Source organism: Lysobacter sp. yr284, from assembly GCF_900107375.1.
Taxonomy (GTDB): Bacteria; Pseudomonadota; Gammaproteobacteria; order Xanthomonadales; family Xanthomonadaceae; genus Lysobacter.
In genome coordinates this window covers 119,106-174,441 of record NZ_FNPT01000002.1, presented here as the reverse complement: position 1 = coordinate 174,441, position 55,336 = coordinate 119,106, and the positions used below count along the sequence as shown (strand labels likewise).

The 55,336-nt window shown below is 71.2% G+C and carries 55 protein-coding genes (1 of these 55 running past the window's edge); 13 read left to right on the top strand and 42 right to left on the bottom strand.

Annotated elements, in window-relative coordinates; translation table 11 throughout:
- On the bottom strand, positions 1-484 hold the start of the coding sequence (locus BLV01_RS05850; RefSeq protein ID WP_091795214.1) for an adenylosuccinate synthase. It extends 809 nt beyond the left edge of the window; the window shows 484 of its 1,293 coding nt (coding positions 1-484); it begins with the start codon at positions 482-484; the stop codon falls past the left edge of the window.
- Between the two features lie 519 nt (positions 485-1,003).
- Between BLV01_RS05850 and BLV01_RS26130 the strand changes: the two genes are divergently transcribed.
- Positions 1,004-1,177 carry a hypothetical protein gene (locus tag BLV01_RS26130; RefSeq protein ID WP_175485790.1) on the top strand — a complete coding sequence of 58 codons (174 nt, stop codon included), beginning with the start codon at positions 1,004-1,006 and terminating at the stop codon, positions 1,175-1,177.
- Between the two features lie 160 nt (positions 1,178-1,337).
- Here BLV01_RS26130 and BLV01_RS05845 read toward each other — a convergent pair whose 3' ends face one another.
- The 10 genes from BLV01_RS05845 to rlmE form a co-directional block, all read right to left on the bottom strand.
- The gene (locus tag BLV01_RS05845) at positions 1,338-3,089 is read right to left on the bottom strand and encodes a hypothetical protein (RefSeq protein ID WP_139178523.1); all 1,752 of its coding nucleotides are present in this window, start codon (positions 3,087-3,089) and stop codon (positions 1,338-1,340) included.
- Between the two features lie 707 nt (positions 3,090-3,796).
- Complete coding sequence (locus tag BLV01_RS05840; RefSeq protein ID WP_091795208.1) at positions 3,797-3,988, bottom strand: DUF2065 domain-containing protein; 192 nt, start codon at positions 3,986-3,988, stop codon at positions 3,797-3,799.
- Between the two features lie 9 nt (positions 3,989-3,997).
- Complete coding sequence (locus tag BLV01_RS05835) at positions 3,998-4,861, bottom strand: protease modulator HflC (RefSeq protein WP_091795205.1); 864 nt, start codon at positions 4,859-4,861, stop codon at positions 3,998-4,000.
- Positions 4,858-5,979 (bottom strand): FtsH protease activity modulator HflK, encoded by a 1,122-nt coding sequence (gene hflK, locus BLV01_RS05830; RefSeq protein ID WP_091795202.1) that lies wholly within the window; start codon positions 5,977-5,979, stop codon positions 4,858-4,860. Before hflK ends, BLV01_RS05835 begins: the two co-directional genes overlap by 4 nt.
- 156 nt (positions 5,980-6,135) lie before the next feature.
- Positions 6,136-7,434, bottom strand: a complete 1,299-nt coding sequence (hflX, locus tag BLV01_RS05825; RefSeq protein ID WP_091795199.1) for a ribosome rescue GTPase HflX — start codon at positions 7,432-7,434, stop codon at positions 6,136-6,138.
- 97 nt (positions 7,435-7,531) lie between these two features.
- Positions 7,532-7,804 (bottom strand): RNA chaperone Hfq, encoded by a 273-nt coding sequence (gene hfq / locus BLV01_RS05820; protein ID WP_091795195.1) that lies wholly within the window; start codon positions 7,802-7,804, stop codon positions 7,532-7,534.
- Between the two features lie 200 nt (positions 7,805-8,004).
- The gene (gene miaA / locus BLV01_RS05815) at positions 8,005-8,994 is read right to left on the bottom strand and encodes a tRNA (adenosine(37)-N6)-dimethylallyltransferase MiaA (RefSeq protein ID WP_091795192.1); all 990 of its coding nucleotides are present in this window, start codon (positions 8,992-8,994) and stop codon (positions 8,005-8,007) included.
- A 1,554-nt stretch (positions 8,995-10,548) separates the two neighbouring features.
- Positions 10,549-11,448 carry a dihydropteroate synthase gene (gene folP / locus BLV01_RS05810; RefSeq protein WP_091795189.1) on the bottom strand — a complete coding sequence of 300 codons (900 nt, stop codon included), beginning with the start codon at positions 11,446-11,448 and terminating at the stop codon, positions 10,549-10,551.
- Positions 11,449-11,736: 288 nt separating this feature from the next.
- A complete protein-coding gene (gene ftsH / locus BLV01_RS05805) occupies positions 11,737-13,635 on the bottom strand; it encodes an ATP-dependent zinc metalloprotease FtsH (RefSeq protein WP_091795186.1) in 1,899 nt (632 codons plus the stop codon).
- Between the two features lie 173 nt (positions 13,636-13,808).
- Positions 13,809-14,456, bottom strand: coding sequence for a 23S rRNA (uridine(2552)-2'-O)-methyltransferase RlmE (gene rlmE, locus BLV01_RS05800; protein WP_091795183.1), 648 nt, complete (start codon positions 14,454-14,456; stop codon positions 13,809-13,811).
- Positions 14,457-14,536: 80 nt separating this feature from the next.
- On the opposite strand from rlmE, the gene yhbY reads away from it, so the two are divergent.
- The 4 genes from yhbY to BLV01_RS05780 all read left to right on the top strand — a co-directional run bounded on the left by yhbY (position 14,537) and on the right by BLV01_RS05780 (position 16,587).
- A complete protein-coding gene (gene yhbY, locus BLV01_RS05795) occupies positions 14,537-14,842 on the top strand; it encodes a ribosome assembly RNA-binding protein YhbY (protein WP_091795180.1) in 306 nt (101 codons plus the stop codon).
- 105 nt (positions 14,843-14,947) lie between these two features.
- A complete protein-coding gene (locus BLV01_RS05790; protein ID WP_091795177.1) occupies positions 14,948-15,322 on the top strand; it encodes an Mth938-like domain-containing protein in 375 nt (124 codons plus the stop codon).
- The gene (locus tag BLV01_RS05785) at positions 15,323-15,955 is read left to right on the top strand and encodes a D-Ala-D-Ala carboxypeptidase family metallohydrolase (RefSeq protein ID WP_091795175.1); all 633 of its coding nucleotides are present in this window, start codon (positions 15,323-15,325) and stop codon (positions 15,953-15,955) included.
- A 47-nt stretch (positions 15,956-16,002) separates the two neighbouring features.
- Entirely contained in the window at positions 16,003-16,587 is a 585-nt protein-coding gene (locus BLV01_RS05780) for a hypothetical protein (protein WP_091795172.1), read from the top strand.
- 60 nt (positions 16,588-16,647) lie between these two features.
- Here BLV01_RS05780 and BLV01_RS05775 read toward each other — a convergent pair whose 3' ends face one another.
- The 6 genes from BLV01_RS05775 to surE form a co-directional block, all read right to left on the bottom strand.
- On the bottom strand, positions 16,648-17,259 hold the full coding sequence (locus BLV01_RS05775; protein WP_139178522.1) for a hypothetical protein: 612 nt from the start codon (positions 17,257-17,259) through the stop codon (positions 16,648-16,650).
- Positions 17,260-17,356: 97 nt separating this feature from the next.
- Entirely contained in the window at positions 17,357-17,665 is a 309-nt protein-coding gene (locus BLV01_RS05770; protein WP_091795166.1) for a hypothetical protein, read from the bottom strand.
- 28 nt (positions 17,666-17,693) lie between these two features.
- Entirely contained in the window at positions 17,694-18,443 is a 750-nt protein-coding gene (locus BLV01_RS05765; protein ID WP_254782539.1) for a peptidoglycan DD-metalloendopeptidase family protein, read from the bottom strand.
- Between the two features lie 148 nt (positions 18,444-18,591).
- Positions 18,592-19,203: a YqaA family protein gene (locus BLV01_RS05760; protein WP_091795882.1), complete on the bottom strand. Its 612-nt coding sequence runs from the start codon at positions 19,201-19,203 to the stop codon at positions 18,592-18,594.
- Between the two features lie 79 nt (positions 19,204-19,282).
- Positions 19,283-19,963 carry a protein-L-isoaspartate(D-aspartate) O-methyltransferase gene (locus tag BLV01_RS05755; protein ID WP_057946824.1) on the bottom strand — a complete coding sequence of 227 codons (681 nt, stop codon included), beginning with the start codon at positions 19,961-19,963 and terminating at the stop codon, positions 19,283-19,285.
- Positions 19,960-20,754, bottom strand: coding sequence for a 5'/3'-nucleotidase SurE (gene surE / locus BLV01_RS05750; RefSeq protein WP_091795161.1), 795 nt, complete (start codon positions 20,752-20,754; stop codon positions 19,960-19,962). Before surE ends, BLV01_RS05755 begins: the two co-directional genes overlap by 4 nt.
- Before the next feature lie 236 nt (positions 20,755-20,990).
- On the opposite strand from surE, the gene BLV01_RS27095 reads away from it, so the two are divergent.
- Together BLV01_RS27095 and BLV01_RS05740 are read left to right on the top strand one after the other, a co-directional pair.
- Positions 20,991-21,746: a helix-turn-helix transcriptional regulator gene (locus BLV01_RS27095; RefSeq protein WP_305791392.1), complete on the top strand. Its 756-nt coding sequence runs from the start codon at positions 20,991-20,993 to the stop codon at positions 21,744-21,746.
- A gap of 444 nt (positions 21,747-22,190) precedes the next feature.
- Positions 22,191-22,775, top strand: a complete 585-nt coding sequence (locus BLV01_RS05740; protein ID WP_091795158.1) for a Smr/MutS family protein — start codon at positions 22,191-22,193, stop codon at positions 22,773-22,775.
- A 27-nt stretch (positions 22,776-22,802) separates the two neighbouring features.
- On the opposite strand, the gene BLV01_RS05735 is transcribed toward BLV01_RS05740, so the two are convergent.
- From BLV01_RS05735 to BLV01_RS05660, 17 genes are all read right to left on the bottom strand, one after another.
- On the bottom strand, positions 22,803-23,051 hold the full coding sequence (locus BLV01_RS05735; RefSeq protein WP_091795155.1) for a hypothetical protein: 249 nt from the start codon (positions 23,049-23,051) through the stop codon (positions 22,803-22,805).
- 294 nt (positions 23,052-23,345) lie between these two features.
- Positions 23,346-24,410, bottom strand: coding sequence for a tRNA pseudouridine(13) synthase TruD (gene truD, locus BLV01_RS05730; RefSeq protein WP_091795152.1), 1,065 nt, complete (start codon positions 24,408-24,410; stop codon positions 23,346-23,348).
- On the bottom strand, positions 24,407-24,886 hold the full coding sequence (gene ispF, locus BLV01_RS05725; protein ID WP_091795150.1) for a 2-C-methyl-D-erythritol 2,4-cyclodiphosphate synthase: 480 nt from the start codon (positions 24,884-24,886) through the stop codon (positions 24,407-24,409). The genes truD and ispF overlap by 4 nt, the downstream gene beginning before the upstream one ends.
- Before the next feature lie 132 nt (positions 24,887-25,018).
- On the bottom strand, positions 25,019-25,699 hold the full coding sequence (gene ispD / locus BLV01_RS05720) for a 2-C-methyl-D-erythritol 4-phosphate cytidylyltransferase (RefSeq protein ID WP_091795147.1): 681 nt from the start codon (positions 25,697-25,699) through the stop codon (positions 25,019-25,021).
- Positions 25,696-25,869: a hypothetical protein gene (locus BLV01_RS26120; protein WP_175485789.1), complete on the bottom strand. Its 174-nt coding sequence runs from the start codon at positions 25,867-25,869 to the stop codon at positions 25,696-25,698. The genes ispD and BLV01_RS26120 overlap by 4 nt, the downstream gene beginning before the upstream one ends.
- Complete coding sequence (gene ftsB, locus BLV01_RS27040; protein WP_091795144.1) at positions 25,866-26,348, bottom strand: cell division protein FtsB; 483 nt, start codon at positions 26,346-26,348, stop codon at positions 25,866-25,868. Before ftsB ends, BLV01_RS26120 begins: the two co-directional genes overlap by 4 nt.
- A 21-nt stretch (positions 26,349-26,369) precedes the next feature.
- Positions 26,370-27,656 carry a phosphopyruvate hydratase gene (gene eno / locus BLV01_RS05710; protein WP_091795141.1) on the bottom strand — a complete coding sequence of 429 codons (1,287 nt, stop codon included), beginning with the start codon at positions 27,654-27,656 and terminating at the stop codon, positions 26,370-26,372.
- Between the two features lie 10 nt (positions 27,657-27,666).
- Positions 27,667-27,993 carry a helix-hairpin-helix domain-containing protein gene (locus BLV01_RS05705; protein ID WP_254782525.1) on the bottom strand — a complete coding sequence of 109 codons (327 nt, stop codon included), beginning with the start codon at positions 27,991-27,993 and terminating at the stop codon, positions 27,667-27,669.
- Positions 27,994-28,041: 48 nt separating this feature from the next.
- Positions 28,042-28,875: a 3-deoxy-8-phosphooctulonate synthase gene (gene kdsA, locus BLV01_RS05700; RefSeq protein WP_091795138.1), complete on the bottom strand. Its 834-nt coding sequence runs from the start codon at positions 28,873-28,875 to the stop codon at positions 28,042-28,044.
- A 96-nt stretch (positions 28,876-28,971) separates the two neighbouring features.
- Complete coding sequence (locus BLV01_RS05695; RefSeq protein WP_091795135.1) at positions 28,972-29,172, bottom strand: hypothetical protein; 201 nt, start codon at positions 29,170-29,172, stop codon at positions 28,972-28,974.
- A gap of 104 nt (positions 29,173-29,276) precedes the next feature.
- Positions 29,277-30,935, bottom strand: coding sequence for a CTP synthase (locus BLV01_RS05690; protein WP_091795132.1), 1,659 nt, complete (start codon positions 30,933-30,935; stop codon positions 29,277-29,279).
- Positions 30,936-31,173: 238 nt separating this feature from the next.
- Positions 31,174-31,596, bottom strand: coding sequence for a hypothetical protein (locus tag BLV01_RS05685; protein WP_091795128.1), 423 nt, complete (start codon positions 31,594-31,596; stop codon positions 31,174-31,176).
- Positions 31,597-31,764: 168 nt separating this feature from the next.
- A complete protein-coding gene (locus tag BLV01_RS05680; RefSeq protein WP_091795125.1) occupies positions 31,765-32,151 on the bottom strand; it encodes a DUF488 domain-containing protein in 387 nt (128 codons plus the stop codon).
- Between the two features lie 42 nt (positions 32,152-32,193).
- Entirely contained in the window at positions 32,194-32,913 is a 720-nt protein-coding gene (locus tag BLV01_RS05675) for a phosphodiester glycosidase family protein (protein WP_091795122.1), read from the bottom strand.
- Positions 32,914-32,968: 55 nt separating this feature from the next.
- Positions 32,969-33,379 carry a hypothetical protein gene (locus BLV01_RS05670; protein ID WP_091795120.1) on the bottom strand — a complete coding sequence of 137 codons (411 nt, stop codon included), beginning with the start codon at positions 33,377-33,379 and terminating at the stop codon, positions 32,969-32,971.
- Positions 33,380-33,672: 293 nt separating this feature from the next.
- Positions 33,673-33,900 (bottom strand): hypothetical protein, encoded by a 228-nt coding sequence (locus BLV01_RS05665; RefSeq protein ID WP_091795117.1) that lies wholly within the window; start codon positions 33,898-33,900, stop codon positions 33,673-33,675.
- Positions 33,901-34,129: 229 nt separating this feature from the next.
- A complete protein-coding gene (locus BLV01_RS05660; protein ID WP_091795114.1) occupies positions 34,130-34,540 on the bottom strand; it encodes a globin family protein in 411 nt (136 codons plus the stop codon).
- A gap of 411 nt (positions 34,541-34,951) precedes the next feature.
- Here BLV01_RS05660 and parE point away from each other — a divergent pair, with 411 nt between their 5' ends.
- Together parE and BLV01_RS05650 are read left to right on the top strand one after the other, a co-directional pair.
- Positions 34,952-36,871 carry a DNA topoisomerase IV subunit B gene (gene parE, locus BLV01_RS05655; protein ID WP_091795111.1) on the top strand — a complete coding sequence of 640 codons (1,920 nt, stop codon included), beginning with the start codon at positions 34,952-34,954 and terminating at the stop codon, positions 36,869-36,871.
- Positions 36,872-37,105: 234 nt separating this feature from the next.
- Positions 37,106-37,468 carry a hypothetical protein gene (locus BLV01_RS05650; protein WP_091795108.1) on the top strand — a complete coding sequence of 121 codons (363 nt, stop codon included), beginning with the start codon at positions 37,106-37,108 and terminating at the stop codon, positions 37,466-37,468.
- Here the strand turns inward: BLV01_RS05650 and BLV01_RS05645 are convergent.
- The 6 genes from BLV01_RS05645 to BLV01_RS05620 are packed head-to-tail and all read right to left on the bottom strand — an operon-like array spanning position 37,465 to position 46,612.
- Positions 37,465-38,772 carry a winged helix-turn-helix domain-containing protein gene (locus tag BLV01_RS05645; RefSeq protein WP_091795105.1) on the bottom strand — a complete coding sequence of 436 codons (1,308 nt, stop codon included), beginning with the start codon at positions 38,770-38,772 and terminating at the stop codon, positions 37,465-37,467. The two genes, BLV01_RS05650 and BLV01_RS05645, sit on opposite strands and share 4 nt — an antisense overlap.
- Entirely contained in the window at positions 38,769-39,578 is an 810-nt protein-coding gene (hutG, locus tag BLV01_RS05640) for an N-formylglutamate deformylase (protein WP_091795102.1), read from the bottom strand. Before hutG ends, BLV01_RS05645 begins: the two co-directional genes overlap by 4 nt.
- A complete protein-coding gene (locus tag BLV01_RS05635; protein WP_175485788.1) occupies positions 39,575-41,707 on the bottom strand; it encodes a S9 family peptidase in 2,133 nt (710 codons plus the stop codon). The genes hutG and BLV01_RS05635 overlap by 4 nt, the downstream gene beginning before the upstream one ends.
- 34 nt (positions 41,708-41,741) lie before the next feature.
- Positions 41,742-43,877 (bottom strand): prolyl oligopeptidase family serine peptidase, encoded by a 2,136-nt coding sequence (locus BLV01_RS05630; RefSeq protein WP_091795096.1) that lies wholly within the window; start codon positions 43,875-43,877, stop codon positions 41,742-41,744.
- A gap of 54 nt (positions 43,878-43,931) precedes the next feature.
- Positions 43,932-45,317, bottom strand: a complete 1,386-nt coding sequence (gene gorA / locus BLV01_RS05625) for a glutathione-disulfide reductase (protein ID WP_091795093.1) — start codon at positions 45,315-45,317, stop codon at positions 43,932-43,934.
- Complete coding sequence (locus tag BLV01_RS05620; RefSeq protein ID WP_091795090.1) at positions 45,314-46,612, bottom strand: NAD(P)/FAD-dependent oxidoreductase; 1,299 nt, start codon at positions 46,610-46,612, stop codon at positions 45,314-45,316. Before BLV01_RS05620 ends, gorA begins: the two co-directional genes overlap by 4 nt.
- Before the next feature lie 561 nt (positions 46,613-47,173).
- Here BLV01_RS05620 and BLV01_RS05615 point away from each other — a divergent pair.
- Together BLV01_RS05615 and BLV01_RS05610 are read left to right on the top strand one after the other, a co-directional pair.
- Entirely contained in the window at positions 47,174-49,006 is a 1,833-nt protein-coding gene (locus BLV01_RS05615) for a M4 family metallopeptidase (protein ID WP_217633454.1), read from the top strand.
- A 557-nt stretch (positions 49,007-49,563) separates the two neighbouring features.
- Complete coding sequence (locus tag BLV01_RS05610; protein ID WP_091795873.1) at positions 49,564-51,162, top strand: M4 family metallopeptidase; 1,599 nt, start codon at positions 49,564-49,566, stop codon at positions 51,160-51,162.
- A gap of 137 nt (positions 51,163-51,299) precedes the next feature.
- Here the strand turns inward: BLV01_RS05610 and BLV01_RS05605 are convergent, their stop codons facing one another.
- Positions 51,300-52,544, bottom strand: coding sequence for a DUF418 domain-containing protein (locus BLV01_RS05605; RefSeq protein WP_175485787.1), 1,245 nt, complete (start codon positions 52,542-52,544; stop codon positions 51,300-51,302).
- Between the two features lie 295 nt (positions 52,545-52,839).
- The gene (locus BLV01_RS05600; RefSeq protein WP_091795085.1) at positions 52,840-53,319 is read right to left on the bottom strand and encodes an FKBP-type peptidyl-prolyl cis-trans isomerase; all 480 of its coding nucleotides are present in this window, start codon (positions 53,317-53,319) and stop codon (positions 52,840-52,842) included.
- A 235-nt stretch (positions 53,320-53,554) separates the two neighbouring features.
- On the opposite strand from BLV01_RS05600, the gene BLV01_RS05595 reads away from it, so the two are divergent.
- Together BLV01_RS05595 and BLV01_RS05590 are read left to right on the top strand one after the other, a co-directional pair.
- Positions 53,555-54,040 (top strand): C40 family peptidase, encoded by a 486-nt coding sequence (locus tag BLV01_RS05595; RefSeq protein WP_254782538.1) that lies wholly within the window; start codon positions 53,555-53,557, stop codon positions 54,038-54,040.
- Positions 54,041-54,295: 255 nt separating this feature from the next.
- Entirely contained in the window at positions 54,296-54,940 is a 645-nt protein-coding gene (locus tag BLV01_RS05590) for a C40 family peptidase (RefSeq protein ID WP_254782537.1), read from the top strand.
- Positions 54,941-55,336 lie beyond the last annotated feature (396 nt).

Below are 55,336 nucleotides of genomic sequence, written 5' to 3'. Positions count from 1 at the left end.
GCAGTTCGGCGAGCTGGGCCGGGTAATGCAGGTCGGCGACGCGGATGCCGCGGCGGGCGACCTTGTCCTCGTACGCCGGGCCGATGCCGCGGCCGGTGGTGCCGATGGCCTTGCCGCCGGCGGCCTTCTCGCGGGCCTGATCCAGGGCGATGTGGTACGGCATGATCAGCGGCGTGGCCGGGCTGATCTTCAGGCGCGAACGCACTTCCACGCCGGTGGCTTCGAGTTCGTCGATCTCCTTGCGCAGCGCGGCGGGGCTGAGCACCACGCCGTTGCCGATCAGGCACAGCGCGCCTTCGCGCAGGATGCCCGAGGGGATCAGGTGCAGCACGGTCTTCTTGCCGCCGATGACCAAGGTGTGGCCGGCGTTGTGGCCGCCCTGGAAGCGCACGACGGCGCCGATCTGCTCGGTCAGCAGGTCGACGATCTTGCCCTTGCCTTCATCGCCCCACTGGGCACCGAGAACGACGACTGACTGACCCATGAGTCCAAACTCCTAGCTGTGAAAGCGGCGGTCGCCGCATGGTCCGCCCACGCCCAGTCGCAGTCCTCGCCGCGCCACAGGGCCATGAACGGAAAAAAGCCGGCGGGGATGGCCCCGTCCGGCTTTTGTGCATTATCCGGGTTTCGGGCGGCCAAGGCCACCCCGGGCGAGCCAGCGGACAGATTCGGCTCAGCCTGGCGGCGCGGCGCGCCGGGGCCGGCGCCTCGGGACGATCCGCCGGGCCGATCCTTGGCGGGCGGGAAGGCCGTCGTACCGCCCCAATCCAGGGCCTGCCGGGCCGCGGCCGCACGCGCCGCGCAAGCGCGCCCGGCCCGAGCGCGGCGTCCCCGTCCGTCGCCGTCGGGCGCAGCCCGTCGCTCCGGAACCGCAGCTCGTCGCCCTGCCCGCCCCGCGCCCACATCGCCCCGCGCCGCCGGCCGCGACCGCGCCGCCGCGGCCGGCCGCCTGCTGCGCGTCGCTGCGACCGCCTGGGTCGGCGTCGCCGCGCTCGGGCCGGTCTTGTTCGCCGCCTACATCGCCGGTTTCTACGGCCATGCCGCGCTGCGCGGCCGCTGGGGCGACTGGAACCTGGTGTTCCCGCGCGGCCACGTCGCCGCGCTGATCCATCTCAAAGGACGCGCCGAAACCCTGCCGGTCAGCCGCAGCCACCTGCACCATTTCCGCCAGAGGTGATCGCGCCGGACGGCGCGAGCGGCGATCGCGCCGGCAGCGGGTGCGACGATGCGCGCGCACCGGCGCCGCGACGCGCGCGGCGAAAACGCGGGCCCGGCGTTGCGCCGGGCCCGCAACCGCGGGCGGTGCGATCCGCCCGATGGCCTAAGCGCTCAGCCCGTCACTTCGGCTGGGCCGCCGGCGCGTGCGCGTCGACGAAGTCGTCCACGCCGTTGCGGTTCTGGTCCAGGCGCCGCCCGGTGACCTGGTAGTAGGTGCGCGTGCTCAGCGGCCCGGTTACGTACTTGCGCTGCTTGGCGTCCCAGAAGGTCGCGTTGGGCTCGACCGTGTCGGCGGTGAGGTACAGCGTGGTCGAGGGGAACAGGTCGACGTTGACCCGCGGCGTGCACGGCACCGGCGCCGGATCGCCGATGGCGTCGCCGGCGCGCTGGCGCTGGCAGTCCTCGGCGGTGATCACCTCGCTGACGTGGCGCTGCTGGCCGACCTTGGCCACCGGGATCGCCAGACTCTGGCCCACGTCGAACTTGGCCTCGCGCACCAGGGTGCGGGTGTTCCAGGGCTGGAATTCCTCGCCGTTGGCGTCGGCGATGCGGCCGCCGACGACCATCTCGTTGAGTCCGACCACGCGCGGCAGCTCGCGCAGCTCCACGTTGCGCAGCACGGTGGCGGCGTCGGCGAGATTGAACACGCTCAGGCGGAAGCTGCCGAACGGATCGAAGGTGCCGGCGTCGAGGCCGTGCAGGCGCGGCTTGAGCGAGAGCAGGTTGTTGGTCGCGCCGTACAGGCGGATGTCCTTGACCACCAGCGCGTTGACCACCGTGGTGTTGGGATTGATGTCGGTGAAGGTCGCGCCGATGTGGTAATACGCGCCGCCGATCGCCTGGCCCGGCGCGCCGGTCGCGCCGGTGCACGGGCCGTTGCCCCAATACGGATTCGGCGTATCCCAGCGCACCGTGTACGGGTAGTAGATGCCGTCGTGGAACGCCTGCGCCGGGCCGGTCGGGCCGGTCACCGTCGGGGTTTTCCACGGCGAATGGCATTCGGCCGGCGACTGCCCGTAGTACCAGCCGATCACCGGCGGGGTCGCGCTGGGATACAGCACGGTCATTTCCAGCGCGTGCGCGGTCTGCGCGTTGGGGTTGACCAGGTCCCAGTTCCACATGGTCTTGAACGACAGGCCGACGTTGCTGGCCAGCACCGAGAACGAGGTATCGCTGAAATGGCGGCGGTAGCCGACGCGATTCTCCGGCGTGACCGCGCTGCCGGTCGACATGATGTGGCGCGCGGCGCTGTCCTCGCCCGGACGCACGGTGGTGGAGTTGCTGACGCCGTAGTTGTTGGCCGCCGCCAGCGCGGCCGAGCCGCCCAGCGCGTTGGCCCAGCGGGTCAGCGTGGAGTTGATCCCGTTGAGCGCGCCGCCGCTGCCGCCGAGCCAGCTTTGGAAGGTGCCGCCGTACACGTAGGAATAATCGACCTGGTACAGGTCGCCGGTGTCGAGCCGCTGCGGCTTGGACAGCAGGCCGTCGAGGAAGGCGTTCTGGGTGGTCACCGCGACGATGTTGCGGCGGGACAAGGCGGTCGGCGGGAACGCGTTGGTCGCGTGCACCTTGACGTTGAATTCGCAGAAGTCCATTTCCACCACCGAGGTCACCGCGGTCTGCAGGTCGGCGGCGGTGCCGGCGTAGCTGGGGATGCCGGACAGCGCGAACGGCTGCGCCGGGCTGGTCGGCGAATTCGGCAGCTGGCCGAACTCCAGGTACGGGGTCGCCGCGTTGGCGAACATCAGGTACAAGTTGTTGCCCTTGGGCACGCCGGCGCCCAGGCAGCCCGCCCACGCCGGGCTGGTCAACGACATCAACGCCAAGGCCAGCGCACTGCGGCGAACGAAGCGGCTACGCTCAGAATCCTTCATGACGGTTCTCCTGAAATGGAATGAGGGTCCGCCGCGACGCACCTGCGCCTGCGACGGCCGCGAGGCCGCCGGACCCGGCGCCGGCCACCGCCGGCGTCGTCTCCCGCATGCGGCGCCGCGCCTTCCTGCAGCGCCGGCGCACGCCTCGCCGCCCACTGTCTAGCCGCACCCGCCTCGTCGCGACAGGGCGAAACCAGGGCGTTTTCGGGTTCGTCGGGGGAAGGTTTCGCAGCGCCGGCGGCGATGCGCGAGGAACTGCGATGCGCGTCGAGGCGCGCGCATGACCGCAGTCGCGTGCTGGATTTATGGATTTCTTGTGGAAGCGGCCATGGCGGCGGCTTCGGCGCTGAGGGCTTGGAGCGGGTTTGGCTTGTAGCGGATCGGCTCAGGGCGGATCGGCCGGGGCGGATCGAAGGGTATCGGGCCTGAAGGCGCTCCTACTGCGCCTGCGAAGCCGCGGGCCAGGGACTTCAGGATCCTGCCTCGATAACGCCCTGGGTTCCCGCGGGCGCGGTAACGACGGCAGGTGGGCTGCCCCGTCCCTCTCCAGACCGTCATCCCCGCGAACGCGGGGATCCAGAGACTTCAGCCTGCGGCCTCAAGCAAGCCAAGCCCGCCGCGGGGACGTGCTTCATCCCCAAGGCCTTCAGCACGGCGGGTGAATCGGAGCGGCTCGGACAACATCAGCCCCGGGCAAGGCCGCGGCCTCAGCCCTGGCGCAGGCACCACAGGCCGGTCAGCGCCATCGCCACCATGATCCCGCCGACCGCGCGCAGGTGCGGGTCGGGCAAGGAGCGCAGCTGCTCGGCCGCGCGCTTCCAGCCGCCGGGGGCGACGAACAGCATCAGGCCCTCGAGCACCACGACCAGGCACACGGCCCGCCACACTTCGCCGGCCATCGGCCGGCCTCAGCGGTCGGACTTGAGGTACTGCAGATACGGATCGTCGCGGTCGAGCACGATCACGCTCTGGCCGTCGGCGAACGCCTTGCGGTAGGAATCCAGGCTGCGCTGGAAGGTGAAGAACGACGGGTCCTTCGACGCCGCCTCGCCGTACAGGCGCGCGGCCTCGGCGTCGCCTTCGCCGCGCAGGCGCTGGGCGTCGCGCTCGGCCTCGGCCAGCAGCACGGTCTTGTCGCGGTCGGCCGACGCGCGCACCGCCTGCGACTGCTCGAAGCCTTCCGCGCGCAGCTGGCTGGCCACCTGCAGGCGCTGCGAGCGCATCTGGTTGTAGACCGACTGCAGCACGTTGCTGTCCTGCGGCAGGTCGATGCGCTTGATCCGGATGTCCTGGATCTTCACGCCCAGGGTCGCCGCGCCGCGGTTGATCGCCATCAGCTGCTTGCCGATCACCGCCTCGCGGTCGCCCTTGACCACGTCGAGCAGCTTGAGCGAGTTGATCTCGTTGCGCAGCGCGTCGCGGATGATCGGCTTCAGGCGCTCGGCCGCGACTTCCTCGTTGCCGCCGGTGGCCTGGAAGAAGCGGCGCATGTCCTCGATCCGGCCGAGCGCGAAGAAGTCGATGCTGATGTCGAGCTTGTCGGCGGTCAGGTAGCGCTCCGGCTCGGCCGGCAGCACGTTGAGGCGGCGGTCGAAGGTGCGCGCGGTCTCGATCAGCGGCCACTTGAAGCGCAGGCCGGGGGCGACGTCCTCGCGCACCACGGTGCCGAGGCGGAACACGATCGCGCTGTGGCCTTCCTTGACCACGAACATCGAGCCCAGCAGGGCCAGCAGCAGGGCCACGCCCGCTGCGATCAGGGCAGGAACTCTCATCGCATCACCTCATCGCGGGTCTTCGGGCGCTCGGGACGGCCGCTGTAGGGCGCGGACGACCGCGAAGAATCGGTCGCCGTCACCGAGGGCAGCAGTTCGGGCTGGGCCAGCGGCACGCTGACCGGGCCTGGGGTCAGCGGCACGCCGCCGCGGTCGGTCAGCGGAATCTGCAGGATCTGGCGCGAATCGCCGCCGACGATCTTGCGGTTGTTGGACAGCACTTCCTGCACCGCATCCAGCCACAGCCGCTTGCGGGTCACTTCCGGCGCGCCCTTGTACTGCTCGACCAGCAGCGTGAAGCGCGCCGCGTCGCCTTGCGCGCGCGCCACGATCGAGGTCTTGTAGCCCTCGGCGGTGGTGCGGATGCGCTGCGCGTCGCCGCGCGCTTCCGGCACGATCTTCTTGGCGTAGGCCTGGGCCTCGTTGATCGCGGTGGACTTGTCGGCGTTGGCGCGCTGGGCCTCGTCGAACGCGTCCTTGACCTCGTCCGGCGGGCGCGCGTTGGGCAGGTTGAGCTCGGTGACGGTCAGGCCGGTCTCGTAATCCTTCAGCGAGGCCTGCAGGCGCTGGCGCACCTGGGTGGTCAGCACGCTGCGCGCGCCGAGCACGGTGTCCAGGTCGGAGCGGCCGATCTGCTCGCGCACCGCGCTCTGCGCGGCCTGCTTGAGCACTTCTTCCGGCGCGCGCGAGCCGAACAGGTACTGGCGCGGCGACTCGATCCGGTACTGGACGTTGATCTCGACGTTGACCATGTTGCCGTCGCGGGTCAGGACCGGAACGTTCTCGCTGTAGGCCTTGCTCTGGGTCGCGTTGACCTTCTGCACGCTCTCCACCGGCCACGGCAGCTTGAAGTGCGGGCCGGGCTGGAGCACGCGCGAGAAGGTGCCGAAGCGCAGGACCACGCCGCGTTCCTGCTCGGTCACCAACACGAAGCAGTTGAACGCCAGCCACAGCGCGACCAGCACGCCGACCCAGCGCAGGATGCTGCCGGCGCCGCCGCCGCCGAACAGGCCGCGCGCGGAGTCGATCAGGGCGTCCAGGCCGCGGCCTTGGGGTTTGCGTTGCCGCGACGGTCGGTTGTCGCCGGAATTGTCACTGCCGGGGGTGTTCCAGGCCATGCCTGCTCCTAAGAAAGTGGAGGCCGAACGGAGCGTCCTGCGCGAGCAAGGCGGTTCCAACCGGCACCGGCCGCGGCAGGGCCGGCGCCGGTCCGCGGACGCTGGGGCGCCCGCGGCGGGTCGCACGCGCATTCAGCGCGCGCGAACCTGTCGATTCTAGGTGGGGGTCTCCGCCGTCTCAAGCAAGGGCCGCAACGGCTCGCCGTGCGCCTGGGCGAACAGGCGCTGGGCGTCGGCCACGGCCAGGTCGACCTCGACCCACCAGCCGTGCTCGTCGGCCTGCTCGACCCGCACCGCGCCGAGCTCGTGCAGGCGCGCGCGCAGGCGCGCGTCCTGCGGCGCTATCCGCAGCCCGCCCTGCACCCGGCGCAGCTGCAGCGCCTCGCCGAGGGCTTCGCGCAGCAGCGCCAGGCCTTCGCCGGTGCGCGCCGACAGCCATACCCGGTGGCGCTCCTCGCCGGGACGGTCGATGCGCGGGGCGACGCCGTCGAGACGGTCGATCTTGTTGAACACCAGCAGCTGCGGCAGGTCGCCGGCGCCGATCTCGGCCAGCACCGCGTCGACCTGGGCGATGCGCTCGTCGCGCAGCGGGTCGGCGGCGTCGATCACGTGCAGCAGCAGGTCGGCCTCGCGCGCTTCCGACAGGGTCGAGCGGAACGCGGCGACCAGTTCATGCGGCAGGTCGCGCACGAAGCCCACCGTATCGGCCAGGACCACGCCGCCGCCGGGCAGCTCGATCCGGCGCACGGTCGGGTCCAGGGTGGCGAACAGTTGGTCGGCGGCGTAGGCGTCGGCGCCGGTCAGCGTATTGAACAGGGTCGACTTGCCGGCGTTGGTGTAGCCCACCAGCGCCACCCGCGGCAGTTCGCTGCGCACCCGCGCGCGGCGCATCTGGGTGCGCTGCACCTCGACCTTGTCCAGGCGCTTTTGCAATTGCTCCAGCCGCTTCTGCAGCAGGCGGCGGTCGGTTTCCAGCTGGGTTTCGCCGGGACCGCGCAGGCCGATGGAACCGCCGCGCTGGCGCTCCAGGTGGGTCCAGCCGCGCACCAGCCGGGTGGCCATGTGCTTGAGCTGGGCCAGCTCGACCTGCAGCTTGCCCTCGGCGCTGCGCGCGCGCTGGGAAAAGATGTCCAGGATCAGGCCGGTGCGGTCGACCACGCGCCGCTGCAGCGCGCGCTCGAGGTTGCGCTCCTGGCCCGGGCTCAACGGATGGTTGACCAGGATCAGGTCGGCGCCGCTGGCCTCGGCCGCAGCCTTGACCTCCTCGAGCTTGCCGCTGCCGATCAGGATGGCCGCGTTGGGCCGGTCGATGCGCGCGGTCAACACCGCGGCCACGGACGCGCCGGCCGAGCGCGCCAGGTCGGCGAACTCTTCCAGCAGGTCCTCCTCCGGCGCGCCGCCGGAGTGAGGCTGGATCAGCAGGGCGTGCTCGCCCCTCTTGGAACGCTCGAACATCGATCAGGAAGCTGACTGGCGGGCCGTGCCCGGGGACGAACCCTGGCAGATGGTGGCGCCGCGCCGGTTTCTCAATCGTCCGCCGCGCCGCGAGCGCTTATTCGTTCTCGTCGCTGCCATCGCCGCCGTCGGCGGACTGGACATAGCCGCCGCCCGGGCCGACGCGGACGTTGCGCGCGGGGACCACGGTGGAAATGGCGTGCTTGTAGACCATCTGGCTCACGGTATTGCGCAACAGCACCACGAACTGGTCGAAGGATTCGATCGTGCCCTGCAGCTTGATGCCGTTGACCAGGTAGACCGAGACCGGTACGCGTTCGCGACGCAGCGCATTCAGGAAAGGATCCTGCAGGGATTGCCCCTTAGACATCTTCTAATTCCCCAGCATGTTCTAGTTATTAGGACGGCGCGACCCGCCGTCGGGACCGGGCGGTAGGCCCGGGAGCCCGGAAACGGTCGCTTCCGTATCGCCGGCTGTTGTCCCCACAGGGGCGACCGCCCGATGTTAACGCAAGTGCAAGCAAACATTGCGACCCGGGTCGGGGTTTGCGCGCGCTGGCGCGGGCGCCGCTAAGCGCCCTGGGCGCGCGCGCGCAGGCGGGCGCCGGCGAACAGCCCGACCGCGCGCTCCAGTTCGGCCGCGTCGCGCAAAGGATCGAACCAGCGCGCGTCAAGTTCGCCGCGTAGCCAGGTCAGCTGGCGCTTGGCCAGCTGGCGGGTGGCGAACACGCCGCGGTCGCGCAGCTGCGCCGCGTCGAACGCGCCGTCGAGGTGTTCCCAGGCCTGGCGGTAGCCGACCGCGCGGATCGCCGGCAGCTCCAGCGGGCTGGGATGCGCAGCCAGCCCCGGCAGCGCGCGCAGCGCGCGGACCTCGTCGAGGAAGCCGTCGGCCAGCATCTGCTCGAAGCGGCGTTCGATCCGCGCGTGCAGCACCGCGCGCTCGGCCGGCGCCAGCACCAGCTTGAGCACCCGGAACGGCAGCCGCGGGCGCGCCGCCGAGGCCCGGCGCCAGTCGCTGATGGTGCGGCCGGACAGGCGCCAGACCTCGAGCGCGCGCTGGATGCGCTGGGCGTCGGTGGCGTGGATGCGCGCGGCCGCCTCCGGGTCGAGCGCGGCCAGCTCGGCGTGCAGCGCCGCCCAGCCGCGCTGCGCGGCCTCGGCGGTCAGCGCGGCGCGGGTGGCCGGGTCGGCCTCGGGCATGTCCGACAGGCCGTGCAGCAGGGCGTGGAAGTACAGCCCGGTGCCGCCGGCCAGGATCGGCAGGCGCCCGCGCGCGGCGATCTGCGCCATCGCCGCGCGCGCATCGCTGGCGAACTCGGCCGCCGAATAGGCCTGCCACGGCTCGCGCACGTCGATCAGGTGGTGCGGCACCGCCGCGCGCTCGGCTGCGCTCGGCTTGGCCGCGCCGATGTCCAGGCCGCGGTAGACCAGGGCCGAGTCGACGCTGACGATCTCCGCATCCAGGCGCTGCGCCCAATCCAGCGCGAGCGCGGTCTTGCCCGAGGCGGTCGGGCCCATCAGGGCGATGGCGAGCGGGCGCGGGTCGAGGGAGGCGGTCATGCGCGGGCGGGTACGGCGGTGGGCGACGCGCAGCCTCGCACAGGCGCGCGGCCTGCGGAAGCCGGCCCGCCGCCGCCGCGAACAGGCCCCGGCCGCTGCGCAACCGCGCTGCGGCGGGCGTTCGGCGGCGGCCCGGCGGCCCGCGCCGGGCCCGGCTTTACAGGAATTTGCCCATTTCTTGACCAGCCCGTTGCAGTTGTCCACATCCCCTGTGGACAAGCCTGCGGACAGTTTTTCGATTGCGTCCGCGAAGCCTTGCGGCATAAGCATTGCAAGAGGTTTGGCGAGAAATTCGCCAGTGAATTTCCTTGACTTTGCCGCAGGCATCGGCATCGGCGACCGGGGCTTGCGCGGCGGCGGCGACAGGCGCGCGGACGCTGGCGTGCGGATCGATGTTTGCGCCTGCGCAGACGGGACTTCGGCGCGATCGCCGCGCTCGCCGGCCCCGGCCGCACAGTCGCCGGGCGTCCGGCAGACGATGCGCTCGACGCCCCTGCGGCCTGCGCCGCGTGCTGCAGCGCACCAGGCAGCGGCGGGCCAGCGTCCCCTGCCCGCTTCGCGCCTGCGTGCGTTCGCGCCGCGCACCGGCTCCGGCTCGCGCCACGCCGAGCGGCCGCGCCATCGCTATCCACACAGCCTGTGGACAAGCATTGGGACACACGCAGTGGAATCGGGTTTCACGCCTTACGGGACAAGGCTTCGGCGAGTTTGATCATTTTTTGTCCAACACCGATTCAAGCCCGAAGCGCACGCGCCGACGACGGATTCCGATGCTGCGGCCTTGCTTTTTTCGCGTTTCGCTGCAAGCGCCTCGCCGCGCGGGCTCGCCGCTGTCCACACAGCCTGTGGACAAGCATTGGGACACACGCAGTGGAATCGGGTTTCACGCCTTATGCGACAAGGCCTCGGCGAGTTTGATCATTTTTTGTCCAACGCCGATTCAGGCCCGCCACACGCGCGCCGACGACTAAATCCGACGCTGCGGCCTTGCTTTTTTCGCGTTTCGCTGCAAGCGCCTCGCCGCGCGGGCCCGCCGCTATCCACACAGCCTGTGGACAAGCATTGGGACACACGCCGTGGAATCGGGTTTCACGCCTTACGGGACAAGGCTTCGGCGAGTTTGATCATTTTTTGTCCAACACCGATTCATGCCCGATGCGCGCGCGCCGACGACGCATTCCAACGCTGCGGCCTTGCTTTTTTCGCGTTTCGCTGCAAGCGCCTCGCCGCGCGGGCCCGCCGCTATCCACACAGCCTGTGGACAAGCATTGGGACACATGCCGTGGAATCGGGTTTCACGCCTTATGCGACAAGGCTTCGGTGAGTTTGGCTGTTTTTTGTCCAGCCCATCGCAGCGCCCACCGGCGGCCGCGCGCCGCATCGGCTCGCAGCGCCACGCCGCGCCACGACACGCCTGCGCCCGCTGCGCTATCGACAAGGCGATGGACACGCATGCGCACAAGCATCCGGGAACCGGGTTCCACGCCTGCAGCGCCAAGGTCTCGGCGGGATCGGCGAGAAAACAATCGCGCGCCCGCGCGCGCACCTCGCCCGTCAATCCTCGTCGGGCCACTTCGGCATCGCCGGCGCCGCCGCGCGGCGCGGCTGGACCTGCGCGGCCACCGCTTCCCAGACCTTCAGCGCGTCCACGGTCGCGGCCACGTCGTGCGCGCGCAGCAGGCGCGCGCCGCGCTGGGCCGCGATCAGGTGCGCGGCGACCGAGCCGTGCACGCGCTCGCGCGCGTCCTCGCGGCCGGTCAGCTCGCCGATGCTGCGCTTGCGCGACAGCCCCGCCAGCACCGGCACGCCGAGTTCGCCGAAGCGTTCCAGCTGGGCCAGCAGGGTCAGGTTGTGCTGCAGGGTCTTGCCGAAGCCGAAGCCCGGATCGACCACGATGCGCTTCTTGGCGATGCCGGCCATCTCGGCGGCGAAGATGCGTTCGGCCAGGAACCGGTGCACTTCGGCCACCACGTCCTCGTAGTGCGGCTCGTGCTGCATCGAGCGCGGCTCGCCCTGCATGTGCATCAGCACCACCGGCACGCCGAGCGCGGCGGCGGCGTCGAGCGCGCCTTCGCGGCGCAGGCCGTAGACATCGTTGATCAGGCCGGCGCCGGCGGCGACCGCGGCGCGCATCACCTCGGGCTTGGAGGTATCGATGCTGATCGGCAGCGCGGTCTCGCGGGCGAGGCGCTCGATCACCGGGATCGTGCGCCGCAGCTCCTCCTCCACCGGCACCTCGGCCGCGCCGGGCCGAGTGGACTCGCCGCCGATGTCGAGCAGGTCGGCGCCCTGCGCGGCCAGTTGCAGGCCGTGCGCGACCGCGGCTTCGAGCGTGTCGTGGGCGCCGCCGTCGGAAAACGAATCGGGAGTGACGTTGACGATGCCCATCACCCGCGGGCGATCGAGCTTGAGGACACGGCCGTTGCAGTCCAGGGTCGGGGACAGGTCGAACATGGGGCGGGTCCACAGGCGGCTAAGTCTCGAATGCTACCCGCTCGCCGGCCCGCGCTGTTGGGATCGCCCCCTGTAGGAGCGACGCGAGTCGCGACCGCGAACGTGGGCGGACGGCGCAGGCACGAAGTCGGGATCGTCGGGATGGAGAGACGCGAGGCAGGCGTTGTGGCGCGGTCGCGGCTTGCGCCGCTCCTACAGGGAGGCTACGAGACTGTGGCCAGTTGGGAGCAAAAACAAAAACGCCGGGAGATCCCGGCGTTTTGTTGGGGCGCGTTGAACGCAACTTCGTTAGGTCTGCGCCGCCGTCCCGCCGATCGCGCCGCCGGGACGGTTGTCGTCCTTCGACACCTTGCCCGACTTGGCCCAGTCCGCCGGCGGACCCGGCTCGCGCCCGGCCATGATCGCGTCGATCTGGGTCGCGTCGATGGTCTCGTACTGCAGCAGCGCCTCGGCCATCACGTGCAGCTTGTCGAGGTTGTCCTTGAGGATCTCCGAGGTCCGGCCATAGGCCTTGTCGAGGATGCCGCGCACGACTTCGTCGATCTTGCGCGCGGTCTCGTTGGACACGTTCTTGTGCTGGGTCACCGAGCGGCCGAGGAACACTTCGTCCTCTTCCTCGCCGTAGGCGATCGGGCCCATCTCGTCGCTCAGGCCCCACTTGGTGACCATGTTGCGGGCCATCTTGGTCGCGCGCTCGATGTCGTTGGACGCGCCGGTGGTGACCTTGTCGACGCCGAAGATCAGCTCCTCGGCGACGCGGCCGCCGTACAGCGAGCACAGCTGCGATTCGATCGCGACCCGGTTCATCGAGTACTTGTCGCCTTCCGGCAGGTACATGGTCACGCCCAGGGCGCGGCCGCGCGGAATGATGGTGACCTTGTAGACCGGATCGTGCTCGGGCACGACCCGGCCGACGATGGCGTGGCCGGCTTCGTGGTACGCGGTGAGCTTCTTCTCGTCCTCGCTCATCGCCATCGAGCGGCGCTCGGCGCCCATCAGGATCTTGTCGCGCGCCTTGTCGAAGTGCTCCATGCGCACTTCCTTGGCGTTCTCGCGCGCGGCGAACAGCGCCGCCTCGTTGCACAGGTTGGCCAGGTCCGCGCCGGAGAAACCCGGGGTGCCGCGGGCGATGGTCATCGGCTCCACGTCTTCGTGCAGCGGCAGCTTGCGCATGTGCACGCGCAGGATCTGCTCGCGGCCCTTGACGTCGGGCAGGCCGACCACGACCTGACGGTCGAAACGGCCCGGACGCAGCAGCGCCGGGTCGAGCACGTCGGGACGGTTGGTCGCGGCGATCACGATCACGCCTTCGCCGCCTTCGAAACCGTCCATCTCGACCAGCAGCTGGTTGAGGGTCTGCTCGCGCTCGTCGTGACCGCCGCCCAGGCCGGCGCCGCGATGACGGCCGACCGCGTCGATTTCGTCGATGAAGATGATGCACGGCGCGTGCTTCTTGGCCTGCTCGAACATGTCGCGCACGCGGCTGGCGCCGACGCCGACGAACATCTCGACGAAGTCGGAACCGGAGATCGAGAAGAACGGCACCTTGGCCTCGCCGGCGATGGCGCGCGCCAGCAAGGTCTTGCCGGTGCCGGGCGGGCCGACCATCAGCACGCCGCGCGGGATCTTGCCGCCGAGCTTCTGGAACTTGGACGGATCGCGCAGGAACTCGACCAGTTCGCCGACTTCTTCCTTGGCCTCGTCGCAGCCGGCGACGTCGGCCAGGGTCACCTTGACCTGGTCCTCGCCCTGCAGCTTGGCGCGCGAACGGCCGAAGCTCATCGCGCCCTTGCTGCCGCCCTGCTGCATCTGGCGCATGAAATAGACCCAGATGCCGATGAACAGCAGCCACGGCAGCACGTTGACCAGGATCATGATCAGCGAGGGGCTGCTCGACGGCGGGGTCTGCTCGGTGACGACCTTGTGGTTGATCAGGTCGTTGATCAGGTACGGGTCGCGCGTGGCGTAGGTGGTGAACTTGCTTTCGTCCTTGCGCGTACCGGTGATCGTGGTGCCATCGTCGGAGATCTTCACCTCCTTGATGCGGTCGTTCTGGACCTGGTTGACGAACTGGTCGTAGGCGAGCACCTCGGTGCCCGCGGTGCGCGGACCGAACGCCTGGAACACCACCATCAGCACGACGGCGACGATCACCCAGAGCAGCAGATTCTTGGCCAAATCGTTCATTTGTTTCCTACCCTGCGGCCCCGCGGGACCCGTGGCCGCGAACGCCTCTTGCGCCCGCGGTAACTGCCAGATTCTCACACCCACCGCCCCGGTACATCTGCCGGCAGCGGCGCCGTTCACGAACAGGCTCGTTCAGCAAGCCCCGCTTGCCCGGCCTGTCCGGGCGGCCCCGGTCAGGTCGGCGTCGCCCGTTTGCCTTGGGCCAGCGCATAGACCTCCGGCGACCGCTTGCGCGAGGCCGCCGGCTTGCGGATCGAGACCTTGGCGTAGCGCCGGCGCAGTTCGCGCACGTACTCGTCGAAGCCCACTCCCTGGAACAGCTTGATCAGGAAGGTGCCTTCGACCCTCAGGTGCCGGTCGGCGAAGTCCATCGCCAGCTCCGAAAGGTGCATCGCTCGCGGCAGGTCGACCGCGTCCACCCCGCTCATATTGGGGGCCATGTCGGACAGCACAAGGTCCACGACCTGGCCGTCCAGCGTGGATTCCAGCTGGGCCAGCACCGCATCTTCGCGGAAATCGCCGTGAATGAACTCGACCCCGGCCAGGCCGGGCATGTCCAGGATGTCCAGGGCCACGAGCCGGCCGGGCTGTTTCGGCCACAGCCGCTCCATTTCCTGGCGGACCCATTGCGACCAGCCGCCCGGGGCGGCGCCCAGGTCAACCACCACCATGCCCGGCTTGAGCAGGCGGTCGCGCTCGACCAGTTCCTCCAGTTTGTAGGCCGCGCGCGAGCGCAGGCCTTCGGACTTGGCCTTCTTCACGAAGGGGTCGGAGAAGTGTTCCTTGAGCCAGCGCTGGCTGGATTTGCTGCGCGTCGCCATGGCGTGGGGCGCCGGTCCGGATGGGGGGTGGGGGCGCCATGATACCCTGAGCGCCCTTTCCGCTTAGTTCGCGTGTCCCGATGCCGACCCTGTTGACCTCCGCCCAGACCCGTTTCCTGCGCGGACAGGCCCACGATCTCAAGGCCATGTTGCAGGTCGGCGGCAAAGGCGTCACCGATGCCCTGATCGCCGAGATCGACCTGGCCCTGGAGCATCACGAGCTGATCAAGGTCAAGGTCGGCGCCGAAGACCGCGACGCCCGCGACACCCTGATCGCCGACCTCGCCGAGCGCACCGGCGCCGCCCTGGTCCAGCGCATCGGCCATACCGCCGTGCTGTACCGGCCGAGCAAGGACAAGCGCCAGATCGTGCTGCCGCGGGCGTAAGCGCCGGGACGCCACGCTCCGGCTGCGCGCGATCGTGAGGCCAGCCGCCGACCTGCCGGCGTCCCAGCGAGCCCCGAGCCCACCGCCCCGACACCCGCCGCCCTCATGCAACTGACCCTGGAACGCCCCGACCACGAGTTCTTCCTGCGCGGCGCCGATGGCCGCGCGGCCCTGGTCAACGACCGCCGGCTGGAGCGCAGCTTCATCCTGGCGCCCAATACGTTGATCCAGGACTGGCCGGTCGCCGACGTGCGCGTCCTGGCCCTGGCCGACCTGGAACCGCTGTTCGCGCTGCAGCCGGAGCTGATCGTGCTCGGCTGCGGCGCCACCCAGGCGTTCCCGCCGGCGGCGACCCTGGCCGCGTGCCTGGGCCGCAAGGTCGGGCTGGAATCGATGACCAACGCGGCCGCCGCGCGCACCTTCAACGTGCTCGCCGGCGAAGGCCGGCGCGTGGTCGCCGGGTTCGTGCTGGGCGCCTGAGTGCGGGCGCCGGCCGGCGTCTCAACCCTGTTCAAGACCGGCGCCGCGGCATTGCTGCTGGCCGGCTGCGCGGCGGACACGCCCGAGCAGCGCTTCGCGCGCTGGCGCGGCGACGGGCGCGACGAAGCGGTCCGCGCCTACACCGACTACCTCGCCCGCCAAGGCGTCGCTGCGGCCGCGCCGCTTTCGCAGCAGTTGCGCAGCGGGCGCAACTGGCGTGGGTGCGGCGCCGACGAGTTCGCCCTGCCGCCGCGCGCGTCGTGGCCGCAAAGCGTGGCGAGCCTGCGCCTGCTGGCCGAACTACGCGCGGCCGGGCTGATCGACGGCGCGCGCATCGTCTCGGGCTACCGCGCGCCCGACTTCAACCGCTGCGAAGGCGGCAGCCGCCAGAGCCGCCATATGGCCGGCGGCGCCTACGACCTGGAACTGGCCGCCGACACCGACGGCGCCAGGCTGTGCGCGTTCTGGCGCCGGCGCGGCCCCGCCACCGGCTTCGGCCTGGGTTTCTACGACCGCCGCCGCCTGCACGTGGACACCGCCGGCCTGCGCACCTGGGGCGGCGACTACACCCGCAAGACCTCGCCCTGCCTGCGCCCGGCCGCGGTTGGCGCCGGCCCGGCCGCGGCGTTATAACGGCGCCGACGCGGCCGACCGCCGCGATCGCCCGCGCAAGGTGGCGCATGACCCAGGACCGCACCGCAACCGACGCCGCCGCTCCTGCCCTCGCCGCCGAAGGCGCGCAAGCGCTGGATACGCGCGAACGCGATTTCCTGCGCGCCAAACAATCGCGCGGAGCGCCGCGGACGCTGTGGTCGTGCGTCGCGCTGGGGGCGGCCTGCTTCGTGCCCGCGATCGTCTTCGATCCGGATTTCCGCAATGTCTGGGCGATCGCCGGCATCTGCGCGGCGATCGGCTTCATGGCCTTGCTCGCGTGGAGCGAATCGCTGGATCAATCCAACCTGCGCGACGACCTCGCCGCCGGGATCAAGCTCTGGCGCGAAGGCGTGCTCACCGGCGTGATGGAACGCGACGACGGCGAAAGCTGGCCGCCGATCTACTGCCTGTACATCGCCCTCGACGACGACGACCCCGAACTGCCGACGCGGTTCTCGGTGCCGTGGCATTGCTACCAGGCCGTGCGCACCGACCGGCGCGTGCGCATCGCCTATGCGCCCAAGGCGTTGCGGCTGTTGAACCTGGTCCAGGGCGAATACGACTACGTCGCGGTCAACCGGCAGTACGACGTGCATCCGCCGCCGCCGTGAGCGCCGCGATCCGCATCGGCGCGGCGCCGCGCCGGACCGTTGCGACTCCGGCCGGGGCCGCTATGCCGGCCGCTTTTCCTCCGCCTCGCCCTTATCGCAGATGGAGTACGCGTACCCGGCCGTGCGCAACTCGATGAGGGTCTTGCTGTTCGGGACATAGGCGATCCGAACCGCGTCGTCGGTGCGGACCGAGCCGTACACGGCCTCGTCCACGTGGAAAATCAGCGGCCGCGACGGCCCACCATCGATCGCCACCCACAGGTAACGGTACGGCGGCCCGCCATCGGAGGAATCGGTGGGCATCTGCACGATCCGCCCGGTGACGATCAGCTTGATTCCCGCAGCGGCGTCGGCTTCGACCCGGCCGTCGGCGTTGGCCGTCACCAACGCGGTCAAGCCCAGGCCGCAGACGACGAAAAAAGCGATCGCCCCGGCCGCGCCCCAACTCAAGCCTGCGGGTTCCATGGCGATTAAGACGACGGGAAGGACCACGACGAGCAAGGCCACGCCCGCGAGCATTGCGATCAAACCGCACCCCCCCGTCTTGCGCGCCGCGAGCCGGCTGCGCTCGCATTCGCTGAGCGGTTCGGTTTTCGCTGCGCTGGCCGCTGCCGCCATGTCGACGATCCCCGTCCTTGCCTTGCGCGTCGGCGGCGCGCAGGTGCGCCGCATCTGGCCGGCATCATGCACGACGGTGCCGACGCGGTCATCCGGCCGCCGGGATGCGGCGGCGCGCGATCCGGCGAAAACGGCGCAATCGCCGCAGCGGCTATGCCGGCGCGATCCCCAGCTGCGCGAGCTTGCGCGCCAGGCCTTCGGGCGTATTGAGCGTGTGCAGGCAGCCGCCGTCGGGACGGCGATAGGAGATCAGCCCGCCATCGGCCCATCGCGCGACCAGCACGACATCGCGCGCCGATGGACTACGGTGTTCGGATACCGGCACATCGGGGCCGAGCAGGTCCGCGGGCGTCAACGCGAGGCGGGCGTCCTTGAGCACGAACCGGCCCGGACAACCGACGATCCCGGTCCACGGCCAGGCCGCCTTCAATGTCGCGAAATCCACAGGCTTGTCCGTCATTTCGCCGCGCCGGCGCGATCCGCGCCGGTTACTTCGCCGGCAGGTACAACAACGGATCCACCGGCTTGGCGTTGTAGCGCACCTCGAAGTGCAGCTGCTCGCGCGCGGCGCCGCTGCGGCCCATCTCGGCGATCTGCTGGCCGGACTTCACCAGCTGGCCTTCGTTGACCAGACGCTTGCGGTTGTGGCCGTACGCCGACAGCCACTGTTCGTTGTGCTTGACGATGATCAGCTCGCCGTAGCCGACCAGGCCGGTGCCGGAATACACCACCACGCCGTCGGCGGCCGCGCGCACCGGCGAACCCGGCGCGCCGCCGATGTCGACGCCCTGCTTGGTCGGCTCGTTGGCGACGTAGCGGCCCAGCAACGGGCCGTCGGCCGGCCAGCGCCAGCGGATGCCGCTGTCGATCGGCGCGGCCGGTGCGGGCGCAGGCGCGCTGGGACGCGTGCCGCTGGAGCCGCCGGAAGACGAACCGCCCGAGGACGAGGAACCGCGCCCCGGCGGATACAGCTTCAGGCGCTGGCCCGGATACAGGCTGTACGGCGGCGACAGGCCGTTCCAGGCGGCCAGGTCGGCCATCTGGATGCCGTTGTTGGCGGCGATCCGGTACAGGCCTTCGCCGCGCTGCACGACCACGGTCGCGCCGGGCTTGGCCACCGAGGGGCGCTGCGCCGGCGTCGCCGGGCGGCCGCCGCGCGAACCGCCGCGCGAGGGTTCGCGCACGACCGAACTCGAACAACCGATCAGGGCGAGCGTGGCCAGCAGGCAGGCGGCCATCGCCAGGGTCGGGGTTCGGTTCGTCTCGCTCATGATCGTCCTCTTGCCGCGCCGCTCGCCGGGCGCGTGGTGTCGCTGTCTCGATCCGGCCGGCCGTGGAGGCCCGCCGTCCCGCGGTGATGTGCGCCAGTGTCGCCGGACGCGCGCCTCAGCGCTGTGAATGCCAGACCAGCACGGCGATCGCGACCGCCACCACGGCGGTGGCGATCCAGCCGATCGGCTCGATGTAGCGGCGCAACGCCGCTTCGGCGCGTTCGCCGCCGATGCGGATCGCCAGCGCCAGCAGGTACACCCGCTTGGCCCGGCCGATGAACATGCTGGGCAGGTATTGCAGCATAGGCACGCCGACGATGCCCGACGCCCAGGTGAACACCTTCATCGGGATCGGCATGAAGCCGCCGAGCACCAGGAAGGTGAACACCGCCCACGGCGACTCGACCATCTTGGCCTGGACCGTGGCGATGCCGGCCTCGATCGAGGGCAGCATGCCGAGCGCGGCGAACATCGGCTTGAGCGCTTCGAAGGCGTAGTGGCCGAGCGCGTAGCCGACCAGGGCGCCGAGCATCGAGCCGACGATGCTCAAGGTCGCGAACCAGAACGCGCGCTTGGGCTGGGCCACCGACATCGGCGCCAGCATCACCTCGGGCATGATCGGGAAGATGATCGCCTCGACGAAGCTCAGCCCGGTCAGGTACGCCGGGGCGTGGCGATGGCGGGCCCAGGAGATGGTGCGCTCGTAGAGCGGTCCGAAGATTTTCAATGCCATGCGCAAGGTCGGCCGAAGACGCGGCCGCCAGGCCGCTGGAGGGGCGCGGGCGGCCTCACGGCCGCCGCAGGGGTCAGTCGATCATGCCCGACAGCAGCGGCACGAACACCACCGGCGCGAGCGTGGTTTGGGCGACGTTGCCGTCCGCGTCCTTGCGCAGCTTGAGCAACGACTGCGACGAGGCGGCGCCGACCGGCGCGACCAGGGTGCCGCCGGGCGCGAGCTGCTCGGTCAGCGCATCGACCAGCGCCGGCGCCGCGGCGGTGACGATGATCGCGTCGAACGGGCCGTTCTCCGGCCAGCCGATGCGGCCGTCGTCGTGCTTGCTGCGCACATTCAGGCCGAGCTGGCGGAAGCGCTTGCGCGCGGTGCGCAGCAGTTCGCCGATGCGCTCGACGGTGTGCACTTCCAGCCCCAGCGCGGCCAGGATCGCGGCCTGGTAGCCCGAGCCGGTGCCGATCTCCAGCACCTTGGCCGGCGGGCCGTCCTCGAACAGCGCCTCGGTCATGCGCGCCACCACCCACGGCTGGGAGATGGTCTGGTTATGGCCGATCGGCAGCGCGGTGTCCTCGTAGGCGCGCATCGCCAGCGCTTCGTCGACGAACAGGTGGCGCGGCACGGTGCGGATCGCGTTGAGCACGCGCTCGTCGCGGATGCCGGCCTCGCGCAGGCGCTCGACCAGGCGGTCGCGCACGCGCTGCGAGGTCAGGCCGCTGCCGATGGCCTCCGGCTGCAGGCGCATGCGCTGGATCATGCCGCGCGCTCCGGCGTGGGCGCGTCCAGCGACGCGGCCAGGCCGCCGACCCAGCTGGCGACCTGGTCCAGCGCCTGATAGCGGGTCAGGTCGACGTGGATCGGGGTGATCGAGATGTTGCCGGTGCGCACAGCGTGGAAATCGGTGCCGGCGCCGGCGTCGGCCTCGGCGCCGGCCGGGCCGATCCACCACCACTGGCGCCCGCGCGGGTCGCGCTGCGGGATGCAGGCCTCGGCGCGGTGGCGGTTGCCCAGGCGGGTGACCTCGAAGCCGGCGATCTCGTCCCACGCCAGGTCGGGCACGTTGACGTTGAGGATGGTGTCGGCCGGCAGCGGATCGGTGCGCAGGCGGGCGATGATCTCCACCGCCGCGCGCGCCGCGGTTTCGTAATGGCGGCCGTCGTGGTCGGCCGCGGCCAGCGACATCGCCACCGCCGGCAGGCCGAGGAAGCGGCCTTCCATCGCCGCGGCGACGGTGCCCGAATAGATCACGTCGTCGCCCATGTTGGCGGTGGTGTTGATGCCGGAGACGACGATATCGGGCTCCAGCTCGAGCATGCCGGCCAGGGCCACGTGCACGCAGTCGGTCGGGGTGCCGTAGACCCGCCACGTCGTCTCGTCCAGGCGGGCGACCCGCACCGGCATGTCCAGGGTCAGCGAATTGCTCGCGCCGGAGCGGTCGCGGTCGGGCGCGACCACCAGCACTTCGTGTCCGGCCTCGCGCAGCCCCTGGGCGAGGATGCGGATGCCGGGCGCGTCGACGCCGTCGTCGTTGCTGACCAATACGCGCATGAGACTCCGCTGACGGAAAGACAGACGTGGGGGAGCCCGGGATGATACCCGATAGGGCCGCGGGCTTCCCGCGCGGCCGCGTTACAAACGGCCTGCGGCCTTGCCTGGCGCGCGTTTCGGGGCGGCGCGGCGGCTCGCCATGCGCAGCCGGAAGGTGCGCTGCGGCCCGGTTGCGATCTGAGATCGGCGGCACGCGGCGTGCGTATGTATGATGGCTCGAACCCGCCGGAACGCAGGTGATCAGGCACGGCATGGAGTATTGGGACCATATCGATCGAGTGCTGCGCGCCGCGACGCTGGACGAGGTCAAGTCAGTGACCTCGGCCTTTTCCCGCGCGGTCGGCTTCCACAACCACGGCTACGCGACCAAGCTGCGCGAACCGCTGCCGGGCGGTTCGGATTTCGTGTTCTTCGAGGACTTCGACAGCGACTGGTCGAAGACCTACCCGGCGCTGGCCGCGTCCGACGCCGAGCGCAGCGACCCGCGCATCACCCTCTCGCGCGAGGGGTTGCCGGCGGTGGCCTGGAATTCGCGCGGCCGCACCACTTGGGAGCCGCGCCCGCAGCTGTACCAGATCGGCCGCCGCACCCTGATGGCGGCCGGCGAATTCGGCCTGCACGGCGGCATCACCGTGCCGAGCTGGTCGCCGGGCACGCAGTGGTCGTTCACCACCTTCACCGTCAACGCCCTGGCCGATCCGCGCGAACTGGTGCCGACCCTGGGCCAGGCGGTGTATTTCGTCAGCTGCATGCACGCGGCGATGGACCGGCTGCTGCGCCGGCCGCGCCACGCGCCCAAGCTCAGCGAACGCGAATGCGAGGTGCTGCGCTGGTCGGCGGTGGGCAAGACCTCGTGGGAGATCTCGATGATCCTGCAGATCAGCGAGCGCACGGTGAACTTCCACCTGCAGCAGGTGGCGCGCAAGCTCGGGGTCAAGGGCCGGCGCGCGGCCTGCGCGCGCGCGGTCGCGCTGGGGTTGATCGCGCTGTAGCCGCGCGGCGCGCCGCGGCGGCCGGCGCGGGCTTTGCCGAATCGGCCGGTTCGCCGCCGTCTGCGCGGGCGAGGTGCGGCACGCCGCGCAACGTCCGCGCCGCCGACGCCCTGCCGCACCTCGACGGCCCTCGTTGCGGGGCGCGCCGCAATCCATTCGGCCTGGGCCTTTCGCCGCGTCTTTCGCCGCGCTCGTGCGACTGTCACTTCTGACAGGACCGCCCTCGCCCATCGCGCCAAGCGTGATGAACTACGCGTTCGCGGCACCCTCGACTGCGCGCCGACGGCGCGAGGGGACAGCGCAGCGCGTGCCGCGCTTCTCATTCCGTGTTTCCCCGGTGACGGCCCGATACCGACGGGCCGCAAGTCCCATGGAAGGGCCGGGGCTTTCTTTTTCCCCGATCCCCGCGCGGCGCCTTCGCTGCGCGGCGATTATCCTGTGCCGATGACGTCCCACCCCGACCGCCCCGAAGACGCCGGCGACGACGACGATGCGGCGCTGTTCCGCGCCGCCATCGGCGAGGTCCGCCGCCTGCCCGAGGCCGCGCTGCCGCCGGCCGCGCCCAAGCCGCGCCCGCGCCCGCGCATGGCCGAGCGCGACGAGGCGCTGGCGCGCGAGGAATTCCGCCACGCCCTGGACGAACAATTGCTGGAGGCCGGCGATGCGCTGAGCTATCGCCGCGACGAACTGCCGCCGAAGGTGTTCGCGCGGTTGCGCCGCGGCGAGATTTCGGCGCAGGAAGAGCTCGACCTGCACGGCAGCCCCGTGCGCGAGGCCGAATCGCTGCTGCGCGCCTTCCTCAACGATGCGCGCAACCACGAACTGGGCTGCGTGCGCATCATCCACGGCAAGGGCCGCGGCGGCGGCAACGACTTCCTCGACAGCCGCGGGCTGCCGGTGCTCAAGAACCTGGTCGACCGGATGCTGCGCCAGCGCGCGGACGTGCTGGCCTTCCATTCCGCGCCGCCCGCGCAGGGCGGCACCGGCGCGGTGGTGGTGTTGCTGGCGCGGCCGCAACGCCGGCGCTGAGCGACGGCGCTGCGGCGCGCGCTGCGCTCAGTGGCCGACCTGGGCCACCACCGCTCCGCGCTTGGGCGGCGGGTTGACCCAGACCAGGCCGATGCCGCGGCGACGGGCGATGCGCTCGACCTGGGCGACATACACCTCGTCGCGGGTCAGCGCCGCGGACTGCGGCGCGCCGACCGTGGCCGGCGCGACATAGGCGCTCTTGCTCTGGGTCCCGGCGCAGGCGGCCAGCCCCAGGACGGACAACGACAGGACGGCAATACGCAAGCAGGCGTTCATGGCTCCGGCTCCCTGACGTGTGGACCCGGACGCGCGATCGGCGCCGGGCGGCAACCGCGTTTTCGCAGCTGTCGATTCGGCTTATACGCCGCCGGTCGGCGCGGGCCAGTGCCGGCATTCACCACCCGACGAGCGGTCGCGCGGCGCGCGCGAATGCGCAATCCCGGGCAAGCGCGGACGCACGGGAAACCCGCTGGCCGGAACCCCGCCCCGGCGGTCCACGCCCGCCGCCGCCCGCAGAACCGAGCGTCCGCGGGCGGCGCAGCGGCGACCGCGACACCCGCCGGATCGGCGTCAGCGCACGCCGTCGATCCGGCCCAGTTCGGCCAGCACCACGGTCGCGTAGGCGCCGGCCGGCAACACGAAGCCGAGTTCGAGCGCGCCGTCGTCGAGCCAGCGCCACTGCATCGACTCCGCGCGCAGCCGCAGCGCGCGCCGCTCCTGCTCCAGGCCGGCCGCCTCCAGGCCCGCGCGCAGCGCCAGCGCCTGCTGGTCCTGCAAGGCCGCCAGCTCCAGCGCGCGCACCGCGCCGGCGCTGCGCAATTCGCCGCGGCCCCACAGCGGGCCGCTGGGATGGATGTCGCTGCGCGCCAAGCGCTCGGCCAGGGCCTGGCTCCACGCTTCCGGCCCGAACACGCTGCGGCTGCCGGCCAGCGACCACACCTCGCCGTCGAGCCCGGCGCCATCGCGCAGGCCGGCCCAACTGCCGTCGCCCACGCGCGCGGCCAGGGCGCGGTTGAACAGTTCCGAACGCGCCGCCGACAGCAGCAGGCTGCGCTGCTCGCGGCGGACGCGGCGGCCGGCGAACATCGCCAGCGCGTTGGCGACGTTGTCGCCGTCGCGGCCGAAGCGCTGTTCGCCGAAGTAGTTGGGCACGCCGTCGGCGGCGATCGCCTGCAGGCGCCGTTCGATCGCCTCGCGCTCGCCTTCGACCTCGCGCAAGGCCAGCACGAAGCGGTTGCCGGCGAGCGCGCCGCGCGGCAGCTTCTTGGCGTGCCAGTGATGTTCGAGCACGCGCAACTCGTCGCTTTCCAGCGCCGCCAACTCCGGCGCCACCCGCTTGGGCAGGTGCACGCTGAAGCGCTGCACGGTCACCGCGTGGCGGTCCTTGAGCCCGGCGTAGCCGATCGCGACCTCGCCCACCCCGGCCCACTGCGCCAGCCGCTTGGCGGCGAAGGCGGTGTTCATGCCGCGCTTTTCCACGGTCAGCAGCAGGTGTTCGCCGCTGCCGCTGGCGGCGAACGACGGCAGCTCCTCGACCCGGAAATCCTCCGGCGCGCTGCGGATGCGCGCGCGCAGCGCCGGCGCGCCGTGCGCGCGCGGCAGCTCGCCCAGGCCGTTGTCGTCGCCGCCGCTCATGCGCGCACCAACAGGCACACCGCCGTCGCCGCGATGCCTTCGCCGCGGCCGGTGAAGCCGAGCTTTTCCGAAGTGGTGGCCTTGACGCTGACCGCATCCGCCGCGATGCCCAGGTCTTCGGCGATGCGCTCGCGCATCGCCTGCGCATGCGGGCCGACCTTGGGCCGTTCGCACACCACGGTGACGTCGCAGTTGCCGACCGCGTAACCGCGCTGGGCGATCAAGTCGTTGCAGTGGCGCAGGAAGCTGCGGCTGTCGGCCCCGCGCCAGCGCTCGTCGCTGGGCGGAAAGTGCTTGCCGATGTCGCCCAGCGCCAGCGCGCCGAGCATCGCGTCGCACAACGCATGCAGCACGACGTCGCCGTCGGAATGGGCGAGCACGCCGCGTTCGTGCGCCACGCGCACGCCGCCGAGCATCACGTGGTCGCCCTCGCCGAATGCGTGGACGTCGTAGCCTTGGCCGATGCGGATGTTCATGGATGGGACCTGGAAGAGAGACATGGAAATTAGCGGGCAGGCAGCGGGCGTCGGCCAGCGCCGGGCGCCGCAGCGACGCGCGCGCATCGCGGTTCGGCCGGCCGCCGGCGCCCGCGCGCCGGCGCCGGCGGTTCAATGGCGGCCGATCAGATACTCGGCCAGGGCCAGATCCGCCGGCGTGGTGACCTTCAGATTGTCCTCGCGCCCCTCCACCAGCCAGGGCTGGGCGCCGCTGCGCTCCATCGCCGAGGCCTCGTCGGTGACGGCGACGCCGGCGCGCGCGGCGTCGGCCAGCGCGGCGGTCAACGCGCCGCGGCGGAACGCCTGCGGGGTGAACGCGCGCCACAGGCCGTCGCGCGGCTCGGTGCCGACGATGCGGCCGCGGCCGGCGCGCTTGAGCGTGTCGCGCAGCGGCGCGCCGAGGATGGCGCCGTCGGGCGCGGCCTCGGCGGCGGCGATCAGGCGGCCGATGTCCTCGCCGCGCAGGTTCGGCCGCGCGGCGTCGTGGACCAGGACCAGGGCGTCCTCGCCGACCTGCGGCGGCAGCGCGCGCAGCGCCGCCAGCACCGAGTCGGCGCGCTCGTTGCCGCCGGTGCAGCGCAGCACCGGCTTGCCGAGCAGTTCGCTCCAGCCGGGCCACAGTTCGTCGCTCGCCGACAGCGCGACCATCGCCCCGGCCACGCGCGGGTGCGCCAGCAGCGCGGCCAGGGCGTGTTCGATCAGCGGCTTGCCGGCGATGTGCAGGTATTGCTTCGGGGTGTCGCCGCCGAAGCGCTGGCCGCGGCCGGCGGCGGGAAGGACGGCCCAGATCATGGCGTGGTGAGTTCGATCATCGCAGGAACGCCGGGGCGGCTATCGTCGCCGACCAAGGCGGCGACGGCAAAAGCGCGAGGGGCCGCGGGCTTCGCCGCAACGGCGGCGGCGCCGCCCCACCCGGCGTCGCGCCGGGCGAAGGCCGCGGGCGACGAGGCGGGCAGGCTCAATGCTGCACCGGCGCCGGCATCGGATGCGGTTCGGGCGTGGACGGCGGGACTTCGGTCGGCGGCTCGTCGACTTGCTCTTCCAGCGACGGCTCGTCGTCGGCCGCATCCTGGCCCGCGGCGGCGCCGTTCTGCACCGCGCTGACCGCGGCCGCGGCGTTGGGCCCCGGCGGCTGCGGCTTGGCCTCGACCACGCGGTAGAAGGTCTCGCCGGGCTTGATCATGCCCAACTCGCTGCGCGCGCGCTCCTCCACCGCCGCCTCGCCGGACTTGAGGTCCTCGACTTCGGCGGCGAGCGCATCGTTGCGCTGCTGCAGGCCCTGGTTCTCGCGGGTCTGCCCGTCGACCTGGGCCTGCAGCGCGGCGACGCTGCCGCCGCCTCCGCCGCCGGCCCACCACAGCCGGTACTGCAACGCAGCCAGCAGCGCCAGCAGCGCCAGCGCCACTACGCCCAGCCACGCCTTGCGCGACGTCTCGGCCATACCGGTTGCGTCGGCCGCGCCTTAGCGGCGCAGCGAGACGAAGGCGTCGCGGCCGGCGTAGCGCGCCGCCGAGCCCAGCTGCTCTTCGATCCGCAGCAGCTGGTTGTACTTGGCCACGCGGTCGCTGCGGCACAGCGAGCCGGTCTTGATCTGGGTCGCGGTGGTGGCGACGGAGATGTCGGCGATGGTGGTGTCCTCGGTTTCGCCGGAGCGGTGCGAGACCACCGCGGCGTACTTGGCGCGGTCGGCCATGGCGATGGCTTCCAGGGTCTCGGTCAGGGTGCCGATCTGGTTGACCTTGATCAGGATCGCGTTGGCCACGCCCTTGTCGATGCCCTCGGCGAAGATCTTCGGGTTGGTCACGAACAGGTCGTCGCCGACCAGCTGCACCTTGTTGCCGATCTTGTCGGTCAGCAGCTTCCAGCCGTTCCAGTCGTCCTCGGACATGCCGTCTTCGATGGTGACGATCGGGTACTGCGCGGCCCAGTTGGCGAGGAAGTCGACGAACTGCTCGCTGGTCAGGCGCTTGCCTTCGCCGACCAGGTGGTACTTGCCGTTGTCGTAGAACTCGGTGGAGGCCACGTCCAGGCCCAGCAGGATGTCCTCGCCGGCCTTGTAGCCGGCCTTGCCGATCGCTTCCAGGATGGTTTCCAGCGCTTCCTCGTTGCTGCGCAGGTCGGGGGCGAAGCCGCCCTCGTCGCCGACCGCGGTGCTCAGGCCGCGGCCCTTGAGCACCGACTTGAGCGCATGGAACACCTCGGCGCCGGCGCGCAGCGCCTCGGCGAAGTTCGGCACGCCGACCGGCAGGATCATGAATTCCTGCAGGTCGACGTTGTTGTCGGCATGCGCGCCGCCGTTGATGATGTTCATCATCGGCACCGGCAGCACCGGCGCGCGGTCGCCGGCGAGGTACTTCCACAGCGGCAGCTTCTTGCTCGCCGCGACCGCATGCGCGTTCGCCAGCGACACGCCCAGCAGCGCGTTGGCGCCCAGGCGGCCTTTGTTCTCGGTACCGTCCAGGTCGATCATGCGCTTGTCCAGCGCGGCCTGGTCGGTCGCATCCATGCCCTTGAGCGCCTGGGCGATGGTGGTGTTGACGTTCTCCACCGCCTTGCGCACGCCCTTGCCCAGGTAGCGGGTCTTGTCGCCGTCGCGCAGTTCCACGGCCTCCTTGCTGCCGGTGGAGGCGCCGGAGGGGACCATCGCGCGGCCGAAGCTGCCGTCGGCCAGGGTCACTTCGGCTTCCAGGGTCGGATTGCCGCGGCTGTCGAGGATTTCGCGGGCGTGGATCTGGGTGATCGAGGTCATGTCGGAGGGGTCAGGGAGGGTGGGAAGTGGTGTTGGCCAGGCCAACGATAGCCGAGATCGCGGCGCGCGCCTGCGGGCTGTTGCCCCAGCAGCTGGCGCGCAGCATACCGGCGACCTGCGCGCAGATGCGCGCCGGGTCGGCCCCGGCGAGCGCGTTCAGCGAGCCGTAGCCCGCCTGCTCCAGGCGCGCGATCACGGTTTCGCCGACGCCCTTGAGGGCGAGCAGGCGCTGGCGTTCGGATTCGGAAAAGGCCATCGGCGCCGGCTCAGGCGCGCCGCCGCGCGCGTGGGCGGCGGCCGGAATGGCGGGAAACGCTGAAAATCGCGGCCGCGGCATGGGCCGCGGCCGTCTTGGCGGTCGGATCGGGCCGCGCTGGGTCGGGCATCAGAAATCCTGCTCCAGGAACCCGTTCTTCTTGGTGATCCGGTCGAGCTCGACCAGGGTCTCCAGCAGGCCGCGCATCTTCGGCAGCGGCACCGCGTTGGGGCCGTCGGACAGCGCTTCCTCGGGCCGCGGGTGGGTTTCCATGAACACGCCCGACACGCCCACGGCGATCGCCGCGCGCGCCAGCACCGGCACGAACTCGCGCTGGCCGCCGGACTTGCCGTCCATGCCGCCGGGCAGTTGCACCGAGTGGGTCGCGTCGAACACCACCGGGCAGCCGGTGTCGCGCATCACGCTCAGCGAGCGCATGTCGCTGACCAGGTTGTTGTAGCCGAAGCTGGCGCCGCGCTCGCAGGCCATGATCGCCTCGTTGCCGGTGGCCTTGGCCTTGGCGGTGACGTGCTTCATCTCCCAGGGCGAGAGGAACTGGCCCTTCTTGATGTTGACCGGCTTGCCGGCACGCGCCACGTTCTGGATGAAGTCGGTCTGCCGGCACAGGAACGCCGGGGTCTGCAGCACGTCGACCACCGCGGCGACCTCATTCATCGGGGTGTATTCGTGCACGTCGGTCAGCACCGGCACGCCGATCTGGCGCTTGACCTCGGCCAGCACCTTCAGCCCCTCTTCCAGGCCCGGGCCGCGGAAGCTCGTCGCCGAGGTGCGGTTGGCCTTGTCGAAGCTGGACTTGAAGATGAAGGGGATGCCCAGCGCCGAAGTGATCTCCTTGAGCTGACCGGCGACGTCGAGCTGCAGCTGCATCGATTCGATCACGCAGGGGCCGGCGATCAGGAAGAAAGGCTGGTCGAGACCGACGTCAAAGCCGCAGAGTTTCATCGCTTGCTTCCTAGGTTCATGAGTGCGCGTTCGAGCCCGCGCGAGATATCGCCATCACATGGGTGCCGCCGGCTGCCGGCGCAAGCGCGGTCGCGCTCACGCGGAGCCGCCCGAACGCCTGGCGCGCGCCGCGCCGACCAGCCACATCACCGCTCCGATCAAAGCCACCGGCACGGCAATGCACGAGACGACCAGGGCCAGCGGGAAGAACACCATGCCGTAATTGTCCAGGCCATCGCCGAGGATGAGCCGGTAGGCCACCAGCCCGGCCAGCAGCACGCCCAGGGCGAGCAGCATCAGCCACTTGCCGGCGCTGCGCGCGACGTTGCGGGCAGGCCGGCCCGACGCCGGAGCGGCCTGCGAACTCTCCGCCCGACCGGACGGACCGGGCGGAGGAGGCTTCAACCCTTGACCTCGCGCAACAGCTTGCCGCCGGCCTTGGCCTCGCGCGCGGCGCGCACGAAGCCGATGAACAGCGGGTGGCCGTCGCGCGGCGTGGACAGGAATTCCGGGTGCGCCTGGCAGGCCAGGAACCACGGGTGCTGGGCGCGCGGCAGCTCGACCATCTCCACCAGCAGGTCGTCCATCGACTTGGCCGAGATCACCAGGCCGGCGTCTTCGAGCTGGGTCCGGTAGCGGTTGTTGAACTCGTAGCGGTGGCGGTGGCGTTCGCCGACCACGTCCTTGCCGTACAACTCGCGCGCCAGGGTGCCGGGCTTGATCCGCTGGTCCTGCAGGCCCAGGCGCATGGTGCCGCCGAGGTCGCTGCCCTCGTTGCGGCGCTCGACTTCGCCGGTGGCGGTGCGCCATTCGGTGATCAGGCCGATCACCGGGTGCGGGTTGTGCTTGTCGTTCTCGGTGCTGTTGGCGCCGTCCAGGCCGACCACGTGGCGGGCGTAATCGACCACCGCGGCCTGCATGCCATAGCAGATGCCGAAGTACGGCACCTTGTGTTCGCGCGCGTACTTGGCGGTGGCGACCTTGCCCTCGAAGCCGCGGTCGCCGAAGCCGCCGGGCACCAGGATGCCGTCGACGCCGGCCAGCGCGTCCACGCCGTGGCGCTCGACTTCGCTGGATTCCAGCCACTTCAGCTGGACCTTGGTGCGCTGGCGCAGGCCGCCGTGCTTGAGCGCCTCGGCCAGCGACTTGTACGCGTCCTGATGGTCGATGTATTTGCCGACCACGGCGATGGTCACTTCATCCACCGGATGGGTGGTGGCGTCGACGACTTCGTTCCATTCGCCCAGATCCGCCGGACCGGCCTGGATGCGCAGGCGGTCGAGGACGATCGCGTCCAGGCCCTGCTCGTGGAACCACTGCGGCAGCTTGTAGATGTTGTCCAGGTCGACGGCCGAGATGACCGCCTTTTCCGGCACGTTGGTGAACAGCGCGATCTTGCGGCGCTCGCTGTCGGGCAGCGGCTGCTCGCTGCGGCACAGCAGCACGTCGGGCTGGATGCCGATCGAGCGCAGTTCCTTCACGGAGTGCTGGGTCGGCTTGGTCTTGAGCTCGCCGGCGGCGGCGATGAACGGCACCAGGGTGAGGTGCATGAACAACGCGTGCTCGGGGCCGCGCTCGGTGCGCAGCTGGCGGATCGCTTCCAGGAACGGCAGCGACTCGATGTCGCCGACGGTGCCGCCGACTTCGACCAGGGCCACGTCGAAGCCTTCGGTGGCCTCCACGATCAGGCGCTTGATCTCGTCGGTGATGTGCGGGATCACCTGCACGGTGCCGCCGAGGTAATCGCCGCGGCGTTCCTTGCGGATCACGTTCTCGTAGATCCGGCCGGTGGTGATGGAGTTCTTGCGGCTCAGCCGCGTGCGCAGGTAGCGCTCGTAGTGACCCAGGTCGAGGTCGGTCTCGGCACCGTCGTCGGTGACGTAGACCTCGCCGTGCTGGAACGGGCTCATGGTGCCCGGGTCGACGTTGATGTAGGGGTCGAGCTTCATCATCGTCACGCGCAGCCCGCGCGCTTCGAGGATGGCCGCCAACGAGGCCGCCGCGATGCCCTTGCCAAGCGAGGACACCACGCCGCCGGTGACGAAGATCAGGGGAGTCATGGATTTTGCAGCCGCTGGAAAGCCGCAGTTTACAGGTTGGCGCGTGAACCCGCGACTGCTTGACACCGGCGCCGGCCTCGGGGAAGCCGCGCAAGGCCTTGCGCGACAAGGGTTTTCGCGGATTCTCCGAATCCCGGTGGGATCGGTGCGGCGCAGCATCGGCCGCATCGGTCCGCTCGTTCGCGGCTCGCACCGGCGGTCGGCCGCGGCGCCCGGATCGCGGCCCCGCGACGCCGCCTCAGGCCGCGGCCTTGGCGGCGGGCTTCGGCCACGCGCGCCAGGAGATGCGGCAACCCTGCACGATTCCGGCCGCCAGCGCCAAGGCCGCCCACAGCAACAAGGCGATGCCGCCGGCCACCTCCATGGCGCTCGAATGCCCCGCCGCATCGACCAGATCGCTGCCGGTACCGATGTACGTCTCCCAGCCGACCGCCAGCACCACCAGCGCAGGGACCAGGAACAGGTAGCGGCGCGCCACCGCTCCCGCGCATACGCCGGTCGGCAGCAGGAACACCAGCAGCGTCACCGCGGCGAACACGGGGCCGCCGCTGAAAGGGCCGTCCCATCCGGAAAGCAACGCCACCAGGGTCAGCTGCATCCCGGCCGCCTGGATCGCCAGGCCGGCCAACGCGCCCGCGACTGCGCAGATTGCGTTCTTCATCCCACCGCCCCCGATGCGCCATGACGGCCCGATCGTAGGCCGGCAAGGCGCGCCGCGACCGCGGCGGTCGCGAGCCGTCGCGCAAGTAGCGCCGGCCGCGCCCCCGCGGTCGATCGTTGCGCTACCGGCTCAGGCCCGGGTCGCCGGCCTCGGTCCGGGCGCACCGGCTCAGACCAGCGTCGCGCCCTTGTCCGCCAGCAGCCCGCGCAGGATCGAGCGGTGGCAGTGCGATTCGTCCTCGCAATAGCACCCCACGGAAAAATCGCTGTGCCGCGACATCGCCGCCAGCAGGTCCAACGCATGCTGCGCGTCGTGGCCCTTCATCTCGGCCTTGTACTTGCGCACGAACGCGTTCCACTGCGCCGGCGTCGTCGCGGCCTGGGCCTGCTTCATCGTCTCCAGGCTCGGCGCGAGGGTCGGAAACCACACGTCGTACCAGTCCTGTTTCGCGAATTCGGCCTTGGGCACGCCGCGCGGCGGCCGCCGCACGGTGCCGATGCGCAGGCCTTCGTGCGGGCTGCGCGGGGTGCCGAGTCGGACGATGCGGATGGCCATGACGCGCTCCTGTCGCGGCGCCCGGCGCCGCCGTGGATTGAATCACTCCAGCGGTTCGGTCACCGCCAGGATCGGCCCGAGCTTGCCGCGCCGGTCGGCGCGCTTCAACTGCGGCGCATACAGCGACGACAGCGTGCCGTCGAGGTACAGCGCGTCCTGGCAGCCGAGTTCCTCGCGGAAATAGCGGGCGAATTCGTACAGGCTGACCTTGTCGTCGCTGATCGCCCAGATCACTTCGTCGCCCTTGACCCCGATGCCGTTGCGGCGGTGGCGCGAGCGCGACTGCGGGTCCAGCGCCGGATGGATGCGTCCGCCCGCGACCAGCAGCGGCCCGGACTGGGTCGCCAGGCGCACGCCCGGCGCCAGGCCGGGGTAGCGCGAAGCCTCGACCACCCGCGGCCGGCCGTCGCGGTCGAGCAGGAACACGCCGTTGGGCTTGAGGTAGAAATTGCCCGCGCCGTCGCGCAGGTTCAGCGGCGCCCGCTCGCGCCCGTCGGCGACGAACAGGCCGACCGGCGAATAATCCGGCTCGAACATGCCGGCGTTCATCGCCAAGCGCAGGCGCTGGCCGCGCGCGTGCAGCCAGGCGTCGAGGGTCTTGAAGCGATGGAACGGGCGGCCGCGTTCGTCGTTCAAATACAGCGCCAGCGGCTGGCTGCGCGTGTCGATCCGCAGCACCGTGTAGCGCGGTTCGCGCGCGGCCGCGGGCAGACCCAGCAGCGAGGCCAGAGCGAGGCAGACGCAGGCGGCGGCACGGCGCATCGAGCGGTATTCCAGATGAGATTGGCACCATCCTAGCCGCAGTAGCTACAAAGGCTCAGTTCCGCGCCGGCGCCGCCCATTTCCATCGACGCGCAAGCCGGTACCCCATTGAAATGCCCAACGCCAGGCATGCATTGCACCAAAGCACCTGCGGCGCTCGTTCGATCACACCGCTCATGAACGTGCCGGTGCCGCCCTTGATCTCGGGCCACTGGAGCACATTGATCAGCAACAGCCATCCCACTGTGGATAGCAAAAGCGCCGGCACGAGCAGATAACGACCGGAAATCAAACCCGATATGAAACCGATCACGGCGACGACCAACGTGAACGCCCCCAGCGATCGCCATCCGAAGGTCTCGCCCTCGTCTATCGGCACCATCGACAGCACGGCCCACGACAAGCCGATCCAGACCAGCGCCAGCCCGACCGCCACGCGCAATATCGCTATCACCATGTTCTTCATGACGAATCTGCCCGGATACCACCGGCCCGGCAGGCCGGTTCGACAGATCGATCCTAGCGCCGCGGCTGGCGCAACGAACTTCCGCGGCAAGCCGAAAAGCAAAGTAGCGCTGATCGATACCAAGGGGATCGCCGCGCTCCCCGGCAGGTGCGAATCGCGCTTGAATCGCCTAATCCGGCGTAACGTCGGCGCCTCTTACGCTGGGCGCCGAACAAGAAAACCCCGACCGATCGGGCCGGGGTTTATGAATTTCACGGCGGCAGCGACCTTTCGACGCTGCCATAAGGACAGGCTTACTTGTTGCCCTCTTCCTCCGGCTCGACCCCGCGGTCGCCGGACTTCTGGCGCTTGTCGGCTTCGGCCTTCTTCTTGGCCTCGGCCTTCTTCGCGTCGTCGGCCTTCTTGGCCTCCTCGGCCTTCTTGTCGGCCTGCGGATCCTGCTGGGCGAACGCGCTCGGCGCGACCAGCACGGCCAGGGCCGCGACTACGGCGGCGGGGAGCAGCAGCTTGCGGATCTTCATGGCATACCTCCAAAAAGTGGAATGACCGGAACCGGGGCGGGCGCCCGGTCCGCGGGCGGGCCGGGGCATCCGTGCCGCGACGCCGCGAACCCTAGCGCCGGCCGCCTCGCCAGGGGCTGAACGAACGGCCGGATGGGTCGCACGACTGCGGTAGACGGTACATGGAATGGGGGCGGCGGGGCGGTTTTTCAATCGTCGCGGGCGCCCGCCGGCGGCGGCCAGGGCGCGCTCAATAGCGCCCGCTGAACATCTGGGTCACCGCCTGCATGGCCTGGCGCCAGCGGCGCAGCAGCGCGTCGTCGGCCTGCTCGTCGAACTCGCGCACCGCCAGCAGCAGGCTGTCGATCCAGTACGGATACAGTTCCGGCCGCACCGGGGTGCGGCCGGCGCGCGCGTGCACGTCGGCCATCTGCTCGCTGGTGCGCTTCACCACCGCGCTGCCGGCGGCATAGAAGATCGCCACGCTGATGCCGCGGCGCAGGGCCAGGCGCTGCTTCTGGAAATCGGTGCGCGCGAACAGCGGCGCCACGTCGGGGTGGCTGGCCATGAAGATTTCGTAGAAGCGCTCGATGAAGCCCTTGCGGATGAGGCAGCGGCCGTAGCTCTGCTGCAGATCGTAGTACTGGTCCTGGGCGGACACGGTGCCCTCCTGTGGCGTGGGGACTCGGACATGGGGGTGGGGAACGGCGCGCAGGATGACAGCGGCCGCGACGGCGCGGCTTGCGCCAGATCAAGCCGGCGGCGTGGCCGCATCCGCGGCGCGCGAGCCGGACCTGGCGCGCTGCGACGCCCATCGCAGCCGCGGTCGCAACCGGCGAGACGGCGGCGGGCGTGAATGTGCGCCCGCGCCGCCGCGGCCCGTGCGGCATCGCTTGACCCGGCCGCCCCCGGTCGCCATGCTCGCTGCGCCCCGCGCCCGGCCCTGCCGATGCGCCGCCGTCACCGGCCGATGGCAAGATGGCCGCCGTCGCCCGCCCGGCCCGTCCCGCCGGCACCCGCGCCCCGCGCGGCGCCGCCCCGGACGCCACTCCTTACTACTGACGCAGGTTTCATGAGCAGTCGCTACAACGCCGCAGACATCGAAGTCCTCTCCGGCCTGGACCCGGTCAAGCGCCGGCCCGGCATGTACACCGACACCGCGCGGCCGAACCACCTGGCCCAGGAAGTCATCGACAACGCGGTCGACGAAGCCCTGGCCGGCCATGCCCGCAGCATCGAGGTCACCGTCTACGCCGACGGCAGCTGCGAGGTGTCCGACGACGGCCGCGGCATGCCGGTGGACATCCACCCGGAAGAGAAGGTGCCCGGCGTCGAGTTGATCCTCACCCGCCTGCACGCGGGCGGCAAGTTCAGCAACAAGAACTACACCTTCTCCGGCGGCCTGCACGGCGTCGGCGTGAGCGTGGTCAACGCGCTGTCCAAGCATGTCGACGTGTACATCAAGCGCGAAGGCAACGAATACCGCATGTCGTTCAAGGACGGCGACCGCGCCAGCCCGCTGGAAGTGGTCGGCAGCGTCGGCAAGAAGAACACCGGCACCCGCGTGCGCTTCTGGCCCGACCCCAAGTATTTCGACAGCCCCAAGTTCAGCCTGCGCGCGCTCAAGCACGTGCTGCGGGCCAAGGCGGTGCTGTGCCCGGGCCTCAACGTCAAGCTGTTCGACGAGGCGACCGGCGAGCGGCTGGAGTGGTACTACGAGGACGGCCTGCGCGATTACCTTTCCGGCGCGCTGCGCGAAGGCCAGCCGCAGCGCGAATTGCTGCCGCCGGACCTGTTCGTCGGCCAGCTCAAGAAGGACACCGAAGTGGTCGACTGGGCGGTGGCCTGGGCGCCGGACGGCGAGCTGACCCAGGAAAGCTACGTCAACCTGATCCCGACCGCCCAGCACGGCACCCACGTCAACGGCCTGCGCACCGGCTTCACCGACGCGCTGCGCGAGTTCTGCGACTTCCGCAACCTGCTGCCGCGCGGGGTCAAGCTGGCGCCGGAAGACGTGTGGGACCGGGCCGCCTTCGTGCTCAGCATCAAGATGACCGACCCGCAGTTCAGTGGCCAGACCAAGGAGCGCCTGTCCTCGCGCCAGGCCGCCGGTTTCGTCGAAGGCGCGGCGCACGATGCGTTCTCGCTGTGGCTCAACCAGCACACCGACCTGGGCGAGAAGATCGCCCAGTTGGCGATCGAACGCGCCAGCGCGCGGCTCAAGACCGAAAAGCAGATCGTCCGCAAGAAGATCACCCAGGGTCCGGCCCTGCCCGGCAAACTCGCCGACTGCAGCTCGCAGGACCTCTCGCGCACCGAACTGTTCCTGGTCGAAGGCGACTCCGCCGGCGGCAGCGCGCGGCAGGCCCGCGACAAGGACTTCCAGGCGATCCTGCCGCTGCGCGGCAAGATCCTCAACACCTGGGAAGTCGCCTCCGGCAGCGTGCTGGCGTCGCAGGAAGTGCACGACCTGGCGGTGGCGATCGGCTGCGACCCGGGCAAGGAAGACATCGGCGGGCTGCGCTACGGCAAGGTCGTGATCCTGGCCGACGCCGACTCCGACGGCCTGCACATCGCCACCTTGCTCAGCGCGCTGTTCCTGCGCCACTTCCCGGCGCTGGTCGCGGCCGGCCACATCTTCGTGGCGATGCCGCCGCTGTTCCGCATCGACGTGGGCAAGACCGTGTTCTACGCCCTGGACGAGGAAGAGAAGCGCATCCTGCTGGAGAAGATCGAGCGCGAGAAGGGCGACCGCAAGAAGGGCCTGAGCGGCGCGATCAACGTCACCCGCTTCAAGGGCCTGGGCGAGATGAACGCCTCGCAGCTGCGCGAGTCGACCATCCACCCCGACACCCGCCGCCTGGTCCAGCTGACCGTCGACGACAACGCCCAGACCGTGTCGCTGATGGACATGCTGCTGGCGAAGAAGCGCGCCGGCGACCGCAAGACCTGGCTGGAGACGAAGGGCGATCTGGCCACGCTGGAAGTCTGAAAGCCGCAAGCGCGCGGACAAGAGCGAACGCCGGGATCGAACGCTTCGCCCGCCTCTGGCTTCTGCCGCGCGCTGTCCGCTGTTGTTGCCCGCGGCCGTCACGCCGCGCTGCCGCCCGATGCGCCAAGGTGCGCGCATCGATAACCGGCCAGGAGATCGATATGAAAGGATGCCGCACTGCCCTGCCCGCCGCGCGCGGGCGTTTTTCCGCCGCCGACCGCGCAGACCGCCGCCGTGGCCGTTGACCGCCGCGCCGGTTACGGCCTGTCCGCGCCCGACGACCTCGTCGATCCCGAACCCTCGCGCGGCCGTTTGTTCGGCGCGCTGGCCTGGTGCGCGCTGTTGCTCGGCCCGGCCGCGGCCTGGCTGATCGTGTTCGGCCTGACCCCCGACGCCCAGTGCGGCGACTGGAGCCTGCACTGCACCGGCAAGGCGGTGCTGTACAGCGCGGCGAGCTGGCTGTTCGGCAGCCTGCTCGCCATCGTCGCGCTGTTCCGCGGCGAACGCCGCGGGCTGGCGGTGCCGGCCCTGGTGTTGAACCTGATCCCGCTGCTGGGGCTGCTGGCCGCCTACCTGTTCCTGGCCGAGCGCGCCTAGCCCGCGCGCGCCAGGGCGGCCAGCGCCGTCTTGAGCGGCCTGGCGAACGCCGCGGGCCTGCAGCGGCCGAGCTTGACCTGCGGCGTGCCGTGCCAGCGCGCGCATTCGTCGATCGCCGCAGCGATGTCCTCGGCCAGGGCCGCGTCGCCCTCGGCGCCCTCTTCCAGATACAAGGCCTTGACCTCGAACACCCCCGCCGCGCGGTGCGCCTTCGCGTCCAAGCGCCCCACCAGCCGCCCGCGCGCCAGGATCGGCAGCACGAAATAGCCGTAGCGGCGCTTGGGCTCGGGCGTGTAGCACTCCAGGGTGTAGTCGAAGCCGAAGAATTCGCGCGCGCGTTCGCGATCCCACACCACCGGGTCGAACGGCGACAGCAGCGTGCTGCGGGTCGCGCGCAGGCGGCCCGCGGCGGCCTTGGCCAGCGCGTCGGCGTGCTCGGGATGGACGTAGCCGGGCGCGTCCCAGCCCTTCACCGCCACCCGCAGCAGCGCGCCGTGCGCGACCAGTTCGTCGAGGTCGCGGTCGCGCAGGCGCGGCTTGGTCCGGTAGTAGTCGGCGATCCAGCGCGCCTGGGCGATGCCGAGCGCGGCCACCGACTTGAGGATCGTGTCGCGGCGCACCTGCGCCGGTTCGATCGCGGTGCGATCCCAGTCCGGCACCGCGACGCCGGCCACGCGTTCGGCCAGGTCGTAGACGCGCTGGAAGTTCTCGCGCCGCGCCACCATCAACTCGCCCAGGGCGAAGCCGGCTTCGAGCCAGCGCTTCTCGTCCTTCCAGCCCCACCAGCCGCCGCCCTGGCCCTTGTCCTCGCGCTCGAAGTCCGAGGACTTGACCGGGCCGAGCGCGCGGATGTGCGCGAGCAGGCGGTCGATCTCGCCGCCGCGGCCGGCGCGGTGGCGCTGAGCGTTGCGGATCGCCCAATGGTGTTCGCGCTGGTGCAGCGCGTTGCGGTGCAACAGGTAATCGTCCATCGGCGCGAAGCAGGCTTCGTGCGCCCACACTTCGAAGATCGCGCGCTGCGCCAGCAGTTCTTCCAGCCAACGCGGCTCGTACCCGCCCAGGCGCGAGAACAGCACCAGGTACGGGCTGCGCGCGACCACGTGGATCGTATCGATCTGCAACAGCTGCATGCGCGCGATCGCCGCCAGCGCGTCGGCCTTGCGCGCGCGCCGGCGCGGACGCGCGAGCAGGCCCTGGGCGTGCAGGTGCAGCGCGCGCGCCTGGGCCAGCGACAGCGGCGCCGGCGCGGATTTGTCCGCGGGGCCCTCGCCGCCGCCTGCCGCTGCGCCGCGCGCCGGGCTCATCCGCGCTGCGAATCCAGCGCCGCCTGCAACAGCGCGCGCAGCAGCGGCTGCAGCTTGGCCGCCTTGGCCTCGTCGTAGGCGAAGGAATCCTCGTCCATATAGTTGCGCTGGCTCAGCTCCAGCTGCACCGCTTCGACTTCGATCTGCGGATCGCCGTAATGGCGGGTGATGTAGCCGCCCTTGAAGCGGCCGTTGGCGACCCAGTCGTACTCGCCCTGCCCCGCCAGCACCGCTTCCAGGCGCGCCTGGGTGGCCGGCTGGCAGCTGTGGCCGGCGGCGGTGCCGAGGTTGAGGTCGGGCAGGCGGCCGTCGAACAGGAACGGCACTTCGCCGCGGATCGAATGGCCTTCCCACAGCAGCGCGCGGCCGTGTTCGCCGCGGATGCGGTCGAGCTCGGCGACCAGGGTCTCGTGGTACGGGCGCCAGTACAGTTCCACGCGCTGCGCCACTTCGGCCTCGTCCGGCGCCTGGCCGTCGAGGTAGACCGGCTCGCCGCTGAACTGTACCGCCGGGCACAGGCCGGTGGTGTTCTGGCCCGGGTACAGCGAGGTGTCGTCGGGCGGACGGTTGAGGTCGACGACGTAGCGCGAGTAGCGCGGCACCAGGATCGAGGCGCCGAGCTCGCGGGCGAAGCCGTACAGGCGCGAGACGTGCCAGTCGGTGTCCGGCGCATGCCGCGCGGACTCGACCATGCGCGCGGAAAATTCGTCGGGAATCATCGAGCCGTCGTGCGGCAGGCTGATCAGCAGCGGCGCGTGGCCGCGATGCAGCTGGAACACGGGCCAGACGGGGGCGGGAATGTTCATGGTTCGGTGGCGTCCTCGCCGGTCGGCAGGTGCCGGCGGAAGAAGTGCATGGTACTGCGATGCGCGCGCAGCCAGCTGGCGTGGCGGGCGAAAACGTGGTCCTCGTCGGGCAGGGCCAGGGTTTCCACGCTCACGCCGCGGGCGCGCAGCGCGGCGGCGAGCGCAAGGCTTTGGGCGTAGCGCACCGCGCGGTCGTCGTCGCCGTGGATCAGCAGCAACGGCGAGCGCCAGCGCGCCGCGTCGAACGCCGGCGAGGATCGCCAGGCCAGTTCCAGCTCATCGGGCCGCAGGCCCCACAACGCGCTGTTGTCGCCGCCGTTGGCCGCTTCGCGCCAGTCGTGCACGCCGTGGCGGTCGACGCCGGCGGCGAACTTGTCGGAGTCGCGCGCCAGCGCCAGCGCGGTCAGGAAGCCGCCGAACGAACCGCCGTAGATGCCGATGCGGCGCGGATCGACGTCCGCGCGCGCGGCCAGCCACGCCTGCGCGGCGAGCACGTCGCGGTACTCGGAGGCGCCGCGCGGCCCCTGCTGCGCGGCCAGCCGGAACGCCTGGCCGTAGCCGGTGCCGGCGCGGAAGTTCAGCGCCAGCACCACATAGCCCTGGCTGGCCAGCCATTGGTTCATCGCGTAGTCGTGGGCGAAATAACTGTCGTAGTGCCAGCCCGGCAGCGTCTGCCAGATCGGTCCGCCGTGGACGTAGACGATGGCCGCGCGGCGCGTTCGCGCCGGGCCCGGCGGCTCGAACACGAACGCGTGCGTGCGCAGGCCGTCGGCGGCGGTCAGTTCGATCGTGCGCGGCGCGCGCAATCGCGCCAGCGCGAAGCGTTCGGGCAGCTGCGCCGGGAAGATCCGCCGCGGCGCGCCGCCGGCGCGCGGCAACACCGCGATCGCGGTCAGCAGGCGCGCATCGGCATGGCGCAGGGCCAGCCATTGCCCGCCCGCGACCGCGACCGGCTCGCTGGCGATCTCGCGCGTCGGCGTCAGCTGCCGCTGGCGGCCGCCGGCGCCGACCGCGAACAACTGGCGATGATCGAGCTGCGCGCAGTTGCCACTGAACACCAGCGCGCCGTCCGCCGCCAGGGCCACGGTTTCGGCCTCGCAGCGGCCGCGGCTCAACGCGCGCGGCGCTCCGCCCTCGGGCGAAAGCGCGTACCAGCGCCGCCAGCCGTCCTGTTCGGAGGCGAACAGCAGGCGGCCGTCTCCGGCCCACAACAAGGTGGGCGCATCGTTGTATTGCTCGTAGCCGCCGGCGCGCGCGTTGCTGACGAAGACCCGGCGCGCGCGGCCGTCGGCGACATCGGCGGTCCACAGTTCGAACGGCGTCGCCCGGCTCAGGTCGTACGGCGCCTGCGGCCGGCCGGCGGCGATGCGCAGGAACGCGATGCGGCGGCCGTCGGGCGAGAACGCCGGCTCGCTGTCGCGGTTGAAGTCCGGGCCCATCCAGCGCAGCGCGCGCGCATCCAGGTCGAGTACGCCGACGAAGGCGCGGTCGCCGCGGTCGCTGACGACGGCCAGCAGCCGGCCGTCGGGCGAAAACGCGGCGGCGCGGTTGCGGCCGCGCAGGTTCAGCAGCAGCGGCTTGCACCACGATGGCGGCGGCGCGTCCGGCAAGCCATGGCAGGCCAATGCGCGCGCCTGCTGCACCACCACCGCATCGCCGCGCGGCGACAGCAACGCCGCGCGGCCGGCGGCGATGCGCTGCGGCGCGCCGGCGCCGTCGGTGGCCACCGCCCACACCGCCTGCTCGCGGCCGTCGGGATCGCCGTCGGGGTTGCCTTCCTGGCCGGCCCCATCGGCCTTGTTGCCGCGCACGTAGACCAGCCAGCGGCCGTCGCGGCTGAGCTGCAGTCCACCCAGCAACTGCCCGTCGTCGCGGTCGTAGCCGGTCAACCGCCGCGGTTCGAACCGCGGCGCCCGCGCCATCCATACGTTGCGCACGCCGCGCTCGTTGCCGACCCAGGCGATCAGCGGCGCGTCGGCGGCGGCGACCAGTTGTTCGGGCTGCGACGGGGCGAGCAGGTCGTCGATGTCGAAGGCGGACGCCGCCGGCGCCGCAGCCAGCGACGCCGCCAGCGCAGCGGCGCCGATGCGCAGCAGGCGAGTACGAGCGTGCGTGCGAACTCCTTGCATGCCGCCTCCTGGCGCCGCGCGCCGCCGCGAGCGCTCAATCGCCGGGCTTGAGCTGCCGCCGGAAGAACGCCTCGGTGGTGCGATGCACCTTGAGCCAGGTCGCATGGCGCAGGAACAGATGGTCTTCGTCGGGAATCACCAGGGTCTGCACCGGCAGCTTGCGCTCGCGCAGGCGCTCGACCAGGTCGATGCCCTGGGCGAACTTCACCGCGCGGTCGTCGTCGCCGTGGATCACCAGCACCGGCGAGCGCCAGCCGTCGATGCGCGAGACCGGCGAGGACTGGAACGCCAGTTCGAGTTCGTCGGGCTTGAGCCCCCACAGGCCGCTGTTGTCGCCGCCCTTGGCGCTCTCGCGCCAGTCGTGCACGCCGTGGCGGTCGGCGCCGGCGGCGAACAGGTCGGAGTTGCGCGCCAGCGCGGTCGAAGTGAGGAAGCCGCCGTAGGAGCCGCCGTAGATGCCGATGCGGCGCGCATCGACGTCGCCGCGCGCGGCCAGCCACGCGTGCGCGGCGAGCACGTCCTGGTACTCCGACGCCCCGCGCGGGCCTTGCTTCTCGGCCAGGCGGAACGTCTGCCCATAGCCGGTGCCGTCGCGGTAGTTCAGCGCCAGCACCACGTAGCCGCGGCTGGCCAGCCACTGGTTGTTGGCGTAGTCGCTGTAGTAATAGCCGCTGTAATGCCAGCCCGGCAGCATCTGCCGGATCGGGCCGCCGTGCACATAAACCAGCGCCGGGCGCTTGCCCTTGAACGAGGCCGGCGGCTCGAACACGGTCGCGTGCGAAACGATGCCGTCGCTGGCCTTGAGGGTGATCGTCGCCGGCTGCACCAGCGCGTCGAGCGGGAAGCGTTCGGGCAGCTGCGCCGGGAAGATCCGCCGGGGCTCGCCGCCCGCGCGCGGCATCACCGCGATCGCGGTCGGCCGGCGCGCGTCGGCGTGGCGCAGCGCGATCCACTCGCCGCCGGCCAGCGGCAGCGGTTCGACCGCGATCTCCTGCTTCGCGGTCAGCAAGGTCTGCGCCTTGCCCTGCGCGTCCACGCTGAAGACCTGGCGGTAATCGATCTGCGCGCAGTTGCCGCTGAACACGAACGCGCCGTCCTCGGCCAGGGCCACGCTCTCGGCCTCGCATTCGCCGCGGCTCAGCGCTTGCGGCGTGCCGCCTTCGGGCGCGAGCGCGTACCAGTGCAGCCAGCCGCTTTGCTCGGAGGCGAAGATCAGGCGGCCGTCGCGGCTCCACATCAGCGGATCGGCGCCGTTGAACTGGGCGTAGCCGCCGGCGTTGTCGCTGGAGCGGAACACCCGGTTCGCCAGCCCCGTATCGGTATCGGCGACCCAGATCTCGAACGGATTGGCTTTGGTCAGATCGAAGGATTCGCCCGGCCGCGCCGCATCGGTGCGCAGGAACGCGATCCGGCGTCCGTCCGGCGAGAACGCCGGACTGGCGTCGTTGTTGAAATCCGCGCCCATCCAGCGCACCTGGCGCTTTTCCAGGTCGAGCAGGCCGATGAAGCTGTGGTCGCCGCGGTTGCTGACGAAGGCCAGCGACTTGCCGTCGGGGGAAAACTCCCCGGCGCTGTTGGCGCCGCGGGTCTTGAGCAGCGCTTCCTTGCACCACGACGGCGCGGCGGCGCCCGGCAGCGCATGGCAGCCCAGGCTGCGGCCCTGCACGATCAGCGCATCGCCGCCCGGCGCGAACGACACCGAACGGCCGGCGGCGATGCGCTGCGGCTGGCCGCTGCCGTCGCTGGCGACCACCCACACCGCCTGCTCGCGGCCGTCGGGATTCCAGTCGGGATTGCTGTTGCTGCCGGCCGCATCGGCGCTGCCGCCGCGCACGTAGGCCAGCCAGCGGCCGTCGCGGCTGAGCTGCAGGCCGGTCAGCAGCTGGCCGTCGTCCTCGTCGTAGCCGCTGAGCTTGCGCGGGACGAACTGCGGCGCGCGCGCGCTCCACAGGTTGCGCACGCCGCGCTCGTTGGCGACCCAGGCGATGACCGGCACCGCCGCCGCGGCGGTGAGCTGCTCGGGCTGCGGCGCGCTGAGCAGGTCGTCGATATCGAACGCCGGCCGCGCCGGCGCGGCCGCGAACGCCGACGACAGCAGCGACGACAACGCCGCCATTCCCAGCGCGCGCACCGCGCCGCGCCGCATCCCGCCTGCCCTGCCCTTGCTCATTCGTCCGTCCTGCCTGAGGGGTGATCGGTCGACCAGGCGCGAGGGCGGCGGCCTTCAGCGCATCAGCACCACTTCCTCGGCGCTGGTCGGATGGAGGGCGACCGTATCGCGCAGGTCGTCCAGGGTGATGCCGCGCTTGAGCGCCACCGCGAAGCCTTGCAGCATCTCGTCGGCGGCGTCGCCGAGCAGGTGGATGCCGACCACGCGGCGCTCCTGGCCGACGCAGACCAGCTTGAACAGGCTGCGCTGCGGCGACTCGGCCAGGGCGTACAGCATCGGCCGAAATCCGGCACGATAGATGTGCAGATTGTCACCATGCCGCGCCCGCGCCTCGGCCTCGGTCAGCCCGACCTTGCCGATCGGCGGATGCGCGAACACCACGGTGGGGATGTCGTTGCGGTCCAAGGTGGCGCTGCCGCCGCCGTAGAGCCTGTCCATCAGCCGGCGCGCGGCGGCGATCGCCACCGGGGTCAGCGGCGGGTCGGTGGTGACGTCGCCGACCGCGTCGATGCCGGCCACGCCGGTGGCGTTGAGCGCGTCGATGCGGATGAAGCCGTTTTCGTCCAGCGCCACGCCCGCGCGTTCCAGGCCCAGGCCGGCGGTGTTGGGCTTGCGCCCGGTCGCGAACAGCACCCGGTCGAACGGCTCGCTCAGCGAGCCGTCGGCGCAGCGCACCCGCACCCGCGCGCCGTCGGCCTCCAGCGCGGCGACGGCGTGGCCGAAGTGCAGGCGCACGCCGCTCTGGCAGTAGTCGTCGGCCAGTTGCGCGGTGAGTTCGTGGTCGAAGCCCTCCAGCAGCCGCTGGCCGCGCGCGAACAGTTCGACCTGGCTGCCCAGCGCCTGCAGCACCCCGGCCAGCTCGACCGCGATGTAGCCGGCGCCGACGATGGCCACGCGCTTGGGCGCGGCGGTCCACTGGAAGAAATCGTCGGAGGTGCCGCCCAGCTGCGCGCCGGGGATCGCCGGCTTGACCGCGTGGCCGCCGGTGGCGATGAGGATGCGCGAGGCGCCCATGCGCGCGCCGTTCTCGCACTCCACCGTGCCCGCGTCGAGCAGGCGCGCGCGCATCGGCGCGACCACGATGCCGGCCTTGTCCAGGCGCTTGCGGTAGCTGTCGTGGATGCCGGCGATGTAGCGCTGGCGGTGGACGATGAAGGTCGGCCAGTCCAGTTCGCACGGCTGCTGCGGCGGCGCGTCGACGGCGAAGCCCAGCGACTGGGCCATGCGCAGCTTGGCGCCGATGTCGGCGGCCAGCCACATCGCTTTCTTCGGCACGCAGCCGACGTTGACGCAGGTGCCGCCGAGCAGGCTGGGTTCCAGCAGCGCCACCCGCGCGCCGTGCTCGGCCGCGCGGAACGCGCCGGCCAGGCCGCCGGAACCGCCGCCGACGACGATCAGGTCGAATTGGGCTTGTCGCTCGCTCACGTCGTTCTCGCTCATGCAATGCGTTCCGGTCGATAGGGATGCGGGTCGATCGCGGGCGCGCGCCCGCCGATCAGGTCGGCCAGCAGCTGGCCGGTGCCGGCGCTCATGCTCACGCCCATCATGCCGTGGCCGTTGGCGATCCACAGCCGCCGGCGGCCCGGCACGCGGCCGATCAGCGGCACGTCGTCGATGCTCATCGGCCGCCAGCCGTACCAGCGCTCGCGCTCGACCGGGCCCAGCGGCTGGTGCAGGAACTGCGCCGCGCCGCGCTCCAGCGCCGCCAGCCGGCGCGGGTTGAGGCTTTCGTCGTAACCCGAGAATTCCATGGTGCTGCCGAGCCGGTAGCCGCTGTCCCACATGGTCACGCAGACCTTGGGCTCCTTCAGCACCACCGGCCGCCGCGGCAGCAGCTGCGGCCGGTCGTAGGTGATCGAATAGCCCTTGCCGGGCTGGATCGCGGCCTTCAGCGCCGGCAGACCGATGGCCTCGGCCAGCTTCGGCGACCACGCGCCCAGCGCCACCACCGCCTCGCGCGCCAGCAGCACGCCGTGGCTGGTGTCGAGCGCGACGCCGTCGGCGTCCTCGCGCAGGTCCTTGAGCGCGCAGTATTCCTGCAACTCGCCGCCGCGCTCGCGCACCGCGCGCGCCAGCTCGGCGACGTAGCGGTCCGGACGCAGCACCGCGTCGTGGGCGAAACGGATCGCGCCGACCACGCCGGGCTTGAACGCCGGGTCCTGGGCCTCGTAGGCGCCGCCGTCGATCAGTTCCACGCCGACGCCGAATTCGCGCAGCAGGTCGAGCTCATGCTGGCCGTGGGCGTAGCCGGCCTCGGAGCGAAACACGTAGTCGACGCCGGAGCCGTCGAATTCGCAGACCAGCCCGTACCGCGCCACCCAGTCCTGCAGGCGCTCGCGCGAATCGTTGAGCAACGCCGCCTTCGCCTCGGCGCTGGCGCGCCAGTCGCGTGCGTTGCAGCGCGCGGCGAAGCGCAGCAGCCAGCCCCACAGCTGCGGGTCGAGCCGCGGATGCAAATACAGCGGCGCGTCCGGGGTCAGCACCCATTTGATCGCCTGCGCGATGACGCCGGGCGCGGCCAGCGGGGTGGCGTGGCTGGGGGTGATGGTGCCGCAGTTGCCGTGCGAGCTGCCGCCGCCGATGCGGCCGGCATCGATCACCCGCACCCGGCGCCCGTCCTCGAGCAGGATCAGCGCGCAGGCCAGGCCGATCACGCCGGCGCCGACGATCACCACGTCCTCGCGCCGCGCCCCGGCGGGGTCGGCCGTTTCCACATCCACCTGCGCTGCGCCCATGGTGCTCCGTCGCTTGGTTGCAACCGCCGCACGCATCCGCGCGCGGCGCCGTCGACATAGTAACGAGCGCACGGCGATGCAGATGCGATGCGGATCGGATACAGGGTTTCGGTGACGCGGTTGCGCGGCGCGGCACGATCGCGGCTTTGCTCGAGCGGGCGGCTCGCTGTAGCCGATCCGGCGCCGCGCGCGCCGAAGCCGCGAGCGGCCCAGGCTTGCGCGCCTTCGCGCTACCGGCGTCGCACCCCGGAGGCGTGCGTCGGCATATCCGCCCTCGTTCCGCCTTCGCACGCGTTTGCTTAGCGCCAAGCGAATCCCGCCTTAGGACTCGTCCTAATTCAAAAATAATGCGATTTAAGTCGCATTTTCTAATTATGAAAAAACGTTTCCAGGCCGCATCGCCGCGATCGGCCGCCCCTAACGTGGATTCCGACTCGCCGCGCCGCCGTCCGCCGTCGCCGGACGCGCCGCCCGAGCCGTTCCGGCGCCGCCGCGCCGGGCCCCACGGGCCCGACCGTCCCGCGCGCCGTCTTCCGCATCGCTTTTCCGGGGACCGCTTCCATGCAGTTGAAGACCGCTCTACTCAGCACCGCCGTCGTCGCCGCGCTCGCCGGCGTGGCCGTCTACGGCGCCCGCTCCGGTCCCGCCGTCGTCGCCGGCAGCGCTGCCGCCGCTGATCCGGCCCGGACCGCAGCCGTGGCGACGCCGGCCGCTTCCGCCCATGCCCTCGCTGCCGCCGCGCAGAACACCGCCGCGCTGCGCGCGCTGGCCGACACCCGCGCCCGTCCCGGCAGCCAGCAGGCCTGGGCCAGCAGCTCGCCCGAACAGGCCGACCGCACCGCGGCGGCCGAGCGCGCACGCCAGCTGCTCGCCACCGCCGCCGCGCGCGAGGTCAATCTCGCCCAGGCCGACGGCTTCAACGCCCGCGACGTGATGATCGACCGCGACGGCACCGAGCACGTGCGCATGGAACGCAGCTACCAGGGCCTGCCGGTGATCGGCGCCGACATGGTCGTGCATTCGCGCGACGGCCAACTGCTCTCGGTCACCCAGGGCGGCAACCTGCGCACCACGCTGCGGCCGCAACTGCAGCCGGGCATCGACACTGCGCAAGCGCGGCGCGAAGCCGGCGCGCACTTCGATGGCCGCATCGCCGAACTCGATCAGGCCACGCTGGTGGTGTACGCGCGCAACGGCATCGAGCCGACGCTCGCCTACCAGGTCGATCTGCGCGGCGAACGCCGCGACGATCCGGCGCCGGGCGTGTTCTCCTACTTCCTCGACGCCCGCGACGGCCGCCTGCTGGAAGCCGAGGACCACGTCGAAGCCGCCGCCGCGGCCGGCACCGGCAAGAGCCTGCTGCTGGGCAACGTCGGCCTCATCGCCGACTCCAGCAACAACGGCTACGCCCTGACCGACCCGTCGCGCGGCGGCGGCCAGACGCTGGACGCCAAGAACTACCAGTTCACCTTCCTCGCCGCCGCGTTCTCCGACGCCGACAACGTGTGGGGCAACAACGCCACCAGCGACCGCGCGAGCGCGGCGGTCGACGCCCACTACGGCGTGGCCGCGACCTGGGATTACTACAAGGCCGTGCACGGCCGCAACGGCATCAAGAACGACGGCAAGGGCGTGAAGAGCTACGTCCACTACGGCGCCAACGTGTTCAACGCCTTCTGGGACGGCAACGCCATGCTCTACGGCGACGGCGACGCCAGCAACGGCAATACGCCGCTGGTCGCGCTCGACGTGGCCGGCCACGAAATGAGCCACGGCGTCACCGGCGCCACCGCCAAGCTGGGCTACTACAGCATCAAGGATGCCGGCGGCCTCAACGAAGCCGTGTCCGACATCTTCGGCACCCTGGTCGAGTTCAGCGTCGGCAACGCCAGCGATCCCGGCGACTTCCTGATCGGCGAGAAGCTGCGCTTCCGCCCGGCCGCCGGCGGCCAGGAGCATCCGCTGCGGGTGATGTTCCAGCAGAACCTGGACGCGGCCTTCCGCAGCAACGGCATGGCCTCGTTCAAGTGCTATCCGGCCGGCGGCTTCACCGCCGCGTATACCAAGAAGGGCGACAAGTTCGACCCGCACTTCACCTCCGGCGTCGCCAACCTGGCCTTCTACCTGATGGCGCAGGGATCGCAGCCGCCGGCGGGCTACGCGGGCCTGACCGCGGCCGACCTGTCGTGCAACGGCGACACCGCCATCGCCGGCATCGGTTTGGCCAAGGCCGGCGCGATCTGGTATCGCGCGCTGACCAAGTACTTCGTCTCCAGCACCGACTACCCCGGCGCGCGCGCCGGCACGCTGCAGGCCGCGGCCGATCTGTACGGCAACGGTTCGGCCGAGCATCAGGCGGTCGCGCGCGCCTGGTCGGCGGTCAAGGTCGGCTGACCTGCGGCGGCACCGCGCCGCGTCCCGGCGCTCACGAACGGCCCGCGCACGCGGGCCGTTCGCGTTGGCGCGCACGCGCACGCCGCCGACGCGCCCGCGCGGATCGAATCCCGCGCCGCGGCGTCATGAGCAAAAAGCGATATGTGACGCGCAGCGAATCGGCGTGCGCGATTGTGTGATGCCGACAAGGGATTCAGCTTCGACGTGCCTTTCGAGCGCGCCTAACGTGCCATGGCTGCATCGGCGAACGGCCCCATTCCTATCCGCCGCACCGCTGCGGCCCGCCGCCTCACGTTCCGCGCGCGACGCGGCGCCGAAGGCGTGCGGCCACCTTTCATCCATTTAGATTCGAAGGGGAAGTGCACATGCAACCGAAGATCGCCCTGCTCGGCGCCGCCATCCTCGCCGCGGTGGCCGTGCTCGCAAGCCAGTCGGCCGACAGCGGCACCGCAACCGGCGCGCGCGTCGCCGATGCCGGTGCCCGCGCCGCCGGCGCCGCGTCCGCCGCCGCCGCGAACGCGCTGCCGGCGGCCGCGCACCGCAACTCGCCGATCGCGATGCTGTCGGCCGGCACCGGCGCGCGCGCCGGCAGCGAACTGGCCGCCGCCTCGGCTTCGCCGGCGCAGGCCGACGCCTCGCCCGCCGCCGCCCGCGCGCGCGGCCTGCTCGCCGGCGCCGCCGGCGAACAGTTGCACCGCGTCGCCGCCGACGGCTTCAGCGCCCGCGACGTCATGATCGACCGCGACGGCACCGAGCACGTGCGCATGGAGCGCAGCTACCAGGGCCTGCCGGTGGTCGGCGGCGACTTCGTCGTGCACAGCCGCGACGGCCAGTTGCTGTCGATCAGCCAGGGCGACGACATGCGCACCCTCGTCCGCCCCGCGCTGAAGCCGGCGATCGGCGCCGAGCGCGCCCGCATCGAGGCCGGCGCCGCGTTCGACGGCACCGCCTCGTCGGTGTCGCAGCCGCAGTTGGTGGTGTTCGCGCGCGGCGTCGAGCCGACCCTGGCCTACCAGGTCGACGTGCGCGGCGAACGCAACAACGACCCGGCGCCGGGCAACCTCAGCTACTTCATCGACGCGAGCAACGGCGCGCTGCTGCACGAAGAGGACCACGTCCACGCCGCGGCCGCCAACGGCACCGGCAAGACCCTGACCCTGGGCAACGTCGGCATCGTCACCAACTCGGTCAGCGGCGGTTTCGAGATGACCGATCCCAACCGCGGCAACGGCCAGACCCTCGACGCCGGCAACCGCAGCGTCGCCAGCGGCACGCTGTTCAAGGACGCCGACAACGTGTGGGGCAACAACACCACCTCCGACCGCGCCTCCGCCGCCGCCGACGCCCACTACGGCGTCGCCGCGACCTGGGACTATTACAAGAACGTGCACGGCCGCAACGGCATCTTCAACGACGGCCGCGGGGTCAAGAGCTACGTCCACTACGGCCCGACCAACCTGGTCAACGCCTACTGGGACGGCTCGGCGATGCTCTACGGCGACGGCGACGGCACCACCTACCGCCCGCTGGTGGCGCTGGACGTGGCCGGCCACGAGATGACCCACGGCGTCACCGGCGCGACCGCGCGGCTGGGCTACTACAACATCAAGGACTCCGGCGGCATCAACGAGGGCATCTCCGACATCTTCGGCACCCTGGTCGAGTTCAGCGTCGCCAACGCCAACGATCCGGGCGACTACCTGATCGGCGAAGAGGTCTACATCAGCAACCCCGGCGACAAGAAGGCGCTGCGCCAGATGTTCAAGCAGGACGCCGACGGCGCGTCGAAGGTCTGCTATCCCAGCGGCGGCTTCACCGCCTCGCAGACCTACGCGCGCGGCCCGTTCGACCCGCACTACACCTCCGGCGTGCTCAACCGCGTGTTCTACCTGGGCTCGGAAGGCGCCAACGTGCCGGCCGGCTTCAACTACACCAAGGCGCAGATGGTCTGCAACGGCGACACCGCCATCGCCGGCATCGGCCGCAACAAGATGGGCGCGATCATGTACCGCGCGTTGACCCGCTACTTCGTCTCCAGCACGACCTATCCGCAGGCGCGCACCTGGACGCTGCAGGCGGCGACCGACCTGTACGGCGCCAACTCGGCCGAGTACACCGCGCTGGCGCGGGTGTGGAGCGCGGTCAACGTCAACTGACCGCGGCGTGAGGTTCGCCTGCGCCGCCGCGCGGCGGCGCGACGACGGCCCGCTTCGGCGGGCCGTCGTGTTTTACGCGGCCCGGCGCCGGGTTGCGGCGCCGCGTCCATCGCCCGGCACCAGCGGCGCGGATCGGCTCAGACCTGGCGCGCGTGCCCGCGCTCGATCCGCAGCGGCGGCCAGCGCCCGTAAGTGAAGGCGCGCCACAGCCATTCCACCGGCCCGAACCGGAACCGTTGCAGCCACCACGCGCTGAACGCCATCTGCGCGGCGAACAGCGCCAGCGCGGCCAGCACCAGCGCGCTGTACGACCAGCGGCCCCATTGGCCCAGGCCGTGGCCGTACAACAGCCAGGTCGCGACCAGCGACTGCGCCAGGTAATGGGTCAGCGCCATGCGTCCGGCGGCGGCGAAGCGCAGCGGCCAGCGCGCGCCGGCGTCGAGCAGCAGCGCCACCGCGGCGATCGCGGCCAGCGCCAGCGGCAAGCCGCCGGCGATGTGCAGGGTCTGCGCCAGCACCGACGAGGCGGTGTACACCGCCACCGACGGCGCCGGCTCCAGCGCCACGCTGGCCGCGGTCAGGCCGACGCCGAACGCGCCGCCGTAACGCAGCATCGCCTGCAGGCGCGCGCGATGGCGCGCCGGGTCGGCGAGCGTGCCGCTGCGCATCAGCGCCGCGCCGATCAGGAACAGCCCCAACGCCAGCGGCAGCATCACCGCCCAGCCCGGCAGCGTGGTGTCGAAGAAGAAATGCACGCGCTGCGCGGTCGCCGCGGCGTAGTCGCCGTGGGCATAGGCCGCGACCTCGGCCGCGCGCTCGGCCTGCGCCCGCGCCAGTTCGCGCGCGCCGCCCTGGGCCACGCCGGGCAGGGTCAGCGACGCGGCCACCAGCAGCATGAAGCCGGTCCCGGCCAGGTACAGCGTGCAGCCCAGCGCCAGCCAGGCCTCGTCGGAGAGCCGGCGCAGCGCCAGCAACGCGAACGCGCACAGCGCGTAGGTGACCAGGATGTCGCCGGCCCAGATCGCCCAGGCATGGACCAGGCCGATCGCGGCCAGGCCGAGGCTGCGGCGCAGGTAGACCGCGCCGAACCCGCGCCCCGTCGCCTGCGCGCGCCCGAGCATGGCGGCGAAGCCCATCCCGAACAGCAGCGCGAACAAGGTCCAGGCCTTGTCGCGGATCGCCACGTAGACGAACGTCGCCAGCGCCCGGTCGCCGCCGCGCAGCGCCGGATCGATGCCGTCGTGCAACTCGTACAACGGCCCGGCGAAAGCGGCGAGGTTGCTTAGCAGGATGCCGAGCAAGGCCAGCCCGCGCAGCGCATCGAGCGCGGCCACGCGCTCGGGGACGGATACGGGCGCGAGTTCGGGGACGGATGCGGTCATCGACGGAAGCCTGCAGCGGACAGCGCAATGCCGCCGCGAGTATGCGTGGGAAGGGGCGGTGGGTACGGCGATCGGATGCGAGAGCGTCGGGCCTGAAGGCCCTGCCACGAAAGCCCCGAAGGTCATCCCTCAGAAGCCCCGGCCGCACCGGTCTGCTGTTGTGGGAGGGGCTTCAGCCCCGATGCCCTTCGCTCAGGTCGCGCTGCGCCATCGGATCGACCCGTCCCACAAAACGAACGGCCCGCAAGCGCGGGCCGTCCGGTATCGCCTCAGCGGCCCGAGCGGGCCGCGCGGCTCAGTGGGCGTGGCCGCCGTCGCCATGGACGTGGCCGTGCTCGACCTCTTCCGCCGCGGCTTCGCGCACTTCCACGATCTCGATCGCGAAGTGCAGGTCCTTGCCCGCCATCGGGTGGTTCAGGTCGACGTCGACCACGCTCATGCCGACCTTCTGGATCGTCACCGCGCGCGGGCCGAAGTTGGTCGGCAGCACCGCCTGCATGCCCGGGACCAGCTTGGCGTCCTTGAAGTACTTCTTCGGCACGCGCTGGGTCAGGCCTTCCTGGCGCTCGCCGTAAGCCTCGGCCGCCGGCACGTCGACTTCGAACTTGTCGCCGGCCTCGCGGCCGTCCATCGCCTTTTCCAGGCCCGGGATGATGTTGTTGTGGCCGATCAGGATCGCCAGCGGTTCGCGGTCTTCCGAGCTCTCGACGGGCTCGCCGCCCTGCTCGGCTACGGTGTAGTGGAAACGCACGACGCGATCTTTTTCGATTTTCATGGCTAGTCCGGCTGGTGGACGCGCACGACGCGCCCGGGGAAGTAGAGGAATCGACGGCCAGGCTGCGCCGGCCGCCACAAAACGACACATGGATTGTCTTGTCGCCGCCGCCGCGAGCCGCCAAGCTATCGGCGTGACGAAGGCCGCGCATTATCCCGGCAACACCGCTCCCGCGCCAGTTCGCGGGCGCCGCGCATGGCCGGGACCGCTCCCCGCCGCGGTCGTCGCCGCCGTCCTGTGCGGCCTGCTGGCCGCCTGCGGCGGCGGCAAGCAAACCGTGCGCCGCACCCCGCCGCCGGCCCAGCCGACCCGGGCCTGGCCGCACGTGGACCCGGACAACCCCCAGGCCGCCAACGCCGTGCTGATGCGCGCCTTCAGCCTGGTCGGCACGCCCTACCGCTACGGCGGCAACACCCCGGAAGGCGGCTTCGACTGCAGCGGCTTGGTCAACTACGTCTACCGCGACATGCTGGCGCTGAACCTGCCGCGCACCTCGCGCGACCTGGCCGGCTACCAGGGCCCGCGCATCGACCCGCTGCGCCTGGCCGCCGGCGACCTGGTCTTCTTCGGCAGCGCCGGCAGCGTCACCCACGTCGGCATCTACGTCGGCGAGGGCCGCTTCGTCCACGCCCCCAGCAGCGGCGGCACGGTCCGCCTGGACCGCCTGGACGGCCCGTACTGGCGCGATCACTACAGCGGCGCCAAGCGAATTCTCAGATAAATTTGAGACAATCTGAACAGGACTGCGGTCTCGTACACGTCAGAAATGTGAGCAAAATCACATGCCTGTTTACGGCCCTCTAACGAAATTTGAACCACACTGTCTCGCCTGGCGGGTATTGTCCTTCTCCGGTGACGACTCTGTGATTACTAAGTGACGACTTCGACCCATCGCCACAACCGCCAGACTGCCACCCCCCAAGCATCTCGCGACACCGCCCAAGGCCGACGCCCCGGCCGCCGGGCCACCCAACGCATCCTGCTGACCGCCGCCCTGGCGGTCTGCGCCGTTCCCGCCTTCGCCCAGTCCACCTCCGCCGGCATGGCCTCGTCCCTGCTGCCGGGCGGCCCGTCGCTGCGCAACGACTCGGCCGACGCGCCGGAAGCCAGCGGCGGCCACATGCTGCCGGAGGCGATGACCCTCTCCGACCGCGCCCTGATGCTGGCCACCGACCTGAACCGCATGCTCGGCCAGGGCCAGGACATCCCGCTGAGCAAGACCGACCTGCCGGTCGCCGAGCAGGGCCGGATCAAGGGCATGCTGCAGAAGGCGCTGGCCCTGCTGGGCACGCCCTACCGCTGGGGCGGCACCTCGCCGGACCAGGGCTTCGACTGCTCGGGCCTGGTCGGCTACGTGTTCCGCAACGCCCTGGGCATCGAACTGCCGCGCGTCTCGCGCGAGATGGCCAAGACCGGCGAAGTGATCGACCGCGACGCCATGACCGAAGGCGACCTGGTGTTCTTCGGCCGCCGCGGCCGGGTCGACCACGTCGGCATCTACCTCGGCGACGGCCGCTTCGTGCACGCCCCGCGCACCGGCAAGGACGTGACCGTCTCGAGCCTGGACAGCGGCTACTGGAGCGGCAAGTTCATGGAAGCGCGCCGGGTCGACGGGATCTGAGCCCGCGCCGCAGCGCGCGCAGCTTCACGCATTCGACAGGCCGCCTTAGGGCGGCCTGTTGCGTTGTGGGCTCGGGTTCGTTCCCTGCCAGGAACCGTGCGAGCCGCGTGCGCGGCATCGCGCTTGCGACGCGACCGGCCACCCCGCGGTCGCAGCTTGCGCAGCGCCTACAGCCGCTGCGCCCGCCAACCGTGCGAGACCGCGCCTACACGACGCGCTCGCAACCGCTCCCTGTAGGAGCGGCGCGAGCCGCGACCGCGGCACCGCGCTTGCGACGCGACCGGCTACCCCGCGGTCGCAGCTTGCGCAGCTCCTACAGCCGCTGCGCCCGCCACCTGTGCGAGACCGCGCCTACAAACCGCTCCCTGTAGGAGCGGCGCGAGCCGCGACCGCGGC

What these genes read in the sequence shown, in the direction of transcription:
- BLV01_RS05770 (WP_091795166.1), bottom strand. Translation starts at nt 17,665, where the DNA reads ATGACGGACAAGCCTGTGGATTTCGCGACATTGAAGGCGGCCTGGCCG.
- gorA (WP_091795093.1), bottom strand. Translation starts at nt 45,317, where the DNA reads ATGAGCGAGAACGACGTGAGCGAGCGACAAGCCCAATTCGACCTGATC.
- yhbY (WP_091795180.1), top strand. Translation starts at nt 14,537, where the DNA reads ATGCCGACCCTGTTGACCTCCGCCCAGACCCGTTTCCTGCGCGGACAG.
- truD (WP_091795152.1), bottom strand. Translation starts at nt 24,410, where the DNA reads ATGAGCGGCGGCGACGACAACGGCCTGGGCGAGCTGCCGCGCGCGCAC.
- hflX (WP_091795199.1), bottom strand. Translation starts at nt 7,434, where the DNA reads ATGTTCGAGCGTTCCAAGAGGGGCGAGCACGCCCTGCTGATCCAGCCT.
- BLV01_RS05835 (WP_091795205.1), bottom strand. Translation starts at nt 4,861, where the DNA reads ATGAGAGTTCCTGCCCTGATCGCAGCGGGCGTGGCCCTGCTGCTGGCC.
- BLV01_RS05735 (WP_091795155.1), bottom strand. Translation starts at nt 23,051, where the DNA reads ATGAACGCCTGCTTGCGTATTGCCGTCCTGTCGTTGTCCGTCCTGGGG.
- hflK (WP_091795202.1), bottom strand. Translation starts at nt 5,979, where the DNA reads ATGGCCTGGAACACCCCCGGCAGTGACAATTCCGGCGACAACCGACCG.
- BLV01_RS05765 (WP_254782539.1), bottom strand. Translation starts at nt 18,443, where the DNA reads ATGGCCGCCTGCCTGCTGGCCACGCTCGCCCTGATCGGTTGTTCGAGT.
- BLV01_RS05615 (WP_217633454.1), top strand. Translation starts at nt 47,174, where the DNA reads ATGCAGTTGAAGACCGCTCTACTCAGCACCGCCGTCGTCGCCGCGCTC.
- ispD (WP_091795147.1), bottom strand. Translation starts at nt 25,699, where the DNA reads ATGATCTGGGCCGTCCTTCCCGCCGCCGGCCGCGGCCAGCGCTTCGGC.
- BLV01_RS05610 (WP_091795873.1), top strand. Translation starts at nt 49,564, where the DNA reads ATGCTGTCGGCCGGCACCGGCGCGCGCGCCGGCAGCGAACTGGCCGCC.
- ispF (WP_091795150.1), bottom strand. Translation starts at nt 24,886, where the DNA reads ATGAACATCCGCATCGGCCAAGGCTACGACGTCCACGCATTCGGCGAG.
- BLV01_RS05840 (WP_091795208.1), bottom strand. Translation starts at nt 3,988, where the DNA reads ATGGCCGGCGAAGTGTGGCGGGCCGTGTGCCTGGTCGTGGTGCTCGAG.
- folP (WP_091795189.1), bottom strand. Translation starts at nt 11,448, where the DNA reads ATGTTCGACCTGTCCCCGACCCTGGACTGCAACGGCCGTGTCCTCAAG.
- BLV01_RS05605 (WP_175485787.1), bottom strand. Translation starts at nt 52,544, where the DNA reads ATGACCGCATCCGTCCCCGAACTCGCGCCCGTATCCGTCCCCGAGCGC.
- BLV01_RS05790 (WP_091795177.1), top strand. Translation starts at nt 14,948, where the DNA reads ATGCAACTGACCCTGGAACGCCCCGACCACGAGTTCTTCCTGCGCGGC.
- BLV01_RS05630 (WP_091795096.1), bottom strand. Translation starts at nt 43,877, where the DNA reads ATGAGCAAGGGCAGGGCAGGCGGGATGCGGCGCGGCGCGGTGCGCGCG.
- hutG (WP_091795102.1), bottom strand. Translation starts at nt 39,578, where the DNA reads ATGAACATTCCCGCCCCCGTCTGGCCCGTGTTCCAGCTGCATCGCGGC.
- BLV01_RS05690 (WP_091795132.1), bottom strand. Translation starts at nt 30,935, where the DNA reads ATGACTCCCCTGATCTTCGTCACCGGCGGCGTGGTGTCCTCGCTTGGC.
- BLV01_RS05775 (WP_139178522.1), bottom strand. Translation starts at nt 17,259, where the DNA reads ATGCGGCGCACCTGCGCGCCGCCGACGCGCAAGGCAAGGACGGGGATC.
- hfq (WP_091795195.1), bottom strand. Translation starts at nt 7,804, where the DNA reads ATGTCTAAGGGGCAATCCCTGCAGGATCCTTTCCTGAATGCGCTGCGT.
- rlmE (WP_091795183.1), bottom strand. Translation starts at nt 14,456, where the DNA reads ATGGCGACGCGCAGCAAATCCAGCCAGCGCTGGCTCAAGGAACACTTC.
- kdsA (WP_091795138.1), bottom strand. Translation starts at nt 28,875, where the DNA reads ATGAAACTCTGCGGCTTTGACGTCGGTCTCGACCAGCCTTTCTTCCTG.
- BLV01_RS05645 (WP_091795105.1), bottom strand. Translation starts at nt 38,772, where the DNA reads ATGAGCCCGGCGCGCGGCGCAGCGGCAGGCGGCGGCGAGGGCCCCGCG.
- BLV01_RS05705 (WP_254782525.1), bottom strand. Translation starts at nt 27,993, where the DNA reads ATGCCGCGGCCGCGATTTTCAGCGTTTCCCGCCATTCCGGCCGCCGCC.
- eno (WP_091795141.1), bottom strand. Translation starts at nt 27,656, where the DNA reads ATGACCTCGATCACCCAGATCCACGCCCGCGAAATCCTCGACAGCCGC.
- miaA (WP_091795192.1), bottom strand. Translation starts at nt 8,994, where the DNA reads ATGACCGCCTCCCTCGACCCGCGCCCGCTCGCCATCGCCCTGATGGGC.
- BLV01_RS05740 (WP_091795158.1), top strand. Translation starts at nt 22,191, where the DNA reads ATGACGTCCCACCCCGACCGCCCCGAAGACGCCGGCGACGACGACGAT.
- BLV01_RS05755 (WP_057946824.1), bottom strand. Translation starts at nt 19,963, where the DNA reads ATGATCCAGCGCATGCGCCTGCAGCCGGAGGCCATCGGCAGCGGCCTG.
- BLV01_RS05665 (WP_091795117.1), bottom strand. Translation starts at nt 33,900, where the DNA reads ATGAAGATCCGCAAGCTGCTGCTCCCCGCCGCCGTAGTCGCGGCCCTG.
- BLV01_RS05780 (WP_091795172.1), top strand. Translation starts at nt 16,003, where the DNA reads ATGACCCAGGACCGCACCGCAACCGACGCCGCCGCTCCTGCCCTCGCC.
- BLV01_RS05680 (WP_091795125.1), bottom strand. Translation starts at nt 32,151, where the DNA reads ATGGCCATCCGCATCGTCCGACTCGGCACCCCGCGCAGCCCGCACGAA.
- surE (WP_091795161.1), bottom strand. Translation starts at nt 20,754, where the DNA reads ATGCGCGTATTGGTCAGCAACGACGACGGCGTCGACGCGCCCGGCATC.
- BLV01_RS05845 (WP_139178523.1), bottom strand. Translation starts at nt 3,089, where the DNA reads ATGAAGGATTCTGAGCGTAGCCGCTTCGTTCGCCGCAGTGCGCTGGCC.
- BLV01_RS05600 (WP_091795085.1), bottom strand. Translation starts at nt 53,319, where the DNA reads ATGAAAATCGAAAAAGATCGCGTCGTGCGTTTCCACTACACCGTAGCC.
- BLV01_RS05620 (WP_091795090.1), bottom strand. Translation starts at nt 46,612, where the DNA reads ATGGGCGCAGCGCAGGTGGATGTGGAAACGGCCGACCCCGCCGGGGCG.
- parE (WP_091795111.1), top strand. Translation starts at nt 34,952, where the DNA reads ATGAGCAGTCGCTACAACGCCGCAGACATCGAAGTCCTCTCCGGCCTG.
- ftsH (WP_091795186.1), bottom strand. Translation starts at nt 13,635, where the DNA reads ATGAACGATTTGGCCAAGAATCTGCTGCTCTGGGTGATCGTCGCCGTC.
- BLV01_RS05635 (WP_175485788.1), bottom strand. Translation starts at nt 41,707, where the DNA reads ATGCAAGGAGTTCGCACGCACGCTCGTACTCGCCTGCTGCGCATCGGC.
- ftsB (WP_091795144.1), bottom strand. Translation starts at nt 26,348, where the DNA reads ATGGCCGAGACGTCGCGCAAGGCGTGGCTGGGCGTAGTGGCGCTGGCG.
- BLV01_RS05675 (WP_091795122.1), bottom strand. Translation starts at nt 32,913, where the DNA reads ATGCGCCGTGCCGCCGCCTGCGTCTGCCTCGCTCTGGCCTCGCTGCTG.
- BLV01_RS05670 (WP_091795120.1), bottom strand. Translation starts at nt 33,379, where the DNA reads ATGAAGAACATGGTGATAGCGATATTGCGCGTGGCGGTCGGGCTGGCG.
- BLV01_RS05695 (WP_091795135.1), bottom strand. Translation starts at nt 29,172, where the DNA reads ATGCTGCTCGCCCTGGGCGTGCTGCTGGCCGGGCTGGTGGCCTACCGG.
- BLV01_RS05685 (WP_091795128.1), bottom strand. Translation starts at nt 31,596, where the DNA reads ATGAAGAACGCAATCTGCGCAGTCGCGGGCGCGTTGGCCGGCCTGGCG.